Below are 57,671 nucleotides of genomic sequence, written 5' to 3' on the forward strand. Positions count from 1 at the left end.
ATGTAGCCGACGAGGTTGGCGGGGTTGGGGAATTCCTTGTTGCGGAACTGAACGACGACGCCTTTCGGGCCGGCGTCGAGCTTCTCGACATTGGCGATGCGGCAGAGCGACTTGATGTAGACGATCTTAAGGAGATGCTGCACCTCCATCGGCAAGGGGCCGAAACGGTCGATCATTTCGGCGCCGAAACTGTCGATTTCCTTCAGCTCGGTGATCTCGCCGAGACGGCGGTAGAGCGCCATGCGCAGATGCAGATCGGGCACATAATCGTCGGGAATCATGACCGGCGTGCCGACGGAGATCTGCGGCGACCAGCCGGTATCCTGGATCTCGTCGATGCCCTTGACCTCGGCGACAGCCTCTTCGAGCATCTGCTGGTAGAGCTCGAAACCCACTTCCTTGATATGGCCTGACTGCTCCTCGCCGAGCAGATTGCCGGCGCCGCGGATGTCGAGATCGTGGCTTGCCAGCTGGAAGCCGGCGCCGAGCGTATCCAAGGACTGCAGCACCTTGAGCCGGCGCTCCGCCGTCGTGGTCAGTACCTTGTTGACCGGCAGGGTGAAGAGCGCAAAGGCGCGGACCTTGGAGCGACCGACGCGGCCGCGCAGCTGATAGAGCTGGGCAAGCCCGAACATATCGGCGCGGTGGACGATCAACGTATTGGCGGTCGGCACGTCGAGGCCGGATTCGACGATGGTCGTAGAGAGCAGCACGTCATAACGGCCTTCGTAGAAGGCGTTCATGATGTCTTCCAGCTCGCCAGCCGGCATCTGGCCGTGCGCGACCGCCACCTTCAGCTCAGGCACATCCGACTGCAGGAAGGCGTGGATATCGGCGAGATCAGCGAGACGCGGACAGACATAGAAGCTCTGGCCGCCGCGATAATGCTCGCGCATCAGCGTTTCGCGGATCACGAGGGAATCGAAGGGCGAGATGAAGGTGCGCACCGCCATGCGGTCGACCGGCGGCGTGGTGATGAGCGACAGCTCGCGCACACCCGTCATCGCCAACTGCAGCGTGCGCGGGATCGGCGTCGCCGACAGCGTCAGCACATGCACGTCGCTCTTCAGTTCCTTCAGACGCTCTTTGTGCTTCACGCCGAAATGCTGCTCTTCATCGATAATGAGCAGGCCGAGATTGGCAAACTGGATGCCGGCGCCGAGCAGTGCATGCGTGCCGACAACGATATCGGTCTTGCCTTCCGCCACTTCCTTCTTGGTCAGCGCCAGATCCTTGGCGCCCACCAGGCGGGATGCCTGCTGCACGCGGATCGGCAGGCCGCGGAAACGCTCGGAGAAGGTCTTGAAATGCTGCCGGGCAAGCAGGGTCGTCGGCACGACGACAGCGACCTGCACGCCGTTCATGGCAGCGACGAAGGCTGCGCGAAGCGCCACTTCCGTCTTGCCGAAACCGACGTCGCCGCAGACGAGGCGGTCCATCGGCCGGCCGGCACCAAGATCCTCGCGCACCGCCTCGATGGCGTTCATCTGGTCATCGGTCTCATCATAGGGGAAGCGCGCGGCGAATTCGTCGTAGAGCCCTTCGGGTGAGGTCAGCACCGGCGCATGGCGCGTCAGGCGCTCGGCCGCAACACGGATCAAGTCACCAGCGATATCCAGAAGGCGCTTCTTGAGCTTCGCCTTACGCATCTGCCATGCGCCGCCGCCGAGCTTGTCAAGCTGCGCCTCGGTGCCCTCGCCGCCAAAGCGCGAGAGCAGATCGATATTCTCGACCGGCAGGAACAGCTTGGCATCGTCGGCATATTGCAGCTCAAGGCAGGCATGCGGTGCACCGGCAGCCTCGATGGTCCTCAGCCCAACGAAACGGCCGATGCCATGCTCGGCATGAACGACGATCGAGCCTTCGTCCAAGCCTGCCACCTCAGAGATGAAGTCAGCGGCGCGCTTACGGCGCTTGGAACGGCGCACCATGCGGTCGCCGAGAATATCCTGCTCGCCGATGACGATGAGATCGCCAGCCTCGAAGCCGGCTTCGAGGCTGAGTACGGCGGCAGCCGCCTCACCCTTCGCCAGGCCGCTGAGATCCTTGAAGGCCTCGATGGTCTTGACGCGCGCCAACCCATGTTCGGAAAGCACCTGCAGCAGGCGATCGAGCGAACCTTCGGTCCAGGCGGATATGAGCACCTTGCCGCCTGCCGCCCGCTTGTCGGCAATATGCTTGACGACCGCGTCAAAGACGTTGATGCGCTCGCTGTCGGCGCCATCGGTGGCGGAGCGCGCCCAGCGCGGCCCTTGGCGGGCATCAAGCTCGATGACGCGACGCGCCTCACCCTCATGTTCGTTGAAGGGCGAGATGCGGATGGCGCCGAAGGCGTCGAGCGCATTGCCGAAGGCCTTGCCGTCGAGATAGAGCTGACCCGGCGTGACCGGTTTATAGGGCGTGCCCTGCGCCATCTGTCCCTTGGTCTGCTGGCCGGAATTCAGGCGGGCATCGTAATAATCGAAGACGAGCTTGGAGCGCTCCTCGGCCGCCTCGCGCACGGTGTGATCCGTGACCAAGCGGAAGCCCTTGAGATAGTCGAAAACCGTCTCAAGCTTCTCATAGAAGAGCGGCAGCCAATGTTCCATACCGGCGTATCGCCGACCTTCGGATACGGCGAGATAGAGCGCATCATCGCGCGTAGCGGCGCCAAAGGCGGAGAGATAGCTCTTGCGGAAGCGGCTGATCGTATCCGGCGTCAGCGTCACTTCGCTCATCGGATTGAGATCGAGCGAACGCACCTGCCCAGTTGTACGCTGGCTTGCCTGATCGAAGCTGCGAATGCTCTCCAGCGTATCGCCGAAGAAATCCAGGCGCACCGGCTCTTCCGTGCCGGGAACGAAGACATCGAGAATGCCGCCGCGCACCGCATATTCACCGACTTCACGTACCGTTGCGACGCGATCGAAACCGTTGCGCTCCAGGCGGGCCGCGATGTCATCCATCCGCACCTGATTGCCGGGACGGGCCGAGAACGCCAGGCTCTCGATAATGTCCTGTGGCGCCACCTTCTGCAGCATAGCGTTGACGGTCACCAGCACGATGGCTGCATGCGGCTTGCGATGATGCGCGATCAGGCCGGACAAAGCCGCCAAGCGCCGCGCCGAGGTGTCGGAGCTTGGGGAAACGCGGTCGTAGGGAAGGCAATCCCAGGCCGGCAGGGTGAGAACCGGGATTTCGGGCGCGATGAAGCCGAGCATCTGTTCGACATCGGCCATGTGCTGGCCGTCAGACATGACATAGGCAATCGGTTGGCCGGCCTTTGCCATTTCGGCAATCAGGAACGGCTCCAGGCCAGCCGGAACATGACCGATCGTCATCGGCTCGCTGGCGGCGAGCAGCTTCTTCGCGTCGAAACCGGGGATCATTTCGTCAATCCGAACCTTTCGGCGATCTCTTCGAAATCGGGCTTGTAGGAGGCCAGGCGCTCAAAGAGAGGCGTCTGCAAATGCTGCGGCGTCGGCTGGCTGCCGAGAATCCATTTGAGGAGATCGTTGTCCTCTTCAGCCATGATGCGCTCAAGCTCGTCGAGATCGGCCTCGGAAAGGCCTGGCAGCTCATTATCGGCAAACTGGCCGAAGACCAGATCCATCTCGCGGATGCCGCGATGCCAGCAACGGAAAAGGATGCGCCGACGGCGAGGATCGAGATCGGCACTGCTGAGGGTCAGCCCAGTCATCAAAAACACCTTTATGTTGATGCGTCTCTATAAAACCAGCGCTCACAGGTGGGAACCGGTTTTTAAGAAAAAAGCACCTGCGATGCAATTTTCCGGGGAGTGTCGGGCTCAAAGGGATCGAGTTCTCCGCTGCCCCTTGCCAAATGCGCCCTGCCCGTCGCATTTTGCCGGCCATGCGTCCCGCTATCCTCGACCCGCTGTTTGCCTCCATCTCTTCGCTGCCCGGCGTCGGGCCGAAGGTATCCGAGCTGCTGGTAAAGCTGCTCGACCGCGAAACGATCGACGATTGTCGGGTCATCGACCTCATTTTCCACGCGCCGCATTCGATCATCGACCGACGCGAGCAGCCCGGTATCGCGAGGGCGCCGCAGGGCGCCATCGTCACCATTACCGGCCGTGTCGACCGTCATCAGCCGCCGCCGAATGCGCGTAGCAACGTTCCCTATCGCGTCTATCTGCACGACGAGACCGGAGAATTGGCGCTGGTCTTCTTCCGGGGTAAGGCGCAATGGCTCGAAAAGCAGCTGCCGATCGACGAGACGGTCACCGTCAGCGGCAAGGTCGACTGGTTCAACGGCCGCCCATCCATGGTGCATCCGGATTACATCATGCGCGAGAGTGAAGCGGAAAACCTGCCGCTCGTCGAACCGGTCTATCCGCTAACCGCCGGCCTCACGCCGAAGTTCCTGCGCAAGACCATCGAGGCGGCGCTGCCGCGCATTCCGCAGCTGCCTGAGTGGGATGATATAACCCTTACGCAGAGGCAGGGCTTTCCCTCGATCTCCGATAGCTTCCACATGCTGCATGCGCCGAGAGATGCGGCCGATATCGATCCGCAATCTCCCGCGCGCCGCCGGCTTGCCTATGATGAATTCCTGGCGGGGCAATTATCGCTTTCGTTGGTGCGCCAAAGGCTGCGCAAGGTTGCGGGGCAGCCGGTGCATGCAACTGGAGAAATCAGCCGCAAGATACTGGAATCCCTGCCCTTCTCGATGACGAACAGCCAACGTGAAGCGGTTGCCGATATTCTCAAGGATATGGCGGGCACTGAGCGCATGCTTCGGCTGCTGCAGGGTGATGTCGGCGCGGGAAAGACACTGGTGGCACTGATGGCGATTGCCGCCGTGATCGAAAGCGGCGGCCAGGCCGTGCTGATGGCGCCGACCGAAATTCTGGCTCGCCAGCATCATGCAACGATTTCAAAATTCGCAGCGAGTGCAAACCTTTCCGTCGAAGTTCTCACAGGCCGCACAAAGGGACGCGAGCGGGATGCGATCCTCGAGCGCATTGCTTCCGGGGAAGCACAGATCATCATCGGCACGCATGCTCTCTTCCAGGACAGCGTCGCCTATGCCAACCTCATGCTGGCTGTGGTCGACGAGCAGCACCGCTTCGGCGTTCACCAACGCCTGCGCCTGACCGCGAAGGGCATCTCGCCGCATATGCTCGTTATGACCGCAACGCCCATACCGCGAACGCTGGTGCTCGCCGCCTTCGGCGATATGGACGTTTCGAAGCTCACTGAGAAGCCGGCGGGACGCAAGCCGATCCAGACGATCACCATTCCGAACGAGCGAACCGGCGACATCGTCGCGCGCCTGAGAAGTGCGCTATCCGAAGGTAAAAAAGCCTATTGGATATGCCCACTTGTGGAGGAATCCGAAGAATCCGATTTAATGTCGGTCGAAGAGCGTTACGAGACGCTGACGAGAGCGCTCGGGTCTGGCATCGGCCTCATCCATGGCCGGATGAGCGGCCCGGAAAAAGACGCCGTGATGATGGCCTTCAAGAATGGCGAGATCCGCCTGCTGGTCGCCACGACCGTCGTCGAAGTGGGCGTCGATGTCCCCGACGCGACCATCATGGTCATCGAACATGCCGAGCGTTTTGGCCTAGCGCAGCTTCACCAATTGCGCGGACGCGTCGGTCGCGGTGACGAAGCCTCGACCTGTATTCTTCTCTACAAAGGCCCCCTCGGTGAAACCGGGCATGCACGGCTGTCGATCATGCGCGAGACGGAAGACGGCTTCCGCATTGCCGAGGAGGATTTGAAGCTGCGCGGCGAAGGCGAGCTTCTCGGCACGCGCCAGTCCGGAACACCAGGCTTCCGCATCGCCAGCCTGGAAGCCCATGCCGATCTTCTGGAAATTGCCCGCAAGGATGCCGCCTATCTCATTGAGCGCGATCCGGAGCTCACCAGCGAGCGTGGCAGTGCGGTACGCACCCTGCTCTATCTCTTCCGTCGCGACGAGGCGATCCGGTTCCTGCGAGCGGGGTGAGCGGATGGACGCGTTAGCCGCGTCCATCCCTGTCTCTCACGACATTACTTTGCGGCGAGGCCGGGAATGGTGACCTGGAACACCTGGAACATGGTGTCGACATCGGCACCGCTTTCATCCTTGTAGGCGGCTCCGACCTGGAAACCGTCCTGGGTGATGAAGTCGTTATCATTGGCAACGAACAGGAAGTAGTCGTCGGGCAGCTTCGGATCCTGAACGCTGACGATCGACATGGCCTCCCACTTTTCCGAGAGGTTGTTACGGTCGTTCGGCGCGCCATTGTGCAGACCGAAGCGCGCAAGATCGGCGCTGTCGTTGATGTCGATGAACTGGCTGACGACAGCCGGCTTGACGGAGGGATCAAGAACGCCCTTTGGCGCGACAGCCGTGTCGCCGTCGAACTTGCCGCCGGCAATATCGGTGGCAGCGGACACATCGACGGCAACGATGCTACGATAGAGCGACTTATCGCCCTTCTGGCCATAACCATTGTTGCTGTCGCGCGCCAGCATCAGGAAGCTTGTCGGTGAGAGTGCCACGATTTCGCTTTGCGCGGCGACGGCCGTCTTGCCCTTTTCATTGGTAAAGACAGGCAAAGGCACGACATATTCGTGCACCAGTTTCAGATGGTCGAGATCGGCGGCATCATAGACCAGGGCGCGTGTATTCTGCCTGGTAGAGCTGGAATCGCCACCGTCCTGGCGGGTCGCGGACTGAAGCACGACAATCAGGAACTTGCCGTCCGGCGTCAGGGACATCCCCTCGAAGCCCTGATTATTTTGGCGCCCGCTGGTCGGATCCTTCGGATCGGGCGCGGCTTCACCGGGACCGGGATTGTTCGAGGAAAAATTCACGGCGCCGTGGCGCATTGGCAGATACGCCGCCGGCGGTGCCGTGGCCGAGATCATGCGCCCGTCTGCCGAGAAGCGATAGATGTAAGGACCGTATTCGTCACTGATGAACATCGAACCGTCGGGCAGCCGAGCAATAGCTTCGTTATCGAGCGAGATCTTGCCGTTCGGTGCCTGCGGCAAAAGCGGCATACCGCTTTCTGCCTGGCGAACGCCGTTGGCGGGGTCGAGGCCGGTGGTTTCGTTGCCCTTGTTGTCTTTCAAAAGCAGAGTATCCGCGAGCTTGGCCTCGACGCCCGACTGTTCCTGGCCGGCCGGCGGCGTCGCGCCGGGAGCGACCGGAGTCAGCTTGATATCGATGGTGTTGAGACGTCCGCGATAATCGGTGGTGCCGGCGACATTATAGCCGCGGTCCGGCAGCAGCCAGAGCGAACCCTTATAGGTGCCGTCGGCATTGCGGACCCAGCTCTTGGTGTCGATCGACATTCCCGAACCGGAACCGAAGGTCTCGCCGAACTTGTCGCGCAGATTGGCGGGGATACGACCGACCGCGACACGTCCCTTGTTGACGAGCGTCACGCCCTGGACTGCGATGGAATTATCAGCAAGCGCCGCGACTGGTGCGGAAAAAACAAATGCTGCCAGCGCGGCCGACAACAGCGGCAAGCTCTTCGAATGCATATATTTCAAGACAATATCCTCCAGTGAAAATATGTATGGAGACAATGAGATCCATCTCCGACCCGCTCTCAAGCCGCGTCGAAAAACAACAGCCGGGGTCGAAACTCCGAATGTTCGATGATGAGATGCATCCGATTGCCTGTCCCGTAGGACGATCTAAGGCGTCAATATGATAGAGACATGACAGCTCGCGTGATACGCGAGGCCAGGCAACCTACGACAGGAACGGGAGCGTTTCTAAGTCAGCGATTTTATCGGAACGGGCCTGGGCAGCCCCTTCGCCGCGATGAGCTCTTCCTTGTATTCGGGCGATACAAGTCCGCCCGAGATCAGCAGTTTGGCGCCATCCTCCGGGCTCATGTCGAGCACCGTGATCTTTTCGCGTGGAACGAAAACCAGAAAGCCGGCCGTGGGCACAGGTGTCGGCGGCAGAAAGACCGCCACCATGTCCTGACCCATGGCATTGAATTTCGAAGCAATCTCACCCTTGGCATCGGTCGATATGAATACCATGGACCAGAGGCCTGGGCTTGGATATTCGATCAGCCCGACCTTCTTGAAGGATGTGCCCTGCTCTTTCAACACAGTCTCGAAGATCTGTTTGACGCTCTTATAGATGGTCCGCACCAGCGGCACGCGGTTGACGATCGACTCCCCGAAGCGGACGATGCTCTGGCCAATCAGGTTCTTGGCGAGGAAACCAACGATCGTGATGAAGATCATCGCGATCACCAGGCCGGTCCCCGGAACGGCGAAGTTCAGATAGCTTTCAGGATCGTAGCGCGCGGGAATATAGGGGCGAACCCAGCTATCGGCCCAATGAACGACGGACCAGGTCAGCCACAGGGTAATGGCGATCGGGGCGCAGATAATCAGGCCGGCCAGGAAATTGTTTCTGATCCGCGTGGTTACGGACATTTTGATGAGTTTTTCAGTCATTCGCCGCTCGAAAACTCCGTTCCGCCGCCTACTGCTACCCGGCAAATCCTCCCCACCATCTCAGAATGGGAATCGTGCCAGAAATCAGTGCGGCATACAACCCGCCAGCTGCGTCCGCGAGCCGAACAAACGTCCGGCTCACGATGACGTGACGGCAAATGCGGGACGGAAGTTGTCCTATTCCACGGTGACCGATTTAGCGAGATTGCGCGGCTGATCGACGTCCGTGCCCATGAAGACGGCCGTATGATAGGCAAGCAATTGAATCGGCAGCGAGAATATGATCGGGGCGATGATCTCGTCGACGACGGGCAAGGTGATGGTCGCCATGGTCGGCAATGTCGAGGCTGCCGCACCAAGCTCATCCGTGATGAAGATGATTCGGCCGCCGCGTGCTGCCACTTCCTGCATGTTGGAAACGGTCTTGTCAAAGAAGCGGTCATGCGGAGCAATGACGATGACGGGCATATTCTCGTCGATCAGCGCGATCGGCCCGTGCTTCAATTCGCCGGCCGCATAGCCCTCTGCGTGGATATAAGAGATTTCCTTCAGCTTCAGCGCGCCTTCCATGGCGAGCGGGAAGCTGGTGCCGCGACCGAGATAGAGCACATCCTTGAACTTCGAGATTTCGCGCGACAGGCTTTCCATCTGCGGCTGGATGATATTCAGCACATTCGCCATGATACGCGGCATCTCGACGAGATGGCGCACCATTTCCTGTTCATCCTTGGCGCTGACCGTGCCGCGAGCAACGCCCGCTCCGATCGCGAGCGATGCGAGAACCGCAAGCTGGCAGGTGAAAGCCTTCGTCGAGGCGACGCCGATCTCGGGACCAGCCAGGATCGGAAACACCGCGTCGGACTCACGCGCGATGGTCGATTCCCTGACGTTGACCACGGCGCCGATCTTCAGGCCGTTGTCCCGGCAATAGCGCAGCGAAGCCAAGGTATCCGCGGTCTCGCCGGATTGGGAAATGAACAGCGCCGCTTGCGACGGCGACAACGGCATTTCGCGATAGCGGAATTCTGAGGCCACATCGATTTCGACCGGAAGACGCGCATAGCGCTCGAACCAGTATTTGCCGATCAGGCCGGCAAGATAGGCGGTGCCGCAAGCCGAAATTGCAAGGCCGGACACGCCGCCGAAATCTATGGCCGAGACATCCGGGCGCACGCGATGGCTGGCGAAATCGATATAGTGGCTGAGCGCATGGGAAATGACTTCCGGCTGCTCGTAGATTTCCTTTTCCATGAAGTGGCGATGATTGCCCTTATCGACCACATAGGCGGTCGCTTGGGAAATCTGCCGCGGCCGGCTCACTTCCTTGCCGCTGAAATCGAGAATGGTCGCGCCGGCATGGCTAACGATGGCGCAGTCACCATCGACGAGATAGGTGATTTCGTTGGTGAAAGGCGCAAGTGCGATGGCATCCGAGCCGAGGAACATCTCGCCCTTGCCGTAGCCGACCGCAAGTGGCGGGCCAGAACGCGCCGCCATCAGCGTGCCGGGATCGTTTTGAAACATCACGGCCAATGCATAGGCGCCCGTCACACGGTTCAGCATTTTCAGCATGGCCGAACGTGCGTCCAGGCCTTCGCGAACGTATTTCGCCAATAGATGAGCGACAACTTCCGTATCCGTTTGCGAGGCAAATTCCTGGCCTTCGGCCTTCAGTTCTTCGCGCAGCTCGGAGAAGTTCTCGATAATGCCATTGTGGACGACAGCAACACCTTCGACGAAATGCGGATGGGCATTGGTTTCATTCGGAACGCCGTGGGTTGCCCAACGCGTATGTGCAATGCCGGTCGTGCCGGGCAAAGGATCCGACTCGAGGCGCTTTTCCAGATTGAACAGCTTTCCCTCCGCGCGGCGGCGATCCATCACGCCGTCGTGGATCGTCGCAACTCCCGCCGAATCATAGCCGCGGTACTCGAGCCGCCGCAGCGCGTCCACCAAGCGCTCCGCCACAGGCTTCGTTCCGACGATCCCCACAATACCGCACATACAGCTCTCCGTCTGGCCTCAGATATGAGGGCAAGTCCTAATCATTCCTGCGATTTTCTCAATTGCCGTCACGGTCACTTTCGATTTCTGACCGTTACGTCGACACGCGAGTTTTAGTGGCCGCCCTTCTTCGCTGCCTTGATGGCAAGAGCTCGCTCGCGGATTGCCTTGGCTCGCTCTGGCTTTACTTCCTGGCGAGCCCGGCCAAAAGCCAGCGCGTCGGCCGGAACATCATCGGTGATGACACTGCCGGAAGCAATATATGCGCCGTCGCCGATGCGGATGGGCGCGACCAGCGATGAGTTGGAACCGACGAAAGCATTGGCGCCAATATGCGTCTCATGTTTGTTGACCCCATCATAGTTGCAGGTAATCGTGCCAGCGCCGATATTGCTGCCGGCGCCGATCGTCGCATCGCCGATGTAGGTCAGGTGATTGACCTTGGCACCCTCGCCGATCTTGCCGTTCTTGACCTCGCAGAAATTGCCGACCTTGGCACCGCCGGCGAGATCCGCGCCCGGACGCAGCCGCGCAAAGGGCCCAACCGTCGCGCCGGCGCTGACATGGGCGCCCTCAATATGCGAGAAGGCATGGATGACCGCGCCGCCGTCGATCACCGCACCGGGACCGAAGACGACATTCGGTTCGATCAACGCATCCTGGCCGATCACGGTGTCATAGGCGAGGAACACGGTTTCTGGCGCCACCATGGTCACGCCCGACAGCATAAGCTCCTGCCGGCGCCGCTCCTGCCAGAGGCGCTCGATAAAGGCGAGCTCGGCCCGGTTGTTGCAGCCGGTCATTTCAACCTCGGGCGCATCGACCGCAACGGCGCGGCCGCCCAGCGAGCGGGCGATCTCGACGAGATCGGTGAGATAATATTCGCCCTTGGCATTGTTGTTGTCGATGCGGTCAAGAAGCTCCAGCGCCTTGCGGCCATTGATCGCCATCAGCCCGCTATTGCACCACTTTATCGCCAGTTCGGCATCGGTGGCGTCCTTGGCTTCTCGAATGGCGATCAGTTCGCCATCCTTGACCAGCAAGCGGCCATAGACGTTGGGATGCTCCGTATGAAAGCCGATGACGACGATGTCATTGCCATCGGCCAGTCCCTGGCGGGCCGCACGAAGCGGCACATCGGTCAGCAGAGGGACGTCTCCATAGGCAACGATAATATCATCATATCCGCGGGCAATCGCCTCGCGCGCCGCCAACACGGCATGGCCCGTGCCGAGCCGCTCCTTCTGCAGATAGGATTCGACGGCAATATCGCCAATCGATGCTGCCGCGCTGACCTCATCCGCATCGCGCCCGACCACCAGAGCCGCCGCTGAAATCCCGGTCCTGGCGATCGCCTCCATGACATGAGCGATCATCGGACGCCCAGCAATCGGGTGCAGGACCTTCGACATCGACGACTTCATGCGGGTACTGTCGCCGGCGGCGAGGATGATGGCGAGGCAGCTGCGTTCCATTTCAAGCTCCGAGATATACGGTCAAGCGCCGCCCGGGGGCCGGGCGACTCCCCTCATATCAACAAGTCGAGCGATGAACCACGGCGAAATTGAAGGCGACCTTCAGGCTTCGGCAAGGGCCTCGAAAGCTTCGAGAACATGTTGGCGCCCATCGATGATCACAAATTCCATCGCCTTATGGGCCGAAAGGCCGTCACGCGCCGCTATCGCGTCCACTATGGCCATATGCGTATCCGCAATATTGGCGAAGCCATTGGTTGAAGGCGGTGCGCTCATGCGGAACATGCCGACGAGTGCGGCTTCGATAAGTCCGCCCAGCGATCGCATGAATGGGTTCTGCGAAGCCTCCGTAATTGCCAGGTGGAAATGCAGATCGGCGACCGCGAGGCTATCGGAGGTATGATGCGGCGCTGCCATGGCAGCGGCAAGACTGCGGAGCAGTTCGATGTCCTCTCGACTGGCCCTTTCCGCCACGAGGCTTGCGGCAAAAGGCTCGAATGCCATGCGTATATCGTAAAGATGGAGAAGGAACTCCTTGTTGACGCCGCTTTCGAAATGCCAGTTGAGCACCTCGTTGTCGAACATGTTCCAATGGATCTTCTCGGTGACGCGCGTGCCGACGCGCGCACGCGGCACCACAAGCCCCTTTGCGGCCAAAGTCTTCATACTCTCACGCAGGACCGTGCGCGATACCTTGAATCGTTGCAGAAGCTCGCTGTCGCCAGGAAGAATGCTTCCGATCGGAAACGCGCCGGAGACGATCGCCTTGCCCAGCTCATCGACCACCTGAGCGTGGCTCGTGCGCGATTTTCCCTCTGATTTTCCGGTCTCAAGCAATCGGTCGCGCAAGCGCTCTGTCCCTCCCTCAGGCATATCGTCGATTCAAGCGGGAAAGCAGCAGGAGACCCTTCTGCATCAGAATAAAGGCAAACAGCAACAAGCCGATCAATATCTTCGTCCACCAGCTGGAAAGCGTTCCATCGAAGGTGATGTAGGTCTGAATCAAGCCCTGTATGAGAATTCCGATGAGTGTTCCTCCGACGAACCCCGCTCCTCCCGTCAGCAGTGTTCCGCCTATAACCACGGCAGCGATCGCATCGAGTTCGACGCCGACTGTAGCAAGCGAATATCCCGCCGAGGTATAAATGGAAAAAACGATTCCGGATAGACCGGCGAGAAAGCCGGACAGAGCGTAGATCTGGATCGTCGTTCTTCCCACGGGCACGCCCATCAGTTCCGCGGTCTGCGCCCCCCCACCCAGCGCGTAGACATTGGCACCGAAACGGGTGCGATGCGCCAGCACGATGCCGCCGGCAAAGACGAGTAGCATGAGACTGCCGATCAAGGTCAGCCGGCCGCCGCCGGGCATCAGCCAATAGAGATCGTTGAGCTGAGAGTAGAAATCATGCTCTATCGGAATGCTGTCGATCGACAGCACGAAGGCGATGCCCCGCGCCAGGAACATGCCGGCCAGCGTCACGATAAAGGGCGGCATGCTGAGATAGTGGATGATGGCGCCCATGCCGGCGCCAAAAATTGTCGTGATCACGAGGACCAGAGCGAAAGCGATCAAGGGATGGATCGTGGTATCGCGAAGGACGATCGCCAGGAACACGCCGGTAAAGGCAATGACCGATCCGATGGACAGATCAATTCCGCCGGAGATGATGACGAATGTCATGCCGACAGCTGCGATACCGAGAAAGGCATTATCGGTCAAAAGGTTGCCGATCACGCGTGTCGACAGCATGTTGGGATACTGTGTCACGCAGCCGGCATAAGCCAGAATGAAGATGACGATGGTCGCAAGCAGCGGGAGATATTTCGAATTCACTTTGCCTGCTCCTTTTGCACCATCTGCCCCTCGGCGCGCCGGCGCCAGAAGAATGCAGTTGCAGACTGCATGGCGGGGGATTGGATGACCAGAATGACGATGACGATGATCGCCTTGATCACCAGATTGAACTCCGGCGGAAAGCCGGAGAGCAGGATGCCCGTATTGACCGATTGAATGATCATCGCGCCGATCAGCGAACCGACGATGCTGAAACGGCCGCCAAGCAGCGAATTGCCACCAACCACGACCGCAAGGATCGCATCCAGCTCAAGCCACAGACCGGCATTGTTGGCGTCCGCACCCTTGATATCGGCCGTGACGATGATGCCGGCGATGGAGGCACAAAGGCCGCTCAATGCGTAAACAGCGATGAGCAGGACCGGGGTCCGGATACCGGACAAGGTGCTTGCCCGGCGATTGATGCCAATGGCTTCGACCAGCATTCCGAGAGCTGTGCGCCGCACCAGAGCAATCACCAGAAGCGCAGCGACAAGCCAGATCACGACAGGCATCGGCAGGGCGGCGAAGGAGCCGCTGCCAAGGAAGATCAGCCCGTCATTGTTGAAGGTGAGGATCGCGCCTTCAGTGATCAATTGCGCGATGCCGCGGCCCGCCACCATCAGCACCAGCGTCGCGATGATGGGCTGGATATCGAGTACAGCGACGAGGAATCCGTTCCAGAGGCCACATGCCAGACCGATGCCGATCGTCAAGAGCAGCGTATAGGAAAGCGAGTAGCCGGCAACAATCGAGGAAGCCGCGACAGCGCCGCAAATCGCGATGACCGCCCCGACGGACAGATCGATCCCTTTCGTGGCGATGACCAGCGTCATGCCAATGGCGAGCAGCGCTACCGGCGCACCACGATTGAGTACGTCTACCAAGCTCCCGTAGAGTCTTCCGTTCTGAACTTCCAGATGAAAGAAATGCGGGAACATGATGAAATTCAACAGAAGAATAACCGCGAGTGCAATGAACTGAGGCATCAGCCGAAGCAAGGAGGTTTTGATTGGCGAGCTCATGCGTCCTCCCGCGTCTTTTGAGCCGTGGCGATAGCCTCGACGATATTTCCGGCCGTTATCTCACTGCCGGTCAACTCAGCAATATGTTCGCGGTCGCGCAGGACGATGACTCGCGAACTATAGGCGACAAGCTCCTCGAGTTCGGATGAAATGACCACCAGGGACATTCCCTGCCGGCAAAGATCCTCGATCAATCGGATGATTTCCGCATGGGCACCGACATCGATGCCGCGCGTCGGTTCATCCAGGATGAGGAAGCTCGGATTGGTTGCCAGCCAGCGGGCAAGTATGGCTTTCTGCTGGTTACCGCCTGAAAGGAGCCTGATCGGCTTTTCCCGGTCGGTCGTGCGGATATCCAACGCCTTGATATAGCGATCGGCGATGGCGTTCTGCTCGCTGCGCGGCAATGGCCTTGCCCAGCCCCGCCTTGCCTGCAGCGCCATGACGATATTTTCGCGAATGGAGAGATCACCGATAATCCCATCGGTCTTGCGATCTTCCGGGCAAAAGCCGAAGCCGCTCTTGATCGCGGCGCGCGGACTGGAAAGTGCAATGGGCTTGCCTTCGATCTTCGCCTCGCCGCTGTCGGCGCGCTCAACGCCGAAGAGCACTTCGGCGGTCTCCGTCCGCCCCGAGCCGAGCAGGCCGGCAATGCCGACCACTTCGCCGACGCGCACCTCCATGTCGAACGGCTTGATCTTGCCGCGCTTGCCGAAATTCGTGAAGTGATATTTGATCGGGCCGCTTTCCGTCTCGCTCTGCTTGATCGTGCTTTCAGTCTCGGCGAGTTCGCGGCCAAGCATCATGGCGATCAGGGTCTGCCGCGGAAGACCGTCCGCCTCGCGCGTGCCGACCAGCCGGCCGTTGCGGAGAACGGTGATGCGATCGCAGATTTCGTAAACCTGCTCCAGGAAATGCGTAATGAAGACAATTCCGAGCCCGCGCTGTTTCAATCGCCTGACGACACCGAACAGCATCTCGACTTCATGCGTATCCAGGCTCGCAGTGGGCTCATCGAGAATGAGCACCTTGCCAGAGAGATCGACCGCGCGGGCGATAGCGATCACCTGCTGTATGGCAACCGAAAAGCGATCGAGCTGGCGGCTGACATCGATATCCAAGCCATATTGTGACAGCAGATCTCTCGCCATCTTGTTCAGGACGCGGCTGGTGACCATACCGAACCGCCGCGGCTGACGACCCAGAAACAGATTTTCCGCCACGCTCAGATTGGGCAGCAGGTTCACTTCCTGGTAGACCGTTCCAATACCGAGCTTCTGAGCGGCAAGCGTATCATGCGGATCGATCTCGGCCCCGTCGAGAACCAGAGTGCCCGCATCGCGGCGATAGGCGCCGGTCATGCATTTGATCAAGGTCGATTTTCCGGCACCGTTTTCGCCGAGAAGCGCATGGACCTCGCCACGCATCAATGTGAAATCGACATGATCGAGAGCGGTCGAACCAGGGAAATATTTACAAAAACCTGTCGCCGTCAGAAGTCGCTCTACGTCGTGAGCCATGAAGCGCGAATTTCCTTGGAATGAATCAAATTGCGAAAGCGATAGCCGGCGCATTCTACGGGTGCGCCGGCATCTTGCACACGATATCGCACCGGCGCGGCATTGCCGATTCGGTGCGATGGGCTTTCGTCTTAGTAGCCGAGGTCCTTCTTCTGCTCGTAGACCTTCTGCGGATCATCGGCCTGCGTGTAGAGCTTGGATTCCGTCTGGATCCACTTCGGCGGCTCTTTCTTGGTCTTCAGGTAGGCATCGAGTGCATCGAAGGCCGGACCAGCCATGTTCGGCGTCAGCTCCACGGTTGCGTTGGCTTCACCGGCAGCCATGGCCTTGAAGAGATCCGGAACCGAATCGATCGACACGGTCAGGATGTCCTTGCCCGGCTTCAGGCCGGCTTCCTTGATCGCCTGAATGGCGCCGACGGCCATATCGTCGTTGTGAGCGTAGAGCGCGCAGATATCCTTGCCGCCGTTTTCAGCCTTCAGGAAGCTTTCCATGACTTCCTTGCCCTTGGCGCGGGTGAAGTCGCCGGTCTGGCTGCGAACGATCTTCAGGTTATCGTGGCCCTTGATGGCTTCCTCGAAGCCCTTCTTACGGGCGATGGCCGGCGAGGAACCGGTCGTGCCCTGCAACTCGACGATGTTGCACTTCTTGTCGCCGACTGTCTTCACGAGCCAGTCGCCGGCAACCTTGCCTTCATGAACCAGGTCAGACGTGACAGCCGTCAGATAAAGGTCCTTCGGCGCGGCGACCGTGCGGTCAAGCAGAATGACCGGGATCTTTGCTTCCTTGGCTTCCTTCAGAACGGCATCCCAGCCGGTTTCGACGACGGGCGCCAGCAGGATCGCATCGACACCCTGTGCGATGAACGAACGGATCGCCTTGATCTGGTTTTCCTGCTTCTGCTGCGCGTCAGCGAATTTCAGGTCGATGCCGCGCTTCTTGGCTTCCTGTTTGGTCAACGTGGTCTCAGCCGCGCGCCAGCCAGACTCCGAACCAATTTGCGAGAAGCCGACAACCAGGTCTTTAGCCGACGCCGACGTAAACATGCAGGCAGCGAGAATCGTAGCACTAACGAGTGCGGTCTTAAACTTCATGATTATCTCCCAAAGGCCATCTCCTCAGGCCCGCCGTCAAAAAATCATATAGTAATACTTTTGTAAATCGACATTCGATGATGCAGCGCAACAAAAAAGGGCGCCTGAGGCACCCTTTTCTCAACTTTAACTATTCGCCTGAGATTACTTCGAAGCCGGCAGCTTGTCGTCCACGCCTTCGATGTAGAAATTCATGCCGAGCAGCGTGCCGTCGTCAGCCTTTTCGCCGGCCTTGAGCCAGGGCGTGCCGTCCTGCTTGTTGATCGGACCGGTGAAGGGAGCCAGCTCGCCGGACTTGATCTTGGCTTCGGTTTCCTGGGCCATCTTCTTCACGTCGTCGGGCATGTTCGTATAGTCGGCCATCTTCAGGATACCGTCCTTGAGGCCGTCCCAGCTCTGTTCGGACTTCCAGGTGCCGTCGAGCAGTGCGTGAACGCGCTTGGAGTAGTAGTTGCCCCAGGTGTCGACAATCGCCGTCAGCTGTGCCTTCGGGCCAGCCTTGATCATGTCGGAGGCCTGGCCGAAAGCATGGATGCCGCGCTCTTCAGCCACCTGCATCGGCGCCGTCGTATCGGTGTGCTGCGTCAGGATATCGACGCCCTGGTCGACCATGGCCTTGGCGGCGTCAGCTTCCTTGCCCGGGTCGAACCAGGTGTTGACCCATACGACCTTCAGCTTGAAGCTCGGGTCGATCGAGCGGGCGCCCTGTTCGAAGGAGTTGATGCCCATCACGACTTCCGGAATCGGGAAGGACGCGATGTAGGCGGCACCATGGTTCTTCGACATCTTGGCGGCGATCTGACCGAGGATATAGCGGCCTTCATAGAAGCGCGAGTTGTAGGTCGCGAGATTCGGACCGCTCTTGAAGCCGGTCGCATGCTCGAACTTCACTTTCGGGAACTTGGCGGCAACCTTGACGGTCGCATCCATGAAGCCGAACGAGGTGGAGAAGATCAGCGAGCAGCCGGAGCGGGCGAGACGCTCGATGGCGCGCTCGGCGTCCGGGCCTTCCGGTACGTTTTCGAGATAAGGCGTCTCGATCTTGTTGCCGAATTCCTTCTGGATCTGCTGACGGCCGAGATCATGCGCCTGCGAATAGCCGCCGTCCGTGTGCGAACCGACATAGACGAAGCAGACCTTGGTCGGTGCTGCTTCTGCAGCGGCAGCGAAACCAACGATGGCTGCCGCTGTCGTTGTGAGGGCGAGTGCTAGTTTTTTCATGGTTACCCCTACTGGTTTGACATGTTTTGCAGAAATCGGTCCGGCCGTTGCAATCAACGCTCCGGAACGAAGGCCTTGCCGAGCGACGCTGGCGTGTTGATCAAGGTCGCGCGGCGATTTTGAGAGATGATGACGAGAACCACAATAGTCGACGCATAGGGCAGCATCGACAGGAATTGCGAGGGAATGCCGACGCCGAAGCCCTGCGCATGGAACTGCAGGATCGTTACGGCGCCGAAGAGATAACCGCCGGCCAGAACACGCATCGGCCGCCAGGAGGCGAAGACGACGAGCGCCAGCGTCACCCAACCGCGGCCGGCCGACATGTTCTCCACCCATTGCGGCGTATAGACGAGCGAGAGCTGCGCGCCGGCAAGCCCGGCGCAGGCACCGCCGAACATGACAGCGAGATAGCGCGTGCGGATGACGTCGATCCCGAGCGCATGGGCGGAGCCATGGCTGTCGCCGACGGCACGCAGTTTCAGGCCGGCGCGACTGCGGAAGAGGAACCAATTCACGCCGATCAGAAGCGCGATTGAGAGGTAGAAGGTCAGATCCTGCTTGAACAGCACCGAGCCGATCAGCGGAATATCCGACAGGAACGGGAAGACGATCTCGTGCAGCTGGACGCCAGGCACGCTGACATAGCCTTCACCGATCATGCCGGAAAGGCCGAGCCCCAGGATGGTCAGCGCCAGACCGGTCGCCACCTGGTTCGTCACCAGCGTCAGAGTGAGGAAGCCGAACAGCAGCGAGAAGAGCGCACCGGCAATGATACCGGTCAGCAGGCCGACATAGGGCGATCCGCTCATCTGCGCGCCGACAAAAGCGGCGACGGCGCCGATAATCATCATGCCTTCGACGCCGAGGTTGAGGACGCCCGAGCGCTCCACCACCAATTCGCCGAGGCCAGCGATAACGAGCGGCGTCGATGCGGTGATGATCGTCAGGAGGATTGCTTCGAAAACGCTCATGCCGCACCTCCACGGACCCGCGACCAGATCACACGGATTTTGTAATAGATCAACGTGTCGCAGGAGAGCACGAAAAATAGCAAGAGGCCCTGGAAAACGCTGGCCGCCTTGGCTGATATCCCCGGCGATAATTGCGCGGCTTCACCACCGAGATAGGTCAGCGCCAGCACCAGACCGGAAAGGATGGCTCCGAGCGGATTGAGGCGCGCAAGAAAGGCGACGATGATGGCGGTGAAACCGTAACCCGGCGAGATCGCCGGTTGCAGATGGCCGATGGAACCGGAAACTTCGGATATGCCGGCCAATCCCGAGAGCGCCCCCGAAACGAGAAAGGCGAACCAAACCATTTTCCGCGAGGAAAAGCCGGCAAAGCGCCCTGCCCGCGCCGACTGGCCGAGCACGCTTATCTCAAAGCCTTTCAGCGTATATTTCATAACGAACCAGGCAAGGATCGCCGCGATAACGGCAAAGACGATGCCCCAATGCGCGCGCCCGGAATCCTCCCAGATTGCCGGCAGGACGGCTTCCGGCGGAAAATCGATGCTCTGCGGGAAATTATGGCCCTGCGGATCGCGCCACGGCCCGCGCGACAACCAATCGAGGAACAGTTGCGCAATATAGACAAGCATCAGGCTCGTCAGGATCTCATTGGTATTGAAATGCGCCTTCAGAAGCGCCGGAATGGCGGCATAGAGCGCGCCACCGATGGCGCCGGCGATCAGCATCAAAGGCAGGATCATCGGCGAATGCCAATCAGTGAAGACGATCGGGATGAAGGAGCCGGCGATCGCGCCCATCGTGAACTGGCCTTCGGCACCGATATTCCAATTGTTGGAACGGTAGCAGAGGCAAAGGCCGACGGCGATCAGGATCAGCGGCCCGGCCTTGATCGCCAATTCGTGCAGCGACCACACTTCCAGCAGAGGCTCGACAAAGAAAGCATCGAGCGCCTCGACGGGATCCTTGCCCATGACGGCGAACATGATGGTGCCGGCGATCAGCGCCAATGCGAGGGCAAGCAGAGGTGAAAGCAAACCGAACAGTTTCGAGACCTGCGGGCGCTTTTCAAGTTCAATGCGCATGTGCAGGCTCCGAATGCGTTTTCGATTCATGCAGCCCGCCCATCAGCAGGCCAATCTTTTCGCGCGTCAACTCGCCGGCGGGATAGGACGGTGACAGCCGCCCTTCCGAAATGACGGCAATATCGGTCGCGACTTCGAAAATCTCATCCAGATCCTGGCTGATGACGAGCACGGCCGAGCCATCGCGAGCGAGATCGACCAGCGCCTGGCGGATGCGGCTTGCGGCGCCGGCATCGACGCCCCAAGTCGGCTGGTTGACGACGAGCACGCTCGGCTGACGATCCAATTCGCGGCCGACGATGAACTTCTGCAGATTGCCGCCGGACAGCGCGCCGGCAGCCGGATCCTCGCCGCTCTTGCGCACATCCATAGCCTCGCAGATGCGCTTCGTCGCCTGCTTGACCGCGCCGTGCCTGATGACGTTGAAGAAGCCACCACCCAGAAACGACTTGCGGTCCGACTGATGCCTGGCGAGCACGAGGTTATCCGACAGCTTCAATGCGGATACCGCAGCATGGCCGTGGCGTTCCTCCGGCACGAAACCGGCGCCGATCAGTCGGCGCGCATTAATGCCCTTGGTGCCGACGGACTTGCCGCGCAATTGGACGAGATCGTCCGCTGCGACCGTGTATTCGCCGGAAATGACATCGAACAATTCGCCCTGGCCGTTGCCGGCAACCCCGGCAATCGCCAGGATCTCGCCGGCGCGCACACGCAGGGAAACGTCCTTCAGTGCCATGGCAAACGGGGTTCGTGCCGGTGCCGAAAGACCGGCAATCTCCAGGAGAATATCTCCCTTCGCACCGAGGCCCTCGTGCTGCACGCTGGCGACATCGTTGCCGACCATCATACGAGCGAGCGAACCGGTCGTTTCCTGCCGCGGATCGCAGGCGCCCGTAACTTTGCCGTGGCGCAGGACAGTAGCGCGCGAACAGATGCGCTGCACCTCCTCCAGCCGATGGCTGATGTAGAGCACCGAGCGTCCCTCGTCTCTCAACTTAAACAGGGTCTCGAAGAGACGATCGGCTTCCTGCGGTGTCAAAACGGAAGTGGGCTCGTCAAGAATGATCAGTTTGGGATTTTGCAGAAGCGCCCGCACAATCTCGATGCGCTGGCGTTCGCCAACCGAAAGATCGGCGACATGCGCATTCGGATCGAGCGGCAATCCATAAGCGTGAGAGAGCTTTGCGGCTTCCTCGGAAATTCTTGCAAGCGGGATATTGCTGTCGAGCGAGAGCGCTATATTTTCGGCGACAGTCAGCGCTTCGAACAAAGAAAAATGCTGGAATACCATGCCGATGCCGAGCTTGCGCGCAGTGCCCGGCGCGTCTATCGACACAGGTTGCCCTTGCCAGACGATCTGTCCATGCGACGGTTCGAGCACGCCGAACAGCATCTTGACAAGCGTGGATTTGCCGGCGCCGTTTTCGCCTAAAAGGGCGTGAATTTCGCCTGGCTGGATTTCAAGATCGATTTCGTTGCAAGCAGTAAAACTGCCGAACAGTTTCGTCAGTTTGCGAACCGACAATAGTGCACCGGTTGCCGGCGCATCGGATGACGACACGTTCCCCTCATTTCCTTCCCACCGTCCTGCCCTTTACGGATCTATGGGATCAGTAGTGTAGTTCCACTCGTTTTCCTGGCTTCCAAATCCGCATGCGCGCGCCCTGCATCAACAAGCGGATAAGTTTGATGAATATTGATACGCACTTTGCTGCTTTGCACAACAGCAAATAACGCCTTTGCACTGGCTCTCAACTCCTCAGCTGTGCCGACATAGGCAAAAAGGCTTGGCCGCGTGGCAAAGAGCGAGCCTTTCTGATTGAGGATGGCAAGATTGAAATTCTCGATCGGGCCGGAAGACTGGCCGAAGGTGACCCACATCCCGCGCGGCTTCAGACAATCGAGTGACCGCGGGAAAGTATCCTTGCCCACCGAGTCATAGACGACATCGACACCCTTGCCTCCGGTAATCTCGCGGACACGCTCGGCAAAATTCTCTTCGCTGTAGTCGATGACGTGGTCGTAGCCGTGCGCCAGCGCTAATTCGACCTTTTCGGCGGAACCGGCAGTGCCGATGACGGTTTCGGCGCCGAGGGCCTTAGCCCATTGGCCGGCAATCAGGCCTACACCGCCTGCAGCCGCATGAAACAACAGCGTCGTTCCAGGACCAACCTTGAAGGTGCGGTTCAGCAGATACTCGGCCGTCATGCCCTTCAGCATCATCGATGCCGCGGTTTCAAGCGGAATATCATCGGGCACTTTGACCAGATGCCGGGTCTCGATGTTGCGTTCGATGCTGTAGGCGCCATCGCTGCCGGCATAGGCAACGCGATCGCCGACGGCAAAATCGGTTACCCCAGGCCCGACTTCGGTGATCGTCCCCGCAGCTTCCTTACCGAGCGGCAACGGAAATTGAGGTGCCTTATAGAGGCCGGAGCGAAAGTAGACATCGATGAAGTTGAGGCCGATCGCAGCGTGACGAAGCTGCACCTCACCCGCGCCGGGAGGTGGCAAATCCACCTCCTCCAGCTTCATGACCTCCGGACCGCCATTTTCATGAATACGGATAGCCTTGGTCTTCTTCATGATGCACAATCCTTACTGACGTCCGAGGGACGGGAAAAACTGCAGCACGGCACCGATGCAATAAAGATAAGTCCCGCTGACGATGAACAGGACAACCGCCCATTGCGGCATGACGAAATGCATCAGCAGCGAATAGATGCCAAGCGCCGACCAGAAGAGAAATATGCCAAGGTTCAGCGGCCGCAAGCGCTTGACGCGCACCGGATGCAGAAAATTGATCGGCAGGAAGGTCAGGACGACGGAAACACCGACGAGGATCATGGCTGTCGTTGCACTGGCGCCGATGACGAAAAGGGTGAAGATCACCATGTTCCAGACCACCGGAAAGCCGGAGAAGAAATATTCGTCCGTCTTCATGCCCGTATCGGCGTAATAAATGGCGCTGGAAACGACGATCATGCCAGCGGCGACGAACGACCAAGGCTCGCCGATCATGCCGCTCTCATAGAGCGCGAAGGCAGGCAGGAGCACGTAGGTCACGTAATCGATGATATTGTCTAGTGTGTCGCCGGACCAGTTGGGTAGCACCTCCTTGACGCGGACCTTGCGCGCAATCGGTCCGTCTATGCCATCGACCAGCAGCGCCAGGCCAAGCCACCAGAACATATCGACGAAGCGATGTTCCGACGCCGCGACGACACCGAGAAAGGCGAGAAACGATCCGGATGCCGTCAGTATATGAACGGAGAACGCACGCATCTCCGCATAAGGCACCCGCTTGTAATTGAAGATTTTCATCCGCCCCACGACTCGTCAGCTTATTCACCTGCCCCGGCAGGCGGTTTTTCTTGCTAATATGCATCCTTTGGTCGGCATCGCCAGCGCAAAAGCGTTCATTGCGGCACGCTAGCGCGACTTACTGTCATTTTCACCCGTTGCGATGTTTCATCCCATGGATTTCAACAGGCTAAGCGCTTATTTTCAGAACCAAAGGCAATTGAGGCATCGATATGAAGCAGATTGAAGTGGCCGTTATCGGCGGTGGACTCGCCGGCATGATCACGGCTTTCGCGCTGGCACGCGGCGGAAGATCCGTCGCCCTTGTCGCGGCGCCGCACAACAAGGCCGACAAGCGGACGACGGCGCTGATGGATCAGTCGATCCGCTTTCTGGAACGCCTGACGCTGTGGGACAGGATCGCACCCTCAGCCGCGCCGCTGACGACGATGCGCATCATAGACGGCACATCGCGACTGTTGCGGGCGCCGACCGTCTCGTTCCGATCGTCCGAAATCGGCCTGGATGCCTTCGGCTACAATATTCCGAATGCCGTGTTGCTCGACAATCTCAGCCAAGCCATCGAAGCGGAAGGCAATGTCAGCCGCATCGAGGCCACGGCTTCCGAGACCACCTTCGGCGATGATGGCGTATCGATCACCCTCGACAATGGCGATTCGATCGATGCGGCATTCGTCGTCGGCGCGGACGGCCGCAATTCGATGGTGCGAGAGACGCTCGGAATCAAGACCAAGGGCTGGTCCTATCCGCAATCGGCAATGGTTCTGAATTTTTCGCATAGCCTGTCGCATCAGAACATCTCCACGGAATTCCATACCGAAAGCGGTCCGTTTACGCAGGTGCCTCTGCCCGGCCGGCGCTCCAGCCTCGTCTGGGTTCAGAAGCCGGCCGAAGCGGCAGCCAACGCAGAGAAGTCGCTCGAAGAACTCGGCCGGCTGGTCGAGGAGCGGATGCAATCGATGCTCGGCCAGGTCACGATCGAGGACAGCGTGCAGGTCTGGCCCCTTTCAGGCATGACAGCCTATCGCTTCGGCAAGGGCCGCGTAGCGCTGATCGGCGAAGCAGCCCACGTCTTCCCCCCAATCGGCGCGCAAGGCCTCAATCTCAGCCTTCGCGATATCCTGGCGCTGACAGATATTCTCTGCACGCGGGGGGACCAGCCGATCCCGGCCACATCGGGCGATAGTTTCGACCGCAAGAGACGTGCTGACATCATCAGCCGCACGGCAAGCGTCGATCTTCTCAATCGTTCGCTGCTGTCGGACTTCCTGCCGGTACAGATGCTGCGCGCGGCAGGCCTGCATGTGCTTTCGGCCATTGCTCCGCTGCGCAACATCGTCATGCGCGAGGGTATCGAACCGGGTGGCGGCCTGCGCAACTTTTCGTCGGCATTACGGGAAAAGCTGCGCCGGTAAGGTGCCGGACTTTATCAGATAGAGCACCAGCGAAACCGTCACCACGGAACAGGCCGTGGTGATCAGGATGGTAGCGGAGGCCCGCTCCTGCCAGACACCATATTGCTGGCCGATGACGAAGACGTTCGTTGCCGTCGGCAACGCCGCCAGCAATACGGCCGCCTCGATCCAGATCGGATCGAAGCCGCCGACAGCTTGCAGGACGACATAGACGACCAATGGATGCAGGATGAGCTTTGCCGGCACGATATAGCCGATCTCGACTGGAACCCGCTTCAGCGGACGCAGCGCGAGCGTTACCCCCATGGCAAATAGTGCACAAGGTGCAGCCGCTTGTGCGAGATAATTGACAAATCGCTCGAAGGCGATCGGTTGGTGCAGCGATAACGCAGCCACGACAAAACCCAGCGCTGTCGACAGGATGAAAGGGTGCAGCAGTACCTTCCGGGCGATATCGGCAGCAACGCGCCATGGCGATCGCTTGTCGCCGCCTTCCAGCGCCATCAGGGCAGGCGCGACAATGAAATGCAGTGCGTTTTCAAAGCACACGATCAGCGCTACCGGAACCGCGGCCCGTTCGCCGAGCGCCAGTAGCGCAAGCCCCGGCCCCATGTAGCCGATATTGCCATAGGCGCCGGCAAAGGCCTGGATAGTGCTGTCGGCAAGCGAATTGCGGCGCAGGAAGTGGCCGATCAGGAACAGCAGCAGGAAAATCGAGTAAGTCGCGGCGATATCGGTGGCGATGAAGTCGATCCGAGTCAGCTGTTCGATCGGCGTCTGCGAAACGAGCCTGAAGAACAGCGCCGGCAATGCTGCGTAGATAATGAACGTATTCAGCCAGCCGAGCGCTTCTGCCGGCTGCTTCGTAATGCGCGCGGCAACGTAACCGATCAGGATCAAGCCGAAGAAGGGCAGCAGCAGACCAACAATATCAGCCATGGGTGTCAGCCATCGAGCATGTTCCACTTGCCGGGAAAAAGGCGGAAGGTATCGCCCGACTTAGCCGATTTGCATCAGGATTGGAAAGGTCTGCTGAAACCAGATCGCCATGTCGCTCACATAGCCGAAGATGAAAGCCAGACCTGTCAGCACCAGAAGCCCGCCCATGATCTTTTCGACCGTGCCGAGATGGCGGCGGAAGCGGGAGAGAAAGCGCATGAAGGCGCCGGAAAAGCCGGCGGCGATCCAGAAGGGGATGGCAAGCCCGAGCGAATAGACGGCAAGCAGGCCCGCACCGGCTCCCACCGTTTCACGCGAGGCGGCAATGCCGAGGATCGCACCAAGCACCGGGCCGATGCAAGGCGTCCAGCCGAAAGCAAAGGCGAGGCCCATGATATAGGCGCCCGTCAGTGTCGCCGGCTTGCCGCCGCTCTGGAAGCGCGCCTCCCGGGCCAGAAGGCCGATGCGGAAGATGCCGAGGAAGTTCAGCCCCATGATGACGATGATCAAACCGCCGATCTTGGCGAGAACATCGAGGTGCTGGCGCAAAAGCATGCCGATCGAGGACGCACCGGCGCCGAGCGCGACAAATACGGTGGCAAATCCCAAGGTGAAGAACAGTGCCGACATCAGCACATTGCCGCGAACGCTCGGGCCAGGAACACTCGGGCTTCCCGCTACCGCTGCACCGCCTCCGCGAAACTGCTCGACCGAAATTCCCGCCATGTAGCAGAGATAAGGCGGCACCAGCGGCAGCACGCAAGGTGAAAGAAACGAAAGCGCTCCGGCGAGCAAGGCACTCAGAAGCGAGATATCGGCAAGCGACACGATGGACTCCGGCTATGTCATTCCGATTCTTTCCTAATGGCGCGGGTAGCGGAAAGCCAATCACCTTTTCGAGCGGGCTTGGCATCTTGCCTTAAAGTTGACGGAATTGAGCTACGCATAGCCATGCGCAAGATCGCGGTTTTCCCCGAATTTTCCGGGCGTGACCAAGGGTCGCGGAGCCGGCTGATGAACGAATTGCTTTTGTAAAAATATTGGTTCAAGCTGTTGATGTTCGTCGAACAACGTACATTCCACCCCAGCTACTCAGCGGAGGAAAAGCCCCCATGCGTATTGCTACTATGTTCACGACTGCAGCCTTTGTCGCACTCTTCAGCGTAAGTGCCATGGCACAAACGGCGACCACCCCTAGCACGACCACAACAACCCCGAGCGCAACGACGTCGACCCCGTCGACGACAAATACGATGAAGCCGAAGGCAACGAAGCCTGCCCAAACCGCCGTTTCAAAGGCATGTTCGGCTCAGGCTGACGCCAAGGGTCTGCATGGAAAGGCACGTGCCAAGTTCCGAAGCGATTGCAAGAAGAACGGCGGCAAGGCCTAAAACTCGTTTCATTCTCGAATCGTGGTCAACTTTGCCGTCCAGCTGGCGGTAGAGTTGACCACTACGGCGCTCCCATCAAATAATCCCGACGGAAAGACCGAGCTGCGGCGTCTGAACGCTGTTTGCTTGCGACGATCGCTTGTGCTGCGATCCTTTAGTCGGACATATCCTGTTGTTCTCGCCGAATTCCGGACGGAAAACCGTTGTCGCCTTTTCTAAGATGACCTTGCAGGCTAGTGCCATTGATGCCGGCCGGCGTGAGTGTGCGTTATCCGGCTATCACCCGCTCATTGTCGACTTCGATTGCGGGCTTGGCTCTCTCGCAGCCATAGCAACGTTCTGCAATAAACGAGACAAACCCGGGAAACCGACTGACATTACAGTCCATCCCTATCCGGTCAAATCAATAGACGGAGCAGGAAGTTGAGACCCGCCATAAACCCTCCCCCTTCGGAAGCAGCATCGCAGACTAACTATCTGACAGCCTGTCTTTTCGCCCTGGAACCCTCCATCGAGAGCCTGGTTGCTGCGGCGATGAAATCCGGCTGGAAGCGCGAATATGTTCTTCTTGCCATCATGGCCATCGCGCTGAACGACGGCGGCACAAACCCATCGTCACCTAAGTCGTTGCATTCATGAATGATGGAGAATGAAGTCGGCGACGCAAACAGCAACGTCACTGCAGAAACGATGATCGCATCGCGATCGTCGCTGCGCTACTTTTGCCGGACTGCGCGATTATCTTTCCATGAGAAACGGCGCATGACGCGCGCGAGCAGCCATCCGACATCGGTGTATCGCTCAGACGTCCCTGGGGCTCATGCGTCCCTAGGCTTACGCTCTTTTGTCACCGGATCGACTTTACCCTCGGCAAGCCTGTTGCGGGGATCGGCAACGAGCGAAGCCTCGTCTTTTTCTTTATTCAGCCGGTCGTCCTTACGGATCTCGCTATGCTGTATCTTCGCCAGGGCTTGCTTCTTCTCACGTCCACCATGCGATTCACTTTGTCGATCCTGTGCCAAGATGCGCCTCCTGTCTTTTCAAAAGGGAACTCACTTGATGCGATTAGGTTCCGATGGAAATAACGACACCATCATAGTCGGCGATCTCTCATCCGACTGCCGAGCGAATTTCGGAGGATTTTCGTCTTTGGAAGCGGCAAAGCGCCACCTCACTGTACTTTTAGCGACAGATAATATAATAATGCGACGATAGACGTGAAACGAATCATGAATTTCATGCGTTTAAGCTTCACTGCCATGTGAGGAAGCTAATCATGACGTCGGTCGAACGGAAGAAGCTCGCACGGCTTGTTATGTTGAAACTGCTACCGATCTTCGGTGGCCTCACCGCGGTTGCGGTCGTCGCACTTTCCACAATCGCATAATCCCGCAATCGCACTCATAGTCCCGCAATCCTATAGGCATTGGCCACGGAACATGCGTCGACGTTGCTCGACCGTAAGCGATCGCCGATCTTGAATCAGGGTGCTCTTAATATTTCGCCTGTCCAAAGGTCAGGAGCAGTCGGTGCTGTCGACTGAAAATGAATAATCCCTACCCTTCAGCTGATAGATGTAATTCGCCAGAGATGCTTCGCCGGAACTGAACTTCGGCAACAGGAAGTCGCAGAGGTCAGTGAGCTGTGCGGATTTGACGAGAGGCGGATCGAAATCGTCATCATCGTCGTCAAGATCGTAGAAATAGCTATAGATATGATCGGTGAGATCTATCTTTGTCAGCGTGGTCTTTTGATCGATCTTCTTAGGTAAATCCTTGTTGGCAAAGATCACCGGATAGCGCTCCGAAAGGAAGGGAACCACTAACCGCTCGGTCACCGGTGTGGTCATCGCGATTCCTAAAAGCGGCAGCAGCCTCAAGGCTATCGGAAGCCTCCTGCCCGCGATCAATCCGGCCAAAAGTCCCAAGGATACCAGCAACCCACAAACGGTTGCATAAATCTCCCATAGTGACAGCTCTGCCACGAATTCCATCATTCGCCTGTCGTCTTCACCAACAATCTTATTGATGAAGCTATGGTACTACCAAATCGAGATTCGTCACCAGCCAATTCCGGCCAAATCTCATCAACAACCTGTGCGTTATGCCTGGAAAACGAAAGCACGTCGCGAGCCGAGGCCAACAATCCATGAGATTTGGCAATGCAGAAACGACTGCGAAGGCTGCCGGGCCGTGCAGCCTTCGGCTCGCCTGATGAGCGATCTAATGAACCAGCTTTGCGACCTCGGGGACCGTTTGGATCGCGCTCTCGTGCCGTCCGGAAGTCAACCCGATGATTACAGCAACTGCGGCGACCATTATGTAAATAATCGTCCCTTTCGGCTTTCGATCCGATAAACAACGCCTCGTCGACTCTAATGAACGCGGATGGTCAGACATCTTGATCCTTTGGTATTAAGAGCGCTCATTTAGTAGATCAGCGGCGCCGGATAAATATCTCGATTCGCGCATCTCCCCTGCAGGCAGCGAATACCGGGCTATTCTTGCGTCTGGATTGCACGGCAAAATTGACTGTTCCTGTCTGTGTGCCACATCTGGCCAGGTGCTTTATCCGCGTAACGTCGATATCACTGAAAAATCGAGTAATACAAAAGCCCGCGACCTTCGTCCTAGGGACGTTCGGTTACCTATCTCTTCGGGCTGGACAAAAAGGCGATGGTGAGAGCGATGGGATTCGAACCCATGACCTACTGATTAAAAGTCAGTTGCTCTACCGACTGAGCTACGCTCTCCCTCTCCGCTGGCAGAAGCTGCCCCGGTTGGAAGTGCGCGGAACATATGCAGACGCCCTATTGCGGTCAACCCATAAAATTGCGGTTGTCAGTGGCCGAGGATGCTTTTCCTCACCTCACTACCCCTGAACGACGGCATCGAGCCGAGGAAGTTGCCTATTATTAAGGAAAATCAGAAATCCGGCACCGTACGCGGATGAGCTCCAACAAGGCAAACGCTTCTCAAAGACCCAAACAACCGTAACAATTTCCCATAATAATCAGGGTTGCAATGAACGGATCGATCGGCTCGCCATCCGCAACAGTTGGGGTGCGAATCGTTTTTGGTGTATATCAGTTATTGTTAACAACCTGTCGGGCCCTCAGGAGGTTCTTTTATGGAAGACGCAAACGTCGGTTGGATTGCAGCAATTATCATCGGCGGCCTAGCTGGCTGGTTCGCCGAGATGATCATGAAAAGCAACACGGGCATAATCATGAACATCATCCTCGGCATTGTCGGCGCGCTCGTTGCCAGCTGGCTTTTCCGTACGCTCGGCATCGTCCTGCCGTTCCATGTATGGCTGAACTACCTGATTACAGGTTTCATCGGCGCCTGCATCCTGATTTTCGTCGGCCGACTGATCAGACGTTAGCAGCGCATCGGGCTGCGAAAACCCGAATTGGGAAGAGGAAAAAAGGGAAGGCGGGCCAAACCGCCTTCCCTTTTTTGTTGCGCTCACCCGGTGAGACGCAAGACAGCGAAAATGCGCCGAGGCTTTTGAGGCCTTTCCAAGCGCGACCTCGACGCTATCTACCAAAAGGGAACCGAAAGGAGGTTGGAAACATGACGGAAAACGCCAATCGGACAACCACCCGCAAAGTCATCCGCGGCCGCCCCTACAGCATTGCCGAGTTTGCACGGAAATATCGCCTCGATGATGCGGAGGCAAAACGCCTCTTCTACAAGTTCGGCCCGTCGTCCACCGAACTGGACCTGCTCATGGCTGCCAAACGAAGGCCGCCCAGCCTTGCAACCGCAATCGGTCGATAACGCACGGCTTTCCCAGCCAGGCTTGCGAAATGCCCCCGAGATCGGCGACTGCAAAGCGACGAGCCCGCAGACACGATAGTCAGCGGCACGGCCATGACGCATGGCTTTGCAATATACTGATATATCACATCCGATTGCCTTCGGAGATGCTAAATGACACTGTGTGCCACTCAAGCATAAGCCGGACGCAGCCTCGAATGCAGAATTCGCTTAGCCATCTTGCCTATCTCGCGTTGGAATACGCGATCGTGACGCTTGCGTTGAAGCCAGGCGCCCTCGTCACCGAAAAGCAGCTGATCGAAGTGGCCGAGCATGGGCGAACACCGGTGCGCGAGGCAATCCAGAAACTTGCATGGCAGGGATTGATCCATGTGCGGCCGCGCGTCGGCCTGCAAATCGCGGAGATTCGCCCCGAAGACCATCAATATGTCATGCAGGTGAGACGTGAATTGGAGCCAATTGCGGCCGCGCTCGCCGCCACCCATGCCGATCAGCAGCAGCGCGAGCAGTTGGAGGAATGCGCCCGCCTGATGACGGAGTGTGCCGTTACCGGCGACCTTCCCGGCTTTTTCGCTGCCGATAAGGCCTTCGACGAAATTCTCGAAGCCGCCTGCCCCAACAACTTCATCACAGCGGCGCTCGCAACCGTGCAGACGCACGCACGCCGTCTGTGGTATTCCACTGGAACGCATGATCGCATGGGCCTGGCGATCGCCATGCATGTTCAGGCCATCGAAGCCATTCGAGGCGGTGATGCCAAGGCGGCCGAGACTGCAATGGCATCACTCATTGATTACCTCAGCGGCACATGAAAAAAGGCGGCCCCGTTACCAAAGCCGCCTTTCATTCCGGATTTAGGGGCCGATCAGCCGACGAAAGCTCGCTCGATGACGAACTCGGCCGGATTGTTGTTAGCACCCTCGTTCAGGCCAGCCTTCTCGAGCAGCGACTTGGTGTCCTTCAGCATGGCGGAGGAGCCGCAGATCATGCCGCGATCGATCGCGGGATCCAGCGGCGGCACGCCGAGATCGCTGAAAAGCTTGCCGTTCTCGATGAGATCGGTAATGCGGCCCTTGAAGGGGAATTCCTCGCGGGTCACGGTGGCATAATGACGTAGCTTGTCGCCGACGACTTCGCTCAACAGCTCGTCGTTGCGGATTTCCTCGACGAGATCGAAGCCGTATTTCAGCTCAGCAACATCGCGCGTGGTATGGGTGAGGATGACCTCCTCATACTTCTCATAGGTCTCCGGGTCGCGGATGAGGCTCGCAAATGGTGCAATGCCGGTGCCGGTGGAGAACATGTAGAGACGGCGGCCAGGGGTCAGCGCGTCCAGAACCAGCGTACCGGTCGGCTTCTTGCGCATCAGCACTTCATCGCCAGGCTTGATGTTCTGCAGGTGCGAGGTCAGCGGACCGTCCGGCACCTTGATGGAAAAGAATTCAAGCTCATCGGCCCAGGCAGGGCTCGCGATCGAATAGGCGCGATACAGCGGCTTGCCCTCGACCATTAGGCCGATCATGGCGAACTCGCCTGAACGGAAGCGGAAGCCTTGCGGCCGGGTCATGGTGAAACGAAAGAGCCGGTCGGTATAATGCGTGACGCTCAGCACCTTCTCGGCGAAGACGCCTGCGGGTACTGCTGAAGCAAATTCATCTGTCTTTGCGGGGGCGTTCATTCTGTCTCGGATCCCGTATTAGTCTTACGCGTTTTCCTGGGCACGTTTTTCCCGGCAGGCTCATTTCGCGACGCTGATATAATAATATAGCCGGTTTTGAAAGGCATTCCATTCCAACCGGCAGTACAGGACTGAAATATGCATTTTTCAGTCAAGTTTCCAGATTGCCGACATTATATCCTTCGAGAGGCTTGAATACGGCAATCCGACACTGTCAAATTGCCGCAACAGTGAGCCTTTCCACATCAGGCCGACTTTGCCGGCAATCGCCGCCAGCTATAGGCCTGTCCGCCTTCGGCACGCCGAGCGGTCGGCTGATAATAGTGCGGAATGCCCGGAAGGCGATTTTCCGACAGGCGCTTCAGCGCTGTTGCGTTGGTGACCGCGAAACTATCGATACCCACGCGCAGCATCAGCGGAATCTGATCGATCAGCACGTCGCCAACCGCACGCAGCTCATTGGCATAGCCGAGGCGCTGACGCAGCAGCGAGGCATGGCTGAAGGCGCGGCCGTCGTTGAATGCCGGAAACGCGACCGCGACGATATCGAGACGGTCGAGATAGGGCTGCAGCCGGGTTACGTCATCGGCAGGCTTGATGAGAACGCCGAGGCCTGCCTCATTGCTCTCTTCCGCCTTCGCGATCAGTGCATCAAGGCTAAGCAGCGGCTTCTGCGTCTCGGTCGCCTTGACCTCATCGGTCTCGATGACCCATTGATCATTGTCCACGAAACCTGTTTCACGCCAGATCTTGGTCATGGTCAATCTCCTTACGCCGCTTCCGCTGCCGACGAGGACGCGCCGTAGAGCGCCGTCTTGAACGGCTGCGGCCCGACGCGGCGATAAGCGGCGAGGAAGGTTTCGGAAGGATCGAGGCGAAGACCGAGATAGGTATTGACGATGGTTTCGATGGCGTCGGTCACCTTGTCGGGCTCGAAGCCTCGGCCAATGATCTCGCCGATCGAGGTATTCTCGTCGCCGGAGCCGCCGAGCGTGATCTGATAGAGTTCCGCACCCTTCTTCTCGACGCCGAGCAGGCCGATATGACCGACATGGTGATGGCCGCAGGCGTTGATGCAGCCGGAAATCTTGATCTTCAGCTCGCCGATCTCCGCCTGGCGCTCGGGCGAACCGAAACGCCTGGAGATCTCCTGCGCGACCGGAATGGAACGCGCATTGGCAAGAGCGCAATAATCGAGACCGGGACAAGCGATAATATCCGTGATCAGGCCGGCATTCGCCGTTTCCAGGCCGTTGGCCACCAGACCACGATAAACGGCCTCGAGGTCGGCCAGAGCAACATGCGGCAGGATAAGATTCTGCTCATGGCTGACGCGGATTTCGTCGAAGGCATATTCCTCGGCGATATCCGCGACAGCTTCCATCTGGACATCCGTCGCATCGCCAGGAATGCCGCCGATCGGCTTCAGCGAGATTGTCACCATGCCATAATCGGGGTTCTTGTGGGGCTGCACATTCTGCTGCACCCAGCGCGCAAAAGCCGGATCGGCCTTCTTCCAGCGTGCCAGGCTTTCCCAACCTTCTGGGCGCTCTGGCAGCGCCGGTGGTGCAAAATAGGCTGAGATTGCCTGAACGTCGGCTTCCGGCAGCTTCAGTTCGGTGTCTCGCAGCTTGTCGAACTCGGCCTCGACCTGACGCGCCAGTTCTTCGGCGCCGGTTTCATGCACGAGGATTTTGATACGGGCCTTGTACTTGTTGTCGCGGCGGCCATGCAGATTGTAAACGCGCATGATCGCCGTGGTGTAGGACAGGAGATCCTCTTCCGGCAGGAAGTCACGGATGAGCTTGGCAACCAGGGGCGTGCGCCCCTGCCCGCCTCCGACGTAAACGGCAAAGCCGATCTCGCCCTTGTCGTTCTTCTTCAAATGCAGGCCGATATCATGCACCTGGATCGCAGCGCGGTCGCGCTCGGCGCCGGTGACGGCGATCTTGAACTTGCGCGGCAGGAAGGAAAATTCCGGATGAACGGACGACCACTGGCGGAGGATTTCGGCGTAGGGCCTGGGATCGGCGACTTCGTCGGCCGCAGCGCCGGCGAAATGATCGGCCGTCACGTTGCGAATGCAATTGCCCGAAGTCTGGATCGCGTGCATCTCGACGGAGGCCAAATCGGCCAGTGCATCGGGCATCTCGGAAAGTTTCGGCCAGTTGAACTGCAGATTCTGGCGCGTGGTGAAGTGGCCATAGCCGCGGTCATAGGTGCGCGCGATATGGGCGAGCATGCGCATCTGACGCGAGCTCAACGTGCCATAGGGAATAGCGATGCGCAGCATATAGGCATGCAGCTGCAGATAGACGCCGTTCATCAAGCGCAGCGGCTTGAAGGCATCTTCCGAAAGCTCACCCGAGAGGCGTCGCTCCACCTGATCGCGGAACTGGGCAACCCGTTCCGCAACAAAGGCGTGGTCGAATTCATCGTAACGATACATGACTTCCTCGGGACTTCTCAGACTGCAATGAAATCGGGATCGGCCGCGGCATAGCCCGGCGCATATTCCATGGTGGGGCCTTCGGCGCGGATGCGCTCGCGCAGGCGCAGCGGCCAAAGCTTGCCGCCGGTTTCCTGCACGTCGATCAGATTGACATCGACGACCTTGTTGTCAGCATAGGCCTGCTTGCCGATCGCTTCCAGTGCGGCTTCCGCTTCCGCATGGCGAGCGACCAGCGCCTCCTGCAGCGATGTCACCCACTCACCATTTGCGTTCAGCCAGACGGCGACGCCATCGGTGAGCCGGTTTGCGGTCAAAACCTTGTCGACCATCAATCAGTTCCTTGCATAGTCTTGAGCAGCGGTCTCGCGACGGACCAGCGGCTCGGATTGCTCAAAATTCGCACCGGCGACGGCATCGCCGATGATGACCATGACCGGCCCGCTCAACTCATCGCGGTGCTCGAGATCAGGAAGATCTCGTAAAATACCATGCATCAGGCGACGATCGCGCCGGCTTGCATTTTCGATGATGGCGACGGTCGTCTCGGGCGGCAGGCCGGCTTGCATGAGGCGGCCGGCAACGGAAGCGGCGACAGTCCGTCCCATATATACAGCGATGGTGGCGCCAGATACGGCCAAACTCGCCCAATCGGGCAACACATCGCCTGTGAGATCGTGACCCGTTGTGAAAACCAAGGACGACGCAACGCCGCGCAGCGTCAACGGCAATTCGAAATCGGCAGCAGCGGCGAAAGCCGAGGTGATGCCGGGAACAATCTCATAGCCGATGCCGGCGGCGCGCAGAGCCGCCATTTCTTCGCCGGCACGGCCGTAAACCAGCGGATCGCCGGACTTCAGCCGCACAACGCGCTTGCCTTCACGGCCGAGCTGCACCAGCAGATCGTTGATCTCTTCCTGCGATTTGCTGTGGCACCCCTTGCGCTTGCCGACGGAGAGGCGCTCCGCATCGCGGCGGCCCATGTCGACGATCGCCTGCGGCACGAGGGCATCATAGACGATGACATCGGCTTCCATCATGACGCGCTGTGCGCGTAGCGTCAGGAGATCTTCCGCGCCAGGACCTGCGCCGACCAGCCAGATACGGCCCTCGATTTCACGCGACGACTGCAGCAACTCATCCGCCGCCCGCTCCGCCTGCGCGACATGGCCTGCATTGACGGCATCGGCGACCGGTCCGGAAAAGAACTGCCGCCAGAAGACGCGGCGAGCAACGCCACGCGCCACGAAACGCTCAACCGGCTTGCGATAGCGCGTCGCCAGTTCCGCCAGCTTGCCGAGCGACGGCGACAGCATCTGGTCGATCTGCGCGCGGATCATCTGCGCCAGGACAGGACCGGCGCCTTCCGTGCCGATGGCAACGACCACAGGAGCGCGATTGACCAGCGCAGGCGTGTAGAAATCGCAATAGTCGGGCTGGTCGACGGCGTTTGCCGGGATGCGCTCAGCGCGAGCCGCATCGACGATCGCACGATCCGCCTCGGCATCGCCAGTAGCAGCAAAGACAAGCGTCGCGCCTTTGACCTGATCGGGTGAAAAATCGCCGCGTACGGTTTCGATGCGGTTGGCGATGAGGAAAGCGTGATAATCAGCCTCCGGCGCCTGCGCAAAGGCAACGACTTTCGCCTGCGTGTTCAAAAGCAGCCGCACCTTGGCAAAAGCTTCGTCACCATTGCCGAAAACAGCCGCCATCCTTCCTTCCACGCGGAAGAAAGCGGGAAACACCGAAAGCTGTTCAGTCCTGGGAGGCATCACTATTCCACTTCGAGATTTGGCGAATATCGCCCCTGCGGCCAAGAGATTGAAGAAACAGAAATTCTAATGCCCATGCATGCGCGTATTCTTTTGCTCGACATGACAAGGATTTGAGCAAAACTCACCAGGCGAGCAGATTGCAATAAGCCTATAAAATCTATAGATTTTTATGACTCGGCCCCGTTGCCGAGCTGCTTTATTGCTTGTGGCAAACATAGTCTTTAAGTTATTTACGCATACCGCAGCATTTGCAATCCCGATAGACTGCAGCGAAAATCGTTGGAGAAAACCCTTGTCTGACAATAGCATCGCTGCACGCCTCCTCAACGTCGTCGAGCATGACATCCTGCCCCTGACCCGCAAAGGCGTCGCGGCCGGCAACAAGATTTTCGGCGCAGCTATCCTGCGCAAGTCCGATCTCTCGCTCGTCATCGCGGAAACCAACAATGAACTGGAAAACCCGCTCTGGCATGGCGAGGTTCACACCCTCAAGCGCTTCTACGAACTCGGCGAAAAGCCCGCGACCAGGGATCTGATCTTCCTGTCGACGCATGAGCCCTGCACCATGTGCATGTCGGCGATCACCTGGGCGGGCTTCGACAATTTCTACTATTTCTTCAGCCACGAGGACTCCCGGGATGCTTTCGCAATCCCGCACGATCTCAAGATCCTGAAGGAAGTCTTCGGTCTGGAGCCGGGTGGCTATCGCCGCCAAAATGTATTCTGGAACAGCTTTGCCATTTCCGACCTCGTGGAGACGGAAGACGATCCGCGTAAGGGCGAGCTGAAGGACCAGACGGCGCGCATCAAGCAAGCCTATGCCGATCTTTCCGAGAACTACCAGGCATCGAAGAGCGGCAACGATATCCCCTTGAAGTGACAGAGCAAAACTTGAGGCAACGATGGAAGCATCGCGAGACATTTCCCGTCTGATCGAGATCATGGCGGCGCTGCGAAACCCGGAGAGTGGTTGCCCCTGGGATATCGTCCAGACCTTCGAGACCATCAAGCCCTATACGATCGAGGAGGCCTACGAGGTCGCGGATGCGATCGAGCGCAAGGATAACGACGATCTTTGCGACGAGCTCGGCGATCTCCTGCTGCAGGTCGTTTTCCATGCCCGCATCGCCGAGGAGGCCGGCGCATTTTCCTTCGGCGATGTCGTGCATGCCATCACTCGCAAGATGATCCGCCGCCATCCGCATGTCTTCGCCGTCTCGGACGCCAAGACCGAGGATGCGGTGACGCTGCAATGGGATCGGATCAAGGCCGAGGAGAAGCGCGAACGGGCCGAACGGCGGGCGACGAGCGGCATCCCCGAGGACTTCAAGGCCGGCTTCCTGGGCTCGGTGCAGCGGACATTCCCTGCCCTGACCGAAGCCTTGAAACTGCAGGAACGGGCCGCCAAGGTCGGTTTCGACTGGTCTGCGCCGGAGCCGATCCTCGACAAGATCGAAGAGGAGATCGGCGAATTGCGGGCGGCACTTGCAAGCGGCGACAGGGCCAAAGTCAGTGATGAACTCGGCGATCTCATCTTCGCCGTCGTCAATATCGGCCGGCATGTGAACGCCGATCCAGAACAGGCGCTACGCGGCACCAACACCAAGTTCCGCCGCCGCTTCCATCATATCGAAACGACGCTGGAGGCCGAAGGCGAGACGCTGGAGGGCGCCTCGCTGGAGCGGATGGAAGAGATCTGGCAGTCGGCGAAAGCCATCGAGCGGCAGCTTGCCGGAGTCAAAACGGCCTAAAACACCTATTCCCAGTCTTCGCGCTGCGGCTTCGGACCGTTGCCCATGCGCCGTTCCAATTCAGCCGCTTCGGTTTCTGTCAGGCGAACGTCGAGCGTGACCGTGCCGTCCTCGTTGTCTTCGCGGTTGTCGACGACGGCATGATTGTAAAGCCAGGGCAGCAGCGCCAGCTTTTCGACGGGCAAGGTGATCGTCGTTTCCGTCAGCACGCCGGAGAGGCGCCGGCTGATTTCGTCCATCAGACGATCGACGCCCTCGCCTGTTATCGCTGAGACGGCAATGACGTTTTCCGCGGTCGACGCCTTCTGGACGATGGCGTCATGCGCTTCCGGCTCAAGGCGGTCGATCTTGTTCCAGACCTCGAGGATGCGCTCGGCGCCTTCGGCCTCGCCAATGCCGAGATCGCCGAGAATACGCATGACATCTGCACTCTGGGCCTGATTGTCATCATCGGAGAGGTCCCGCACATGCAAGATCAGGTCAGCTTCCAGCACCTCTTCCAGCGTCGCGCGGAAGGCGGCCACCAGGTGAGTCGGAAGGTCGGAAATGAAGCCGACGGTGTCTGAGAGAATGACGGTACGGCCATGCGGCAGCTTCATGCGGCGCAGCGTTGGATCGAGCGTCGCAAACAGCATGTCTTCCGCCAGTACGCCGGCGCCGGTGATGCGGTTGAACAGCGTCGATTTGCCGGCATTGGTATAGCCGACGAGAGCCACGATCGGATGTGGCACCTTTTTGCGCTTGGCGCGATGAAGCTGGCGGGTACGAACCACCTGCTCCAGTTCCCGCTCCAGCCGGATGATCCGCTCCTGCAGCATGCGCCGGTCGGCTTCGATCTGGGTTTCACCCGGGCCGCCCATGAAGCCCGCACCGCCGCGCTGGCGTTCAAGGTGGGTCCAGCTTCGAACCAGCCGGCCCTTCTGATAGTTCAGATGCGCCAGCTCGACCTGCAGCGTACCTTCCTTGGTGGAGGCGCGGCGGCCGAAGATTTCGAGGATAAGGCCGGTGCGGTCGATGACCTTGGCGTTCCATGCCTTTTCAAGATTGCGCTGCTGCACCGGCGTCAGAGGATGATCGACGATGACGAGGCCGGCGTTGAACTCATCGAGCAGCGCGAGGATTTCTTCGATCTTGCCGGTCCCCAGCAGGGTTGCCGGTCGCGGATCGTTGATCGGAACGATAGAGCCGTTGACGACATCGAGGTCGATGGCGAGCGCAAGGCCTTTGGCCTCTTCCAGCCGGCTTTCGGGCGGTCGAGTGACAGAGATGGCATTGTCGGCTTGAGCTGTCCGTGCAGCACGCGCCTGCTTCAATACAGGCACGACGACAACAGCGCGCATATCATCCCGGTGTTTTACGGTCTCCGGAATGAGGGAATCATTTTTGGTATCGCGTGTCGTGATAACGGCAAGTCCCAGTTAGGATGCGGCTTCTTCGCTCTCGAACATCTGCATCGGCTGACCCGGCATGATCGTCGAGATCGCATGCTTGTACACGAGCTGCGAATGGCCATCACGGCGGAGCAGGACGCAGAAATTGTCGAATGAGGTTACGACACCTGTGAGCTTCACGCCGTTAATCAAGAAAATCGTGAGTGAAATCTTTTGCTTGCGAACAGTATTGAGAAACAAGTCCTGCAAGTTCTGAGAACGTTCCGCCATCGCGCCGCTTCTTTCTTTTTTGCCGACCTGAGCCGGTTGAATGTCATGGTATACAGAGGTCCCGGACGGGAGATACCCTCATTCTCTCCCCCCAGCGAATGTTGGTATCAAATCGCAGTCTTTTCCGCAACGTCGAAAAAGGCTTCACGAATTTTCTGTGACATGCTGCCCGGATGACCGTTCGCTATCGTCTCTCCATCGATAGAAACGACCGGAAAACAGATACTTGTCGCCGCGGTGATGAAGACTTCGCGGGCCTTCATCATCTCCTCGACCGAGAAGAATCGCTCGACGATCGTCACATCGAGCTTGGCTGCGACGTCCATTAGCGTCGTCCGGGTGATGCCGCGCAGGATGCCGTGCTCGGCGGGGCGAGTAACGAGATTTCCGTCATGATCGACGATCCAGACGTTGGTGGCCGCACCTTCCTTCACCATGCCATTGTGGTCGATATAAATCGCCTCCTGGGCGCCGGCCTCCTTGGCCTGCTGGCGGGCCATGGCGTTCGGGAGTAGGCCGACCGACTTGATATCCACCCGATCCCAGCGATTGTCGCGAACGGTGATCGCCTTGATGCCGTTGGCGTTCTTCATGGCGATGACGGACTGATCGGTGCTCTTGGCAGTGACGACGATCGAGGACGGCGTGCCGGCCGGCGGAAAGACGTGATCGCGGCGGGCGACGCCACGCGTGACCTGCAGGTAGAACAGGCCATTGCGGACATGGTTGCGGCGCAGCGTCTCGCGAATCACCAGCACCAATGCCTGACGCGTCATCGGCCAGGCGATTCGTAGCTCGCTCAGCGAACGGTTTAGGCGATCGAGATGGCGCGTCAGGTCGACAATCACGCCATGGCGGACCTCGCAAACCTCGTAGACCCCATCGGCGAACTGATAGCCGCGGTCCTCAATATGCACCATGGCATCGCTGTGCTTGACGTAGCGACCGTTGACATAAGCTATTCTCGGCATGGAAGCCCCTGATCCGAATTCTGTGATGTTTGAAATGTCGGGCGGCTGATCAGACGCCCAACGACTTCAGCTTGCGATGCAGCGCCGAGCGCTCCATGCCGACAAATTCTGCCGTGCGCGAGATATTGCCCCCGAAGCGGTTGATCTGAGCGATGAGATAATCGCGCTCGAACATTTCGCGGGCTTCGCGCAGCGGTAATGTCATGATGTGATAATCGTTCTTGGCGGAGACCTTCGGCAGCATATCGCCAAGGTCGGTCGGCAGCATTTCCGCCGTGATCGGCGTTTCCGCCCCATCGGAGCGGGCCAGGATCATCAGCCGCTCGATATTGTTGCGAAGCTGGCGGATATTGCCTGGCCAGTCGTGCGCCTGCAGCACGGCCATGGCATCATCACCGATGCGGCGCGGACGGATGCCCGCCTGTTCCGAAATCTGACGCATCAGCTGATCGACGAGGAAGGGGATATCTTCGCGGCGCTCGGCAAGAGCCGGCACGCGCACAGGCACGACGGCGAGGCGATGATAGAGATCTTCGCGGAACAGCCCCTCGGCAATGCGGCTCTCGAGGTTATAGGCGGTAGACGAGATGATGCGCACATCCACCTTGACGCGCTTGGAACCGCCGACGCGCTCGAACTGCTGGTCGACGAGGACGCGCAGGATCTTATTCTGCGTCTCGCGCGGCATTTCACCCACTTCGTCGAGATAAAGAATGCCGCGATGAGCCTCCTCCAAGGCACCGATCTTGCGCGCCTGGCCCGGCGAGCCTTCGGTGCCGAACAGGGCGATTTCCATGCGCTCCGGCGTAATGGTGGCGGCATTCAGCGCCACGAACGGACCATTGGCACGCGCCGACTTCTTGTGGATCATGCGGGCCACGAGCTCCTTGCCGGAGCCTGACGGGCCGAAGATCATGATGCGGCTGTTGGTCGGCGATACCTTGTCGATCGTCTGGCGCAGCTGCGAAACGGCGACCGAGGTGCCGATCAGTTCCACAGCGTCGCCGGTGCGGCGCTTCAACTCGGAAACCTCACGCTTCAGCTTGGAATTTTCGAGCGCGCGCTCGGCGATCAGGATCAGGCGATCGGCCTTGAACGGCTTTTCGATGAAATCGAAAGCGCCGCGCTTGATGGCGGAGACGGCCGTCTCGATATTGCCGTGACCGGAGATCATGACGACTGGCAGCTCGGGATGGCGCGCCTTGATCTCGTCCAATAGTGCCAGACCATCGAGCTTGCTGCCCTGCATCCATATATCGAGGAAGATGAGCCGCGGCGCACGATCGGAAATCGCGGCGAGCGCGCTGTCGCTGTCATGCGCAGTGCGGGTTTCGTGACCCTCATCCGAAAGAATTCCCGAAACGATTTCGCGAATGTCTTCCTCGTCATCCACTACGAGAATGTCAGATGCCATAGACGCTTTCCTTGTCACTTGCTGTCGGGGCGACGGCGGCTTGCTCACGGCGCGGCAGATGCACGCGGATCATGGCCCCCCTGCCCTGGTCGAAATCGGCCGGCGCGTCGTGGAGTTCGATCTGCCCGCCATGGTCTTCAATGATCTTCTTGACGATGGCGAGGCCGAGGCCGGTGCCCTTCTCGCGCATCGTCATGTAGGGTTCGAGAATGCTGTGCCGGTTCTCGACCGGCAGACCGCGGCCATTGTCGATGACATCGACCGTGAAGCGGTCGCGATCCGGGTCCAGAGACGAACGCACCAGGATTTTCGGCTGTTCGCGCGCTTGGTCGCTCGGCACGCCTTCGATTGCCTCGACGGCATTCTTGATGAGATTGCCGAAGGCCTGGCCGAGCATACGCGCATCGAACATGCCCTCGAGCCGTTCGTCGCCCAGCTCGCGCTCGAATTTGACGTGAGTATTACCCATTTCGCGCAGGAACACGGCGTCGCGCAGAATATCGCGCAGATCGGTCGGCTCCATTGTCGGCTTCGGCATGCGGGCGAAGGAGGAGAACTCGTCGACCATGCGGCCGATATCGCCCACCTGCCGGATAATCGTATCCGTGCATTGGTCGAAAACGGGACGGTCGGCGTCGGCGATATTCTTGCCGAAACGGCGGCGGATGCGCTCGGCCGACAGCTGAATGGGCGTCAGCGGGTTTTTGATCTCATGGGCAATGCGACGCGCTACATCAGCCCAGGCGGTCGAACGCTGCGCTATGACAAGATCGGTAATGTCATCGAGTGTGATGACATAGGATTCATTGGCGTCACGCGATTCCTCGCGCGTCACCTGAACACTAAGCGTGCGTACCGTTCCGCCGCGAACAAGACTGATCTGCTTGCGGAAATCGCTGCGATGGCGCGTTGTCGCCTCGGTAACGACCTGCTCGACCTCGGGGGCGATCTCCGACAAGTTCTTGCCGATTAGTTCGTCGCTTTTGAGCGTCAGCAGATCTTCGGCGGAGGTGTTGACGATGGTGATACGCCGATCATGCTCGACGCCGATCACCGCTGCCGTCACACCCGAAAGCACGGCTTCAATGAAGCGGCGGCGATCGTCGACTTCATCCTTCGCTTCCAGAATCTCATCGCGCTGGGTACGAATTTCGGAAATCATCTTGTTGAAGGTGCGCGAGAGACTGCCGACATCGCCATCGGCCGAGCGTACCGGCACCAGCACGTTCATGTTGCCCGAGGCAACATTGTCTGCGGCGCTGATGAGAAGGCGGATCGGCCGCACAATGCGGTCAGCGATCGCAATCGCGGTCCAGATTGCCGCCAAAAGCACGATCAGAGCAAAGCCGATATAGAGGACGGCGAAGGCAATCTGAAGCGACATGCGGCCGGCTTCCATCGCCTTGTATTCGACGGTGTTGTCTTCAACCATACGCATGGCATTCATGACGCGTGGGTCGACAGCGCGCACGGTGTAGAGGAACGAACCCGGAAGCTCGTCCAGCTTGATGACCGCGCCGACGAGGTTGGTCACACCGGGCGGGATGAGCGTCGGCTGGCCATTGGCTGAAGAGTCCAACGCATCCTTCGGGATGGCCGGCAGTGGGCGTTCGGTCTTGATATCGGCCTGGACGATAGCGGTGCCATCGCGCCGCACCAGAAAGGCGCCCAGCAAGCCGCGTCCCCGCGCCTGCCGGGTCATCAGATCGGCAAAACCGGTGCGATCGAGGTTGAAGAGCGAGCGATTCCGTTCCAGATCGTTCGCCATCGAGACGGTCTGGCCCTGAAGATAGCTCGCATTCTCCATCAAATAGGCCTGCGCGACGTTCTGCGAGGAGCTGATGATCTGCTGCGTGCGCACGCCGAACCAGCGATCCAGACCGACATTGAGCGTCAGGCTGGCAACGATGGCGACGAGGATCGCCGGCGTGATCGCGACGATCGAGAAAAGAACGACGATGCGTATATGCAGGCGGGCTGCCGCACGGCCACGGCTGCGCGCCTTCATCAGCCGCGCCACTTCACGAGCGATCAGAGCAATCAGCCCCAGCACGAACAGGCCGTTAATGACGACAGAGGTGAAGACGACCGAGGAGGTCGGGGCAATCGGGGTCAACCCGAGAAGCATCAACAAGGTCGCGATAGCGCACAAAAGCGCACCGCCGGCCAAGATCAGACCAGGTAGGGCAAAGGAAGCACGACGGTCCGTCACCTTAACAACCGTCTCGTCGCTCGCCGCCGGCGACACCGCGTCCTGCATCATTCCCATCAATCTCCACGCCCGAGCGACGGTCGGCGCCCTGGTCGAATCGCACAGCGCTATGGCACGGGTGCGAGAGACAGGCAGAGGCGGAAACTGTCGTTCGGTTTCGCGCTGAAGCGAAACCTTTATTTCACGTCACTTCTGCAACATGTTGAAAAACCAGACGAACTCCTGTTCCTACAAGAGCGGCCAGATGAATCGCCACCGCAAAAACGACGAATCTGCTGCGTGACCTTTAAGCAACGCATTGTGGCGAAAATGCAACGCATGGGATTGCATTGTCAAGCCGTGCGGGAGCTTCTGTAAACCGAAACACCCAGTTCTCTGATCTTTTTGCGCAGCGTATTGCGGTTGAGGCCCAAAAGATCGGCCGCCTTGATCTGATTGCCGCGTGTGGCGGTCAAGGCGGCGAGAATCAACGGGTATTCCATTTCGGTCAATACGCGGTCGTAGAGGCCCGGCGGCGGCAGGTTCTCACCGAAACTGGCGAAATAGGTCCGCATGTTCTCCTCCACCGCCTGCGCAATGGTCATGGAGCCGGTGCGGACCGGGCCTTTCTCGATCGGGCTGTCGGGCACGTCGGCACGCAGCTCCGCTTCGATGATCTCCTTGGTAATGACATCCTGCGGATAAAGCGCCATCAGCCGGCGGATAAGATTTTCCAGCTCGCGGACGTTGCCAGGCCAGGGATAGGCCTTCATGAGTTCGAGCGCTTCCTGATCGAAACGCTTGGAACCAAGCCCCTCTTTCTCAGCCTGCTGGATGAAATGACGCACCAGATCGGGAATATCCTCGGCACGATCGCGCAGCGGCGGCAGACGTAGCGGCACGACGTTGAGGCGGTAATAGAGATCCTCGCGGAAGAGGCCCTGGTTGATCGCCTGCTTCAGGTCCTTGTTGGTGGCGGCAACGATGCGGACGTCAGTGCGGATCGGGGTGCGACCGCCGACGGTGGTATATTCGCCCTGCTGCAGCACGCGCAGCAGGCGCGTTTGCGCATCCATCGGCATATCGCCGATTTCGTCGAGGAACAGCGTGCCGCCTTCTGCCTGCTCGAAGCGGCCCGTCGAGCGGGTCTGCGCGCCGGTGAAGGCACCCTTCTCGTGGCCGAACAGTTCGGATTCGATCAGGTCGCGCGGGATGGCCGCCATGTTGATGGCCACAAAGGGACCGTTACGGCGCTTGCCGTAATCATGCAGGGCACGCGCTACCAGTTCCTTACCGGTACCGGATTCGCCGGTGATCATCAGCGTCAAATCGGTCTGCATCAGGCGTGCGAGCACGCGGTAGATTTCCTGCATCGCGGCGGATCGGCCGACGAGCGGCATACCGTCCTGCATGTCGTCATCGATTTTTGCCGGCTTGCGCTTCGGCTCCGACAGCGCGCGACCGACGATCGCGATCAGCTCGGTCAGGTCGAAGGGCTTCGGAAGATAGTCGTAGGCGCCCTTCTCCGATGCCTTGATGGCCGTCATGAAGGTGTTCTGCGCACTCATGACCAGAACAGGCAAATCCGGCCTCGCCTTTTTGATGCGCGGCAGCAGATCGAATGCGTTTTCGTCGGGCATGACGACGTCGGTTACGACAAGGTCGCCTTCGCCGGCGGAGACCCAACGCCAGAGCGTGGCGGCGTTCGATGTGATGCGTACATCGTAACCCGCGCGGCTCAAAGCCTGGTTGAGCACGGTGCGGATGGCCGCATCGTCATCGGCGACAAGGATCGTGGCTGTCATCGAGTAGTCCCTGTAGAGTTCGGAAGTGGGGCATCTTCTGAGGTGATGCCCTTGGAGGCAGGCATCAAAACACGGAAAGTGGTGCGATGGTTCTGGCTGTCGCATTCGACGATGCCGCCGTGGTCGCCGATGATCTTGGCAACCAGCGCAAGGCCGAGACCGGTTCCGTTCGTCTTGGTGGTGATGAACGGATCGAAAAGATGCGGCACGAGATCGGCCGGTACACCCGGGCCATTGTCGATGACGCAGAATTCCAGCGGCAGCGAGATCTTCTCGCGCGTGCCAGCAACCGAAAGCCGAATGCCGGGGCGATAGGCCGTCGTCAGCATGATCTCGCCATCCTGACGGTCGCCCACCGCTTCAGCGGCGTTCTTCACCAGATTGAGGAAGACCTGCACGAGCTGATCCCGGTTTGCGAAAACCGCCGGCAGAGAGGGGTCGTAATTCTCCGAAATCTTGATATTTCGGGCAAAGCCGGCCTTGGCGACGGCCTTCACATGATCGAGCACGGAATGGATATTGACGGGAACGCGATCGACGGGCCGTTCATCGGAGAAAACCTCCATACGGTCGACCAGCGAGACGATGCGGTCCGTCTCGTCGCAAATGAGGCGCGTTAGCGCGCGATCGTCGTCCTCGACCGATTGTTCGAGCAACTGCGCGGCGCCGCGAATACCTGACAGCGGGTTCTTGATCTCATGCGCCAGCATGGAGGCAAGGCCCGTGACCGAGCGGGCTGCGGCACGATGTGTCAATTGCCGGTCGATCTTGTCGGCCATGGAGCGCTCCTGGAACACCACCACCACAGAGCCGGGGTCGCTGGAAACCGGCGCAACATAGAGATCGACCAGCTTGTCCTGTCCGAGACGTGGCGAGCTCAGATCGACGCGATATTCATTCACTGGTGCGCGGCGTTCGCGCACCTGATCGATCAGCGCCAGCAAAGGGCTGCCGAAGGGAATGAAGCTGGAGATCTTGTAGCGCGACAGATGCGATGCGCTGGCGCCGAAGAAGGCTTCCGCCTCCCAGTTGGCAAAGGCAATGAGGCCGGCCTCGTCGACCATGACGACGGGGTTCTGGATCGCATTGAGAACGGCCATGGCCACGGAGTTGGCCGGGCTATCACCGGCACCGGAGCTGGATTTCGAAGTCATGCAGCCTCCTGAATGCGGTGAGCGAGATCAGCGCCTGCCTGCAGCGCGGCTCGGAAGGATACAGCAACCTCGCCGCTCTCTTTCGACGTCATGATCTTTGCCTTGTCGGCGCCCATTGTCGCCGGCGCATAGCGGTCGAGATACCAGGCGAGATGCTTGCGGGCATGGCGAATGCCGACCGCCTCGCCATAGAACTCCAGCATCATGCGATAATGTTCGAGCGCGATCTCGACGATCTCATCGCGGCTGGGCTCGCGATGCCCTGCCAGCACACCCGCATGCCATGGACGGCCCTGGCAGCCACGGCCGATCATGACGGCGTCAGCGCCGGAGCGACGTAGGATTTCCTGCGCGTCCTCAACCGTTTCGACATCGCCATTGGCGACAAGCGGAATGGAGATCGCGTCGCGCACGGCGCGGATCGCATCCCAATCCGCCCTGCCCTCGTAGAACTGCATGCGCGTGCGGCCATGAATGGTGACGAGTTGAACACCGGCCTCTTCGGCGCGCCGCGCGATATAAGGCGCATTGATGGAATTCTCGTCCCAGCCGAGCCGCATCTTCAGCGTCACGGGGATGTCCACCGCACTTACGGTCGCTTCGATCAATGTCAGCGCATGGTCCGGGTCACGCATCAGTGCCGAGCCGGAATAGCCGCCAATCACCTTCTTGGCCGGACATCCCATATTGATATCGATGATATCGGCGCCATTATCCGCGGCGATCTTTGCAGCCTCGGCCATCCAACGCGCTTCACGGCCCGCGAGCTGCACCATATGCGGCTTCAAGCCGGCGCTCTTCAAACGCGCCCAGGATTCGGCAGTATCCTGAACTAGCTCACGACTAGCGACCATTTCCGTGACGACCAGGCCGGCGCCATAGCGTAAAGCCAGCTGCCGGAAAGGAAGATCGGTCACGCCCGACATCGGCGCCAGGATCACGCGATTCCGGATGGATACGGAGCCGATGGAAAATGGAGCTGCAAGCTTGGAAGAAAGCAAATGATTATCTTTCGGGCACACCATACATCTGCACTATTTTTAGACACGCTTTGAAAGTTTGCCAAGGGGTTTCGAAGAATCCCGATATTTTTTGGGCAGATGCTGGAAAATAATCGGTCGAGGCGATAGACCCTGCTGGAGCAGGATCCCGTTTTGGCGATCTATTTAGCATGTGCTTATTCAAAAGCTCTACGCTTTTCAAAGCCATGCCGCAGACGGAGCCTTTCATCCTTCGGGGGTTTATGACGCAAATGCATTCAAAGCAACCGCTGTCGGTGGGAATCGTGATCGTTGCCGCCGGGCGCGGCGAGCGGGCTGGCTCTCCGGAAGAAGGCCCCAAGCAATATCGCCCGATCGGCGGCAGAGCGGTTATTGCGCATACGCTTGAAAAATTCGTGACATGGCCGCAGGCATCAAAGATCGTCGTCGTCATCCACCGCGATGATGAGGGGCTGCTGGGCGCGGCGCTGAAGCAGGTTTCAGGCCTGCCTGAGATCAAGATCGCCTTCGGTGGGGCGACTCGCCAGCAATCCGTGCTTGCCGGGCTGCGCGCGTTGAGAGATAGCGATGTCACACACGTGATGATCCACGATGCCGTGCGCCCGTTCTTCGATCATGATCTGCTCGACCGAGTGGCCGTAGTGCTCGCGGGTGGCGCGCCAGCGGTGCTGCCGGCCATGCCTGTCACCGACACGCTGAAGCGCGGCAATGCCGATGGACTGGTCGTCGACACCGTGCCTCGCGCCGGGCTTCATGCCGCCCAAACGCCGCAATCCTTCCGCTTGGCCGATATTCTTGCCGCGCATGAAAAGGCCGAAGCCGACGGCAAGATTGATTTCACCGACGATGCGGCAATCGCGGAATGGTGTAACCTACCGGTGACATTGGTAATCGGCAGCGCCGACAATGTGAAGCTGACAATCAAGAGGGATATTGCCATGGCCGATGAAAAGCTCAGTGCCGCGCTGCTGCCGGACGTGCGCACCGGCAACGGCTATGATGTCCATCAACTGGGGCCTGGCGATGGCGTTACCCTCTGTGGCGTGTTCATTCCGCATGACCAGAAGCTGAAGGGGCATTCGGACGCTGATGTTGCCCTGCACGCGCTGACGGACGCGCTTCTTGCCACCTGCGGCGCCGGCGATATTGGCGATCATTTTCCGCCCTCCGATCCGCAATGGAAGGGTGCACCGTCGCGCATCTTCATCGAGCACGCGGCAAAGATCGTGCGCGAACGCGGCGGCACTATCATGAATGCGGATGTCTCGCTGATCGCCGAGGCGCCGAAGCTCGGGCCGCATCGTGACGTCATGCGCGCCAAGCTTTCCGAATTCCTCGGCATCAGCATCGATCGGTGTTCGGTCAAGGCAACGACAAACGAGAAGATCGGCTTCGTCGGCCGCCGCGAAGGCATCGCCGCCATTGCGACAGCCACCGTCGTCTATCGCGGAGGCAAGGCATAATGCACTTTCCCGATGAGATTATCGCGCTTGCGCAAAAGATCGTGGCTGACTTCACCGCAAAAGGCTGGATGGTCGCGACGGCAGAATCCTGCACCGGCGGGTTAATTGCTGGCGCTCTCACCGAGATTCCAGGTTCGTCCGCCGTGGTCGATCGCGGCTTCGTCACATACACCAATACCGCCAAGATGGAGATGCTCGGCGTTCAGGAGCAGACGCTGGCGCAATTCGGTGCGGTGTCGAAGGAAACGGCGCTGCAGATGGTGCATGGCGCCCTCTTCCGCTCTCGAGCCGATTTTGCCGTGGCGGTCACGGGTATCGCCGGTCCCGGCGGCGGCTCCGCGGAAAAGCCCGTCGGGCTCGTTCATCTGGCCGCCAAGGGGCGAAGCGGCAGGATCATCCATCGTGAAATGCGCTACAGCGACATCGGCCGCGACAAGGTTCGGCTCGCCACGTTACGGACGGCATTGGAGATGCTTGTCACGCTCGCTCAATGAGCGGGAGCGGCTTCAAGCATAGATTTTGTTCGCGCGCGTCTCAAAGGCATCCGTGAACATGCGGAAGGCCCGATCGAACATCGATCCCATCAAAGCACCGAGAATACGGCTCTTGAACTCGTAGTCGATGAAGAAGTCGATGACGCTGCCGCCATTCTCCGCCGGCTGAAAGCGCCAGCGATTGTCGAGATACTTGAACGGTCCATCGATGTATTTCACGTCGATCGCGCGATCCGCTTTGTTCAGCAGCACCTGTGTGGTGAACGTCTCGCGGATGGCCTTATACCCGACCGTCATATCGGCAACGAGCAAGGTCTTACCGTCCCGTTCCTTGCGGCTGCGAACCGTGAGCGCGTCACAAAGCGGCAGGAATTCCGGATAACGCTCCACATCGGCGACGAGGTCGAACATCTGGTCGGGCGAATGCGGAACGGGGCGATGGGTTTCGAACTGAGGCATGAGCCGCAATTAAGCAGGACGACAGAGAAGATCAAGAAGCTGACGCATTTCACCACGGGATTTCAGCTGTAAAACCGGCACATTGGGGCCGTGCTCGGCAAGCCCGGCAAGGACTCTAGGCGTGAATTTTTCCTCAAATGTCCAAATAAAGCGCAGAAACTCCCAATCGACTTTCTCGATGCAGCCCGGTGCCATTTCCGGGCGCGTGCGGCCCATCCACTTGATCCAGCGAGAAATAGCACCCCAGATGCATAGTAAGCGAGGCATCCGCACCCATATGACCAAATCAGTACGCGGCAGGCGTATGTCGAATGTCGAGGGATTGGTCCCGTCCATGATCCATCGCTCGCCCTGCACCTTGGTGACGATGATGGCGCGCTGCTCGTCCCTGTCGCGCTGAACCCAGCCCGGCAGCCACAAAACGTCGCGATCGATCGACACATAAGTAAGACCGAACCGAGTGACTATCTGCTGCGAGAGGGTCGACTTTCCTCCGCCGGAGCAGCCCATGACAAGGATTCGGTTCGCCCTGCGGATATGATCGGCTGCTTCAGCGAGATCGTACACTTCGCTACGCAACGCAGGATTCATCACTTGATCCATCACACAGCCTCTCAGATCTTGCTTCGAAAGCGTGACAGCAATTCCTCACCGTCGCTGTAGGATTTCAACGTCACAACAGGCACATGGCTGCCGTACCGTGCCAGCATCTCCTGAAACTGCGGTGCTTCTTCTCGCTCGAACGTCCAGATATAACGAAGGAATTTCCAATCCAGCCGCTCGGGGCATCCGGGCGCCATTTCGGGCCGCGACCGGCCGCGGTAGCGCAGCCAGCGCGAAATCACACCGCGGAGTGCCACGTATCGCGGTGGGCGTCGCCATATAACGAGGTCGGTGCGCGGCAGCCGCAAGGGCAAGGTTCCGGGGCTGTTGCCGTCCATGATCCAGCGTGGTCCGGCAACCGCCTGCTCGATCAGCACGATGGCTTCCGGGCGCGGGCGCGATTTCCAGCCGGGCAGCCAGAAGATATCGCGATCCATCGAAACATAGGTCAACCCACGCAGCGACGCGATGGCCTGCGCGAGCGTGCTCTTGCCTGTGCCGGAACAGCCAATGATGAGAATACGATCTGCTTTTTCGACGATGCGTGCCGCCTCATCGATATCGACGGCACGGACGAGCGCATGCGGCGCGACGATCTGCTCCACGGTCCAGCTCCATAATCGAATCGAAAGCGCCGATACCGGTGACAAACGGCGGCGTGTTCCTTAGGCCGCGTCAATGACAAAGAGATGACAGCGCGAACAAAAACCGCAGCACAATCGCCGCGGTTCTTTCGAATCCCAAAATGAATCTTGTTCGGTTTATTCGGCAGCCAGCAGCAGCTTCTTTTCGCGGGCAGCACGAAGCCGCTCGAAATCGTCACCAGCATGATGGGACGAGCGCGTCAGCGGGCTGGAAGCGACCATCAGAAAGCCCTTGCTGTAGGCCACCGTCTCATAGGACTTGAACTCTTCCGGCGTGACGAAGCTCATGACCTGATGATGCTTGCGCGTCGGCTGCAGATACTGGCCGATGGTCAGGAAGTCAACGTCAGCGGTGCGCAGATCGTCCATCAGCTGCAGCACTTCATTCCGCTCCTCGCCGAGACCGACCATGATGCCGGACTTGGTGAACATGGTGGGGTCTAGTTCCTTGACCCGCTGCAGGAGGCGGACGGAGTGGAAGTAGCGCGCGCCGGGGCGAACCGTCAGGTAATTGCCGGGCACAGTTTCCAGATTGTGGTTGAAGACGTCCGGCTTGGCGGCGACGACGCGCTCCAAAGCGCCCGGCTTCTTCAAAAAGTCCGGCGTCAGGATCTCGATCGTGGTCGAGGGCGAAGCGGCGCGGATCGCCCAGATGACTTTCTCGAAGTGCTCGGCGCCGCCGTCTTCCAGATCGTCGCGGTCGACGGAGGTGATGACGACGTGGCTAAGGCCCATCTGCTTGACGGCCTTGGCGACGTTTTCCGGCTCGGCCATGTCGAGCGCGTTCGGTTTGCCGGTCGCGACGTTGCAGAAGGCACAGGCGCGTGTGCAGATCTCGCCCATGATCATGAAGGTGGCGTGCTTCTTATCCCAGCACTCGCCGATATTCGGGCAGCCGGCTTCCTCGCAGACCGTGACGAGCTTGTGCTCCTTCACGATCGAGCGGGTCTCGGCATAGCCCTTCGATGTCGGCGCCTTCACGCGGATCCAGTCCGGCTTGCGCATGACTTCCGTATCCGGCCGATGCGCCTTTTCCGGGTGTCGCACGCGCTTTGCGTCCGGGTTGATCGTGTCGAGAATAGTGACCATGGAACGTCTACTTTCCGCCGCTTGAAATGCGGCCCTTCATCGCCGAGCGAATTTGGCGAGGAATATCAGAATGCATGCACCGATGAAACCGGTGATGAAAAAGCCGAGACGGCCGCCGGGAACGCCGACATGCAGGGCCACCATTAGCGCTGCAGCCACGACCGAACCGGCAATGCCGAGGATGATGTTCAGGATGATGCCGTAACGCGCATCCATCAGCTTGCCCGCGAGCCAGCCCGCAAGACCGCCGATGATGATCAGACCCAGCCAACCTACGCTTTCCATCAAACCCTCGTTCGGGCGCCCTTCAGGACAGTTCCGTCGGGCATCGCCTTGCGTCTTAATGATGATGCTCTAGGCGATCAATCTCGCCAAGAGCACCACGATGATTGCGCCGACCGTGGCATGGATGATCTCCACCACAAGCGCATTTTCAATGCCGAGCGATATCCCGAAATAATGGAACAGGAAACCGCCCACGAAAGCGCCGATCACGCCGCTCACCAGACAACTGATGAGCCCGCCTCCTCCAACGATCAGGCTCGCGAGAAAACCCGCGACCAGGCCGATGAGAAGAAAGACGATCCAACCTTCCGTCGTGATAGACATGTTGATTTCCCTTCCTGTTTTCCACCCCTTGGATAAAGAGCATGGCAGGAAATTATCAAGCGTTCAGCACCCGGCCGTAGGCGTCCAGTACGGCTTCCTTCATCGTTTCCGAAACGGTCGGATGCGGGAAGATCGTGTGCATCAGCTCTTCTTCCGTCGTCTCCAGATTCATGGCGACGACGAAACCCTGGATAAGTTCGGTAACCTCGGCGCCGACCATGTGCGCACCCAGAAGTTCGCCGGTCTTCTTGTCGAAGATGACCTTGCAGAGGCCCTGATCCTCGCCGAGCGCGATCGCCTTGCCGTTGGCAACGAAGGAGAAGCGGCCGACGCGGATATCGCGGCCGAGTTCCTTGGCCTTGGCTTCGGTCAGGCCGACGGAGGCAACCTGCGGCTGGCAATAGGTGCAGCCCGGAACCTTGCCCTTGTCGGTCGGATGAACATTCGGCAGACCGGCGATCTTCTCGATGCAGACGACGCCCTCGTGCTCGGCCTTGTGGGCGAGCATCGGCGGGCCGGCAACGTCGCCGATGGCGTAAATGCCGGGGACATTAGTCTTGCCGTAGCCATCGATGACGACGCAGCCACGGTCGGTCTTCACGCCGAGCGCCTCGAGGCCGAGATTCTCGATGTTGCCCTGTACGCCAACCGCGGAGATCATCCGGTCAGCAATGATCTGCTGAACCTTGCCGTCTTCCGTCTCGACATGGGCGGTGATGCTGTTGGCCGCCTTATCGACCTTCGTGACCTTCGCCTTGGTGAAGATCTTCAGGCCGCGCTTTTCGAGCTGCTTGCGAGCGATGCCGGAGATTTCGGCATCTTCAACCGGCATGATCGTCGGCATGACTTCGACGACGGTAACGTCGACGCCCATGGAGCGATAGAAGCTCGCGAATTCGATGCCGATCGCGCCCGAGCCCATGACGAGCAGCGACTTGGGCAGGAAATCCGGCTTCAACGCTTCGAAATAGGTCCAGATCAGCTTGCCATCCGGCTCGATGCCGGGCAGTGCACGCGGACGGGCGCCGGTCGCGACGATGATGTGCTTGGCGGTGTAGGTGCCCTCGCCCTTGACGTTCTTCGGCACCGGATGCTGTGGCTCGACGACCGGCTTGGTCGACTTGCCGACAACGATTTCGCCGGGCTTGGTGATCTTGGCTTCGCCCCAGATCACATCGACCTTGTTCTTCTTCATGAGGAAACCGACGCCTTGATTGAGGCGAGCGGAGACGCCGCGCGAGCGGGCAACCACGGCCTTCACATCAGCGCTCACCTTGCCTTCGAGAACGAGGCCGTAATCCTTCAGATGGTTGGAATGATCGAGAATTTCAGCCGAACGGAGCAGCGCCTTCGTGGGAATGCAGCCCCAGTTGAGGCAGATGCCGCCCAGGTGCTCGCGCTCGACGATCGCGGTCTTCAGGCCAAGCTGACCGGCGCGCACGGCGGCGACATAACCGCCCGGGCCGGAGCCGATGATAATGACGTCGTAATTCTCAGCCATGTGTTTCCTGCCTTATTGGTGGCGGCGGATCGAAGCCGGCGCCTTGAATCTATCAGAGACCGAGCATCATCCGCACGATCGGCTCGAGGCCGCGACCGAGCGCCCGGGTGTTTTCCGCATCGAGATGAACGCCATCGAGCGGCGTGGTGACGGCAACCGTATTGGCATCGAAAAAGCCGCAACCCAGTTCATCTGCCAGGTCGCTATAGAGCGTCGGCAGCTTGCTCGATTCCTTGACCGCGCCGAGAAAGCTTGCCGCAAAAGCGGCATTGGCTGTCTCGGTGATTGCCGGCGGGGCGACGATGAGGATATCGGGCACCTCGTAGTCGAACCCCCAGGCGTGATTGCGCACCAGTTGGACCAAGCGGCTGATGCCCTGCAGAGCGGCAAAGGCCGAACCGGCGACGACCGGCTTCATGTCGTTGGTGCCGAGCATGATGATGACGAGATCCAGCGGATTGTGAGACTGCAGGATCGTCGGCAGGATTCTCGCGCCGTTGCGGTCGCAATCGGCGAGATGATCGTCGAACGCGGTCGTGCGGCCGTTCAATCCTTCTGGGATCACGCGCACTTGGTTGCCGAGCGCCTTTTGCAAGACACTCGGCCACCGATCTTCATAGGCATGACGGCCGACCGTTTCGGCACTGTAGCCCCATGTCAGCGAGTCGCCGTAACACAGAACAGTCTTGGTCATTCATGCCCTCCGTGTTGCCAAAGCTCAGACGAGCATCCCCATCGGATTTTCGATGTAGCCCTTGAAGGCTGCCAGGAGCTCGGCGCCGAGCGCACCGTCGACGGCGCGGTGGTCGGTCGACAGCGTGACGGTCATCACGTTGGCAATTACCATTTCGCCCTTCTTGACGATGACGCGCTGCTCGCCCGCGCCGACGGCCAGGATGGTTGCATGCGGCGGGTTGACGACGGCGGCGAAGTTCTTGACGCCCATCATTCCCATGTTCGACACCGCAGTCGTACCGCCCTGATACTCCTCGGGCTTGAGCTTGCGCTCCTTGGCGCGCTTGCCGTAGTCCTTCATCTCGTTCGAGATGGTGGAGAGCGTCTTCTGCTCGGCGCTGCGAATGATCGGCGTGATCAGGCCGCCCGGAATCGAGACGGCAACGCCGACATCGGCATGCTTGTGCTTGACCATGGCGCTGTCGGTCCAGGAGACGTTGGCATCCGGAACGTCGCGCAGTGCCAGCGCCAGTGCCTTAATGACCATGTCGTTGACCGAGAGCTTGTAGGCCGGCACGCCGTCCTTCGACTTCGGAGCGGAATCATTGAGCTGCGTACGGAGCGCCAACAGCGCATCGAGTTCGCAATCGACCGAGACATAGAAGTGCGGGATCGTCTGCTTGGATTCCTGCAGGCGCTTGGCGATGGTCTTGCGCATGCCGTCATGCGGCACGAGCTCGTAGGAACCCTGCTCGAACAGCTTGAGGAC

53 protein-coding genes and 1 tRNA gene (1 of these 54 running past the window's edge) are annotated in these 57,671 nt (G+C 59.3%); 10 read left to right on the forward strand and 44 right to left on the reverse strand.

Going from position 1 to position 57,671, the window contains the following annotated elements; translation table 11 throughout:
- Both mfd and AC13QY_RS22545 read right to left on the reverse strand, forming a co-directional pair.
- On the reverse strand, positions 1–3,368 hold a 3,368-nt coding region (gene mfd, locus AC13QY_RS22540), incomplete at its 3' end, for a transcription-repair coupling factor (RefSeq protein ID WP_488493943.1).
- Positions 3,365–3,679: an FAD assembly factor SdhE gene (locus AC13QY_RS22545; RefSeq protein WP_113333761.1), complete on the reverse strand. Its 315-nt coding sequence runs from the start codon at positions 3,677–3,679 to the stop codon at positions 3,365–3,367. The genes mfd and AC13QY_RS22545, both read right to left, overlap by 4 nt.
- A gap of 173 nt (positions 3,680–3,852) precedes the next feature.
- On the opposite strand from AC13QY_RS22545, the gene recG reads away from it, so the two are divergent.
- Complete coding sequence (gene recG, locus AC13QY_RS22550) at positions 3,853–5,958, forward strand: ATP-dependent DNA helicase RecG (protein WP_488493944.1); 2,106 nt, start codon at positions 3,853–3,855, stop codon at positions 5,956–5,958.
- A 44-nt stretch (positions 5,959–6,002) separates the two neighbouring features.
- Here recG and AC13QY_RS22555 read toward each other — a convergent pair whose 3' ends face one another.
- The 15 genes from AC13QY_RS22555 to pcsA form a co-directional block, all read right to left on the reverse strand.
- Positions 6,003–7,490, reverse strand: coding sequence for an esterase-like activity of phytase family protein (locus tag AC13QY_RS22555; protein WP_233788714.1), 1,488 nt, complete (start codon positions 7,488–7,490; stop codon positions 6,003–6,005).
- A gap of 237 nt (positions 7,491–7,727) precedes the next feature.
- Entirely contained in the window at positions 7,728–8,429 is a 702-nt protein-coding gene (locus AC13QY_RS22560; protein WP_113333759.1) for a DUF502 domain-containing protein, read from the reverse strand.
- Positions 8,430–8,606: 177 nt separating this feature from the next.
- Positions 8,607–10,433 carry a glutamine--fructose-6-phosphate transaminase (isomerizing) gene (gene glmS / locus AC13QY_RS22565; protein ID WP_113352553.1) on the reverse strand — a complete coding sequence of 609 codons (1,827 nt, stop codon included), beginning with the start codon at positions 10,431–10,433 and terminating at the stop codon, positions 8,607–8,609.
- A gap of 113 nt (positions 10,434–10,546) precedes the next feature.
- The gene (gene glmU, locus AC13QY_RS22570) at positions 10,547–11,908 is read right to left on the reverse strand and encodes a bifunctional UDP-N-acetylglucosamine diphosphorylase/glucosamine-1-phosphate N-acetyltransferase GlmU (protein ID WP_113389611.1); all 1,362 of its coding nucleotides are present in this window, start codon (positions 11,906–11,908) and stop codon (positions 10,547–10,549) included.
- 102 nt (positions 11,909–12,010) lie between these two features.
- The gene (locus AC13QY_RS22575; RefSeq protein ID WP_069612144.1) at positions 12,011–12,757 is read right to left on the reverse strand and encodes a FadR/GntR family transcriptional regulator; all 747 of its coding nucleotides are present in this window, start codon (positions 12,755–12,757) and stop codon (positions 12,011–12,013) included.
- 16 nt (positions 12,758–12,773) lie between these two features.
- Positions 12,774–13,742, reverse strand: a complete 969-nt coding sequence (gene yjfF, locus AC13QY_RS22580) for a galactofuranose ABC transporter, permease protein YjfF (protein WP_113352555.1) — start codon at positions 13,740–13,742, stop codon at positions 12,774–12,776.
- On the reverse strand, positions 13,739–14,767 hold the full coding sequence (locus AC13QY_RS22585) for an ABC transporter permease (RefSeq protein WP_113389610.1): 1,029 nt from the start codon (positions 14,765–14,767) through the stop codon (positions 13,739–13,741). The genes yjfF and AC13QY_RS22585 overlap by 4 nt, the downstream gene beginning before the upstream one ends.
- Positions 14,764–16,287 (reverse strand): galactofuranose ABC transporter, ATP-binding protein YtfR, encoded by a 1,524-nt coding sequence (ytfR, locus tag AC13QY_RS22590; RefSeq protein WP_113352557.1) that lies wholly within the window; start codon positions 16,285–16,287, stop codon positions 14,764–14,766. The genes AC13QY_RS22585 and ytfR overlap by 4 nt, the downstream gene beginning before the upstream one ends.
- Positions 16,288–16,418: 131 nt before the next feature.
- Positions 16,419–17,381 carry a galactofuranose ABC transporter, galactofuranose-binding protein YtfQ gene (gene ytfQ, locus AC13QY_RS22595; RefSeq protein WP_069612140.1) on the reverse strand — a complete coding sequence of 321 codons (963 nt, stop codon included), beginning with the start codon at positions 17,379–17,381 and terminating at the stop codon, positions 16,419–16,421.
- Positions 17,382–17,525: 144 nt separating this feature from the next.
- Positions 17,526–18,602: a BMP family ABC transporter substrate-binding protein gene (locus tag AC13QY_RS22600; RefSeq protein ID WP_069612139.1), complete on the reverse strand. Its 1,077-nt coding sequence runs from the start codon at positions 18,600–18,602 to the stop codon at positions 17,526–17,528.
- Between the two features lie 53 nt (positions 18,603–18,655).
- On the reverse strand, positions 18,656–19,576 hold the full coding sequence (locus AC13QY_RS22605; protein WP_113352558.1) for an ABC transporter permease: 921 nt from the start codon (positions 19,574–19,576) through the stop codon (positions 18,656–18,658).
- Complete coding sequence (locus AC13QY_RS22610; protein ID WP_069612137.1) at positions 19,573–20,658, reverse strand: ABC transporter permease; 1,086 nt, start codon at positions 20,656–20,658, stop codon at positions 19,573–19,575. Before AC13QY_RS22610 ends, AC13QY_RS22605 begins: the two co-directional genes overlap by 4 nt.
- On the reverse strand, positions 20,648–22,222 hold the full coding sequence (locus tag AC13QY_RS22615) for an ABC transporter ATP-binding protein (RefSeq protein ID WP_113333753.1): 1,575 nt from the start codon (positions 22,220–22,222) through the stop codon (positions 20,648–20,650). The genes AC13QY_RS22610 and AC13QY_RS22615 overlap by 11 nt, the downstream gene beginning before the upstream one ends.
- Positions 22,223–22,263: 41 nt before the next feature.
- Positions 22,264–23,247 carry a quinone oxidoreductase family protein gene (locus tag AC13QY_RS22620; RefSeq protein WP_113352559.1) on the reverse strand — a complete coding sequence of 328 codons (984 nt, stop codon included), beginning with the start codon at positions 23,245–23,247 and terminating at the stop codon, positions 22,264–22,266.
- Between the two features lie 12 nt (positions 23,248–23,259).
- A complete protein-coding gene (gene pcsA / locus AC13QY_RS22625) occupies positions 23,260–23,985 on the reverse strand; it encodes a phosphatidylcholine synthase (protein WP_113352560.1) in 726 nt (241 codons plus the stop codon).
- A 212-nt stretch (positions 23,986–24,197) separates the two neighbouring features.
- On the opposite strand from pcsA, the gene AC13QY_RS22630 reads away from it, so the two are divergent.
- A complete protein-coding gene (locus tag AC13QY_RS22630; RefSeq protein ID WP_113352561.1) occupies positions 24,198–25,400 on the forward strand; it encodes a UbiH/UbiF family hydroxylase in 1,203 nt (400 codons plus the stop codon).
- Here the strand turns inward: AC13QY_RS22630 and AC13QY_RS22635 are convergent.
- Both AC13QY_RS22635 and AC13QY_RS22640 read right to left on the reverse strand, forming a co-directional pair.
- Positions 25,377–26,339: an AEC family transporter gene (locus tag AC13QY_RS22635; RefSeq protein WP_113352562.1), complete on the reverse strand. Its 963-nt coding sequence runs from the start codon at positions 26,337–26,339 to the stop codon at positions 25,377–25,379. The genes AC13QY_RS22630 and AC13QY_RS22635 overlap by 24 nt on opposite strands.
- A gap of 60 nt (positions 26,340–26,399) precedes the next feature.
- Positions 26,400–27,167, reverse strand: coding sequence for a cytochrome c biogenesis CcdA family protein (locus AC13QY_RS22640; RefSeq protein WP_113352563.1), 768 nt, complete (start codon positions 27,165–27,167; stop codon positions 26,400–26,402).
- 284 nt (positions 27,168–27,451) lie between these two features.
- On the opposite strand from AC13QY_RS22640, the gene AC13QY_RS22645 reads away from it, so the two are divergent.
- On the forward strand, positions 27,452–27,730 hold the full coding sequence (locus tag AC13QY_RS22645; protein ID WP_113333747.1) for a PsiF family protein: 279 nt from the start codon (positions 27,452–27,454) through the stop codon (positions 27,728–27,730).
- 818 nt (positions 27,731–28,548) lie between these two features.
- Here AC13QY_RS22645 and AC13QY_RS22650 read toward each other — a convergent pair.
- From AC13QY_RS22650 to AC13QY_RS22660, 3 genes are all read right to left on the reverse strand, one after another.
- Positions 28,549–28,752, reverse strand: coding sequence for a hypothetical protein (locus AC13QY_RS22650; protein ID WP_113333746.1), 204 nt, complete (start codon positions 28,750–28,752; stop codon positions 28,549–28,551).
- Between the two features lie 494 nt (positions 28,753–29,246).
- A complete protein-coding gene (locus AC13QY_RS22655; protein ID WP_113352565.1) occupies positions 29,247–29,726 on the reverse strand; it encodes a hypothetical protein in 480 nt (159 codons plus the stop codon).
- A gap of 680 nt (positions 29,727–30,406) precedes the next feature.
- A tRNA-Lys gene (locus AC13QY_RS22660) sits at positions 30,407–30,482 on the reverse strand.
- A gap of 377 nt (positions 30,483–30,859) precedes the next feature.
- Here AC13QY_RS22660 and AC13QY_RS22665 point away from each other — a divergent pair.
- The 3 genes from AC13QY_RS22665 to AC13QY_RS22675 all read left to right on the forward strand — a co-directional run bounded on the left by AC13QY_RS22665 (position 30,860) and on the right by AC13QY_RS22675 (position 32,327).
- Entirely contained in the window at positions 30,860–31,117 is a 258-nt protein-coding gene (locus AC13QY_RS22665) for a GlsB/YeaQ/YmgE family stress response membrane protein (RefSeq protein WP_095434844.1), read from the forward strand.
- Between the two features lie 191 nt (positions 31,118–31,308).
- Positions 31,309–31,515, forward strand: a complete 207-nt coding sequence (locus AC13QY_RS22670) for a hypothetical protein (protein WP_095434843.1) — start codon at positions 31,309–31,311, stop codon at positions 31,513–31,515.
- 197 nt (positions 31,516–31,712) lie between these two features.
- Entirely contained in the window at positions 31,713–32,327 is a 615-nt protein-coding gene (locus AC13QY_RS22675) for a GntR family transcriptional regulator (protein ID WP_113352566.1), read from the forward strand.
- Positions 32,328–32,380: 53 nt separating this feature from the next.
- Here AC13QY_RS22675 and AC13QY_RS22680 read toward each other — a convergent pair whose 3' ends face one another.
- From AC13QY_RS22680 to cysG, 5 genes are all read right to left on the reverse strand, one after another.
- Positions 32,381–33,193: a ferredoxin--NADP reductase gene (locus tag AC13QY_RS22680; RefSeq protein WP_069612125.1), complete on the reverse strand. Its 813-nt coding sequence runs from the start codon at positions 33,191–33,193 to the stop codon at positions 32,381–32,383.
- 245 nt (positions 33,194–33,438) lie between these two features.
- Complete coding sequence (locus AC13QY_RS22685; protein WP_113333743.1) at positions 33,439–33,951, reverse strand: DUF934 domain-containing protein; 513 nt, start codon at positions 33,949–33,951, stop codon at positions 33,439–33,441.
- Between the two features lie 11 nt (positions 33,952–33,962).
- Positions 33,963–35,642 (reverse strand): nitrite/sulfite reductase, encoded by a 1,680-nt coding sequence (locus AC13QY_RS22690; RefSeq protein WP_113352567.1) that lies wholly within the window; start codon positions 35,640–35,642, stop codon positions 33,963–33,965.
- A gap of 17 nt (positions 35,643–35,659) precedes the next feature.
- On the reverse strand, positions 35,660–35,974 hold the full coding sequence (locus AC13QY_RS22695) for a DUF2849 domain-containing protein (protein WP_015339836.1): 315 nt from the start codon (positions 35,972–35,974) through the stop codon (positions 35,660–35,662).
- Between the two features lie 3 nt (positions 35,975–35,977).
- Positions 35,978–37,414, reverse strand: coding sequence for a siroheme synthase CysG (cysG, locus tag AC13QY_RS22700; protein WP_113352568.1), 1,437 nt, complete (start codon positions 37,412–37,414; stop codon positions 35,978–35,980).
- A gap of 295 nt (positions 37,415–37,709) precedes the next feature.
- Between cysG and AC13QY_RS22705 the strand changes: the two genes are divergently transcribed.
- Both AC13QY_RS22705 and mazG read left to right on the forward strand, forming a co-directional pair.
- Positions 37,710–38,297 (forward strand): nucleoside deaminase, encoded by a 588-nt coding sequence (locus AC13QY_RS22705; RefSeq protein ID WP_113352569.1) that lies wholly within the window; start codon positions 37,710–37,712, stop codon positions 38,295–38,297.
- A gap of 22 nt (positions 38,298–38,319) precedes the next feature.
- Entirely contained in the window at positions 38,320–39,168 is an 849-nt protein-coding gene (gene mazG, locus AC13QY_RS22710; protein ID WP_113352570.1) for a nucleoside triphosphate pyrophosphohydrolase, read from the forward strand.
- Positions 39,169–39,173: 5 nt separating this feature from the next.
- Here the strand turns inward: mazG and hflX are convergent, their stop codons facing one another.
- From hflX to dusB, 8 genes are all read right to left on the reverse strand, one after another.
- Entirely contained in the window at positions 39,174–40,508 is a 1,335-nt protein-coding gene (hflX, locus tag AC13QY_RS22715; RefSeq protein WP_113352571.1) for a GTPase HflX, read from the reverse strand.
- A gap of 78 nt (positions 40,509–40,586) precedes the next feature.
- The gene (gene hfq / locus AC13QY_RS22720; RefSeq protein ID WP_003539403.1) at positions 40,587–40,829 is read right to left on the reverse strand and encodes an RNA chaperone Hfq; all 243 of its coding nucleotides are present in this window, start codon (positions 40,827–40,829) and stop codon (positions 40,587–40,589) included.
- 107 nt (positions 40,830–40,936) lie between these two features.
- A complete protein-coding gene (locus AC13QY_RS22725; protein WP_113352572.1) occupies positions 40,937–41,800 on the reverse strand; it encodes a D-amino-acid transaminase in 864 nt (287 codons plus the stop codon).
- A 49-nt stretch (positions 41,801–41,849) separates the two neighbouring features.
- Positions 41,850–43,214 carry a nitrogen assimilation response regulator NtrX gene (ntrX, locus tag AC13QY_RS22730; RefSeq protein ID WP_113352573.1) on the reverse strand — a complete coding sequence of 455 codons (1,365 nt, stop codon included), beginning with the start codon at positions 43,212–43,214 and terminating at the stop codon, positions 41,850–41,852.
- A complete protein-coding gene (locus AC13QY_RS22735; protein WP_113352574.1) occupies positions 43,204–45,477 on the reverse strand; it encodes a sensor histidine kinase NtrY-like in 2,274 nt (757 codons plus the stop codon). The genes ntrX and AC13QY_RS22735 overlap by 11 nt, the downstream gene beginning before the upstream one ends.
- A gap of 281 nt (positions 45,478–45,758) precedes the next feature.
- Entirely contained in the window at positions 45,759–47,210 is a 1,452-nt protein-coding gene (gene ntrC / locus AC13QY_RS22740; protein WP_113352575.1) for a nitrogen regulation protein NR(I), read from the reverse strand.
- Positions 47,207–48,364: a two-component system sensor histidine kinase NtrB gene (locus AC13QY_RS22745; protein ID WP_113352576.1), complete on the reverse strand. Its 1,158-nt coding sequence runs from the start codon at positions 48,362–48,364 to the stop codon at positions 47,207–47,209. The genes ntrC and AC13QY_RS22745 overlap by 4 nt, the downstream gene beginning before the upstream one ends.
- On the reverse strand, positions 48,361–49,389 hold the full coding sequence (gene dusB / locus AC13QY_RS22750) for a tRNA dihydrouridine synthase DusB (protein ID WP_113352577.1): 1,029 nt from the start codon (positions 49,387–49,389) through the stop codon (positions 48,361–48,363). Before dusB ends, AC13QY_RS22745 begins: the two co-directional genes overlap by 4 nt.
- Before the next feature lie 218 nt (positions 49,390–49,607).
- Here dusB and AC13QY_RS22755 point away from each other — a divergent pair, with 218 nt between their 5' ends.
- Positions 49,608–50,828, forward strand: a complete 1,221-nt coding sequence (locus AC13QY_RS22755; protein ID WP_113352682.1) for a bifunctional 2-C-methyl-D-erythritol 4-phosphate cytidylyltransferase/2-C-methyl-D-erythritol 2,4-cyclodiphosphate synthase — start codon at positions 49,608–49,610, stop codon at positions 50,826–50,828.
- The gene (locus tag AC13QY_RS22760; RefSeq protein WP_371864919.1) at positions 50,828–51,322 is read left to right on the forward strand and encodes a CinA family protein; all 495 of its coding nucleotides are present in this window, start codon (positions 50,828–50,830) and stop codon (positions 51,320–51,322) included. Before AC13QY_RS22755 ends, AC13QY_RS22760 begins: the two co-directional genes overlap by 1 nt.
- Positions 51,323–51,334: 12 nt before the next feature.
- On the opposite strand, the gene AC13QY_RS22765 is transcribed toward AC13QY_RS22760, so the two are convergent.
- The 9 genes from AC13QY_RS22765 to AC13QY_RS22805 form a co-directional block, all read right to left on the reverse strand.
- On the reverse strand, positions 51,335–51,781 hold the full coding sequence (locus AC13QY_RS22765) for a type II toxin-antitoxin system RatA family toxin (protein WP_113333733.1): 447 nt from the start codon (positions 51,779–51,781) through the stop codon (positions 51,335–51,337).
- Between the two features lie 9 nt (positions 51,782–51,790).
- Positions 51,791–52,372: a P-loop NTPase family protein gene (locus AC13QY_RS22770; protein ID WP_442967344.1), complete on the reverse strand. Its 582-nt coding sequence runs from the start codon at positions 52,370–52,372 to the stop codon at positions 51,791–51,793.
- A gap of 23 nt (positions 52,373–52,395) precedes the next feature.
- Positions 52,396–52,989: a P-loop NTPase family protein gene (locus tag AC13QY_RS22775; protein WP_113352579.1), complete on the reverse strand. Its 594-nt coding sequence runs from the start codon at positions 52,987–52,989 to the stop codon at positions 52,396–52,398.
- Between the two features lie 156 nt (positions 52,990–53,145).
- Positions 53,146–54,117: a lipoyl synthase gene (gene lipA, locus AC13QY_RS22780; RefSeq protein ID WP_113333730.1), complete on the reverse strand. Its 972-nt coding sequence runs from the start codon at positions 54,115–54,117 to the stop codon at positions 53,146–53,148.
- 36 nt (positions 54,118–54,153) lie between these two features.
- The gene (locus AC13QY_RS22785; RefSeq protein WP_037201967.1) at positions 54,154–54,402 is read right to left on the reverse strand and encodes a GlsB/YeaQ/YmgE family stress response membrane protein; all 249 of its coding nucleotides are present in this window, start codon (positions 54,400–54,402) and stop codon (positions 54,154–54,156) included.
- 69 nt (positions 54,403–54,471) lie between these two features.
- Positions 54,472–54,726, reverse strand: coding sequence for a GlsB/YeaQ/YmgE family stress response membrane protein (locus AC13QY_RS22790; protein WP_112340824.1), 255 nt, complete (start codon positions 54,724–54,726; stop codon positions 54,472–54,474).
- 55 nt (positions 54,727–54,781) lie between these two features.
- The gene (gene lpdA, locus AC13QY_RS22795; protein ID WP_113352580.1) at positions 54,782–56,227 is read right to left on the reverse strand and encodes a dihydrolipoyl dehydrogenase; all 1,446 of its coding nucleotides are present in this window, start codon (positions 56,225–56,227) and stop codon (positions 54,782–54,784) included.
- Between the two features lie 52 nt (positions 56,228–56,279).
- A complete protein-coding gene (locus AC13QY_RS22800; RefSeq protein WP_113352581.1) occupies positions 56,280–56,921 on the reverse strand; it encodes an SGNH/GDSL hydrolase family protein in 642 nt (213 codons plus the stop codon).
- A 24-nt stretch (positions 56,922–56,945) separates the two neighbouring features.
- Positions 56,946–57,671 carry the 3' portion of a pyruvate dehydrogenase complex dihydrolipoamide acetyltransferase gene (locus AC13QY_RS22805; protein WP_113352582.1) on the reverse strand. 636 nt of this gene lie beyond the right edge of the window, so only the last 726 of its 1,362 coding nucleotides appear in the window; its start codon lies off the right edge, out of view — the gene reads right to left on this strand; its stop codon occupies positions 56,946–56,948.

The sequence above is a fragment of the Martinezella sp. CNPSo 3795 genome (assembly GCF_057784475.1).

What these genes read in the sequence shown, in the direction of transcription:
- AC13QY_RS22545 (WP_113333761.1), bottom strand. Translation starts at nt 3,679, where the DNA reads ATGACTGGGCTGACCCTCAGCAGTGCCGATCTCGATCCTCGCCGTCGG.
- recG (WP_488493944.1), top strand. Translation starts at nt 3,853, where the DNA reads ATGCGTCCCGCTATCCTCGACCCGCTGTTTGCCTCCATCTCTTCGCTG.
- AC13QY_RS22555 (WP_233788714.1), bottom strand. Translation starts at nt 7,490, where the DNA reads ATGCATTCGAAGAGCTTGCCGCTGTTGTCGGCCGCGCTGGCAGCATTT.
- AC13QY_RS22560 (WP_113333759.1), bottom strand. Translation starts at nt 8,429, where the DNA reads ATGACTGAAAAACTCATCAAAATGTCCGTAACCACGCGGATCAGAAAC.
- glmS (WP_113352553.1), bottom strand. Translation starts at nt 10,433, where the DNA reads ATGTGCGGTATTGTGGGGATCGTCGGAACGAAGCCTGTGGCGGAGCGC.
- glmU (WP_113389611.1), bottom strand. Translation starts at nt 11,908, where the DNA reads ATGGAACGCAGCTGCCTCGCCATCATCCTCGCCGCCGGCGACAGTACC.
- AC13QY_RS22585 (WP_113389610.1), bottom strand. Translation starts at nt 14,767, where the DNA reads ATGAGCTCGCCAATCAAAACCTCCTTGCTTCGGCTGATGCCTCAGTTC.
- ytfR (WP_113352557.1), bottom strand. Translation starts at nt 16,287, where the DNA reads ATGGCTCACGACGTAGAGCGACTTCTGACGGCGACAGGTTTTTGTAAA.
- ytfQ (WP_069612140.1), bottom strand. Translation starts at nt 17,381, where the DNA reads ATGAAGTTTAAGACCGCACTCGTTAGTGCTACGATTCTCGCTGCCTGC.
- AC13QY_RS22600 (WP_069612139.1), bottom strand. Translation starts at nt 18,602, where the DNA reads ATGAAAAAACTAGCACTCGCCCTCACAACGACAGCGGCAGCCATCGTT.
- AC13QY_RS22605 (WP_113352558.1), bottom strand. Translation starts at nt 19,576, where the DNA reads ATGAGCGTTTTCGAAGCAATCCTCCTGACGATCATCACCGCATCGACG.
- AC13QY_RS22610 (WP_069612137.1), bottom strand. Translation starts at nt 20,658, where the DNA reads ATGCGCATTGAACTTGAAAAGCGCCCGCAGGTCTCGAAACTGTTCGGT.
- AC13QY_RS22620 (WP_113352559.1), bottom strand. Translation starts at nt 23,247, where the DNA reads ATGAAGAAGACCAAGGCTATCCGTATTCATGAAAATGGCGGTCCGGAG.
- pcsA (WP_113352560.1), bottom strand. Translation starts at nt 23,985, where the DNA reads ATGAAAATCTTCAATTACAAGCGGGTGCCTTATGCGGAGATGCGTGCG.
- AC13QY_RS22630 (WP_113352561.1), top strand. Translation starts at nt 24,198, where the DNA reads ATGAAGCAGATTGAAGTGGCCGTTATCGGCGGTGGACTCGCCGGCATG.
- AC13QY_RS22635 (WP_113352562.1), bottom strand. Translation starts at nt 26,339, where the DNA reads ATGGCTGATATTGTTGGTCTGCTGCTGCCCTTCTTCGGCTTGATCCTG.
- AC13QY_RS22645 (WP_113333747.1), top strand. Translation starts at nt 27,452, where the DNA reads ATGCGTATTGCTACTATGTTCACGACTGCAGCCTTTGTCGCACTCTTC.
- AC13QY_RS22655 (WP_113352565.1), bottom strand. Translation starts at nt 29,726, where the DNA reads ATGATGGAATTCGTGGCAGAGCTGTCACTATGGGAGATTTATGCAACC.
- AC13QY_RS22665 (WP_095434844.1), top strand. Translation starts at nt 30,860, where the DNA reads ATGGAAGACGCAAACGTCGGTTGGATTGCAGCAATTATCATCGGCGGC.
- AC13QY_RS22670 (WP_095434843.1), top strand. Translation starts at nt 31,309, where the DNA reads ATGACGGAAAACGCCAATCGGACAACCACCCGCAAAGTCATCCGCGGC.
- AC13QY_RS22675 (WP_113352566.1), top strand. Translation starts at nt 31,713, where the DNA reads ATGCAGAATTCGCTTAGCCATCTTGCCTATCTCGCGTTGGAATACGCG.
- AC13QY_RS22680 (WP_069612125.1), bottom strand. Translation starts at nt 33,193, where the DNA reads ATGAACGCCCCCGCAAAGACAGATGAATTTGCTTCAGCAGTACCCGCA.
- AC13QY_RS22685 (WP_113333743.1), bottom strand. Translation starts at nt 33,951, where the DNA reads ATGACCAAGATCTGGCGTGAAACAGGTTTCGTGGACAATGATCAATGG.
- AC13QY_RS22690 (WP_113352567.1), bottom strand. Translation starts at nt 35,642, where the DNA reads ATGTATCGTTACGATGAATTCGACCACGCCTTTGTTGCGGAACGGGTT.
- AC13QY_RS22695 (WP_015339836.1), bottom strand. Translation starts at nt 35,974, where the DNA reads ATGGTCGACAAGGTTTTGACCGCAAACCGGCTCACCGATGGCGTCGCC.
- cysG (WP_113352568.1), bottom strand. Translation starts at nt 37,414, where the DNA reads ATGCCTCCCAGGACTGAACAGCTTTCGGTGTTTCCCGCTTTCTTCCGC.
- mazG (WP_113352570.1), top strand. Translation starts at nt 38,320, where the DNA reads ATGGAAGCATCGCGAGACATTTCCCGTCTGATCGAGATCATGGCGGCG.
- hflX (WP_113352571.1), bottom strand. Translation starts at nt 40,508, where the DNA reads ATGCGCGCTGTTGTCGTCGTGCCTGTATTGAAGCAGGCGCGTGCTGCA.
- hfq (WP_003539403.1), bottom strand. Translation starts at nt 40,829, where the DNA reads ATGGCGGAACGTTCTCAGAACTTGCAGGACTTGTTTCTCAATACTGTT.
- AC13QY_RS22725 (WP_113352572.1), bottom strand. Translation starts at nt 41,800, where the DNA reads ATGCCGAGAATAGCTTATGTCAACGGTCGCTACGTCAAGCACAGCGAT.
- ntrX (WP_113352573.1), bottom strand. Translation starts at nt 43,214, where the DNA reads ATGGCATCTGACATTCTCGTAGTGGATGACGAGGAAGACATTCGCGAA.
- AC13QY_RS22735 (WP_113352574.1), bottom strand. Translation starts at nt 45,477, where the DNA reads ATGATGCAGGACGCGGTGTCGCCGGCGGCGAGCGACGAGACGGTTGTT.
- ntrC (WP_113352575.1), bottom strand. Translation starts at nt 47,210, where the DNA reads ATGACAGCCACGATCCTTGTCGCCGATGACGATGCGGCCATCCGCACC.
- AC13QY_RS22745 (WP_113352576.1), bottom strand. Translation starts at nt 48,364, where the DNA reads ATGACTTCGAAATCCAGCTCCGGTGCCGGTGATAGCCCGGCCAACTCC.
- dusB (WP_113352577.1), bottom strand. Translation starts at nt 49,389, where the DNA reads ATGGTGTGCCCGAAAGATAATCATTTGCTTTCTTCCAAGCTTGCAGCT.
- AC13QY_RS22755 (WP_113352682.1), top strand. Translation starts at nt 49,608, where the DNA reads ATGACGCAAATGCATTCAAAGCAACCGCTGTCGGTGGGAATCGTGATC.
- AC13QY_RS22760 (WP_371864919.1), top strand. Translation starts at nt 50,828, where the DNA reads ATGCACTTTCCCGATGAGATTATCGCGCTTGCGCAAAAGATCGTGGCT.
- AC13QY_RS22765 (WP_113333733.1), bottom strand. Translation starts at nt 51,781, where the DNA reads ATGCCTCAGTTCGAAACCCATCGCCCCGTTCCGCATTCGCCCGACCAG.
- AC13QY_RS22770 (WP_442967344.1), bottom strand. Translation starts at nt 52,372, where the DNA reads ATGAATCCTGCGTTGCGTAGCGAAGTGTACGATCTCGCTGAAGCAGCC.
- lipA (WP_113333730.1), bottom strand. Translation starts at nt 54,117, where the DNA reads ATGGTCACTATTCTCGACACGATCAACCCGGACGCAAAGCGCGTGCGA.
- AC13QY_RS22785 (WP_037201967.1), bottom strand. Translation starts at nt 54,402, where the DNA reads ATGGAAAGCGTAGGTTGGCTGGGTCTGATCATCATCGGCGGTCTTGCG.
- AC13QY_RS22790 (WP_112340824.1), bottom strand. Translation starts at nt 54,726, where the DNA reads ATGTCTATCACGACGGAAGGTTGGATCGTCTTTCTTCTCATCGGCCTG.
- lpdA (WP_113352580.1), bottom strand. Translation starts at nt 56,227, where the DNA reads ATGGCTGAGAATTACGACGTCATTATCATCGGCTCCGGCCCGGGCGGT.
- AC13QY_RS22800 (WP_113352581.1), bottom strand. Translation starts at nt 56,921, where the DNA reads ATGACCAAGACTGTTCTGTGTTACGGCGACTCGCTGACATGGGGCTAC.